This window comes from uncultured Ruegeria sp., from assembly GCF_947497005.1.
Classification (GTDB): domain Bacteria; phylum Pseudomonadota; class Alphaproteobacteria; order Rhodobacterales; family Rhodobacteraceae; genus Ruegeria.
In genome coordinates this window covers 288,211-340,901 of the sequence record NZ_CANMFF010000004.1, presented here as the reverse complement: position 1 = coordinate 340,901, position 52,691 = coordinate 288,211, and the positions used below count along the sequence as shown (strand labels likewise).

51 protein-coding genes (1 of these 51 running past the window's edge) are annotated in these 52,691 nt (G+C 55.0%); 21 read left to right on the top strand and 30 right to left on the bottom strand.

The genetic code is table 11. The features are described from left to right. The 3 genes from Q0816_RS08250 to Q0816_RS08240 all read left to right on the top strand — a co-directional run. A partial coding sequence (locus Q0816_RS08250) for a LysR substrate-binding domain-containing protein (protein ID WP_298849333.1) occupies positions 1-1,056 on the top strand: 1,056 nt, incomplete at its 5' end. Positions 1,057-1,165: 109 nt separating this feature from the next. Then, entirely contained in the window at positions 1,166-1,543 is a 378-nt protein-coding gene (locus Q0816_RS08245) for a hypothetical protein (RefSeq protein WP_298849331.1), read from the top strand. Beyond that, positions 1,543-2,595 (top strand): alpha/beta fold hydrolase, encoded by a 1,053-nt coding sequence (locus Q0816_RS08240; protein WP_298849329.1) that lies wholly within the window; start codon positions 1,543-1,545, stop codon positions 2,593-2,595. Before Q0816_RS08245 ends, Q0816_RS08240 begins: the two co-directional genes overlap by 1 nt. 706 nt (positions 2,596-3,301) lie before the next feature. On the opposite strand, the gene Q0816_RS08235 is transcribed toward Q0816_RS08240, so the two are convergent. Next, complete coding sequence (locus Q0816_RS08235; RefSeq protein ID WP_298849327.1) at positions 3,302-4,000, bottom strand: MOSC domain-containing protein; 699 nt, start codon at positions 3,998-4,000, stop codon at positions 3,302-3,304. After that, positions 3,997-4,542: a MarR family winged helix-turn-helix transcriptional regulator gene (locus Q0816_RS08230; RefSeq protein ID WP_298849325.1), complete on the bottom strand. Its 546-nt coding sequence runs from the start codon at positions 4,540-4,542 to the stop codon at positions 3,997-3,999. Before Q0816_RS08230 ends, Q0816_RS08235 begins: the two co-directional genes overlap by 4 nt. 86 nt (positions 4,543-4,628) lie before the next feature. Between Q0816_RS08230 and Q0816_RS08225 the strand changes: the two genes are divergently transcribed. Next, positions 4,629-5,378, top strand: a complete 750-nt coding sequence (locus Q0816_RS08225) for a hypothetical protein (RefSeq protein WP_298849323.1) — start codon at positions 4,629-4,631, stop codon at positions 5,376-5,378. Between the two features lie 58 nt (positions 5,379-5,436). Beyond that, a complete protein-coding gene (locus Q0816_RS08220) occupies positions 5,437-5,961 on the top strand; it encodes a redoxin domain-containing protein (protein ID WP_298849321.1) in 525 nt (174 codons plus the stop codon). 169 nt (positions 5,962-6,130) lie between these two features. On the opposite strand, the gene Q0816_RS08215 is transcribed toward Q0816_RS08220, so the two are convergent. Continuing rightward, the gene (locus Q0816_RS08215; protein WP_298849319.1) at positions 6,131-7,591 is read right to left on the bottom strand and encodes a catalase; all 1,461 of its coding nucleotides are present in this window, start codon (positions 7,589-7,591) and stop codon (positions 6,131-6,133) included. 96 nt (positions 7,592-7,687) lie between these two features. Here Q0816_RS08215 and Q0816_RS08210 point away from each other — a divergent pair, with 96 nt between their 5' ends. After that, positions 7,688-8,632: a hydrogen peroxide-inducible genes activator gene (locus Q0816_RS08210; RefSeq protein ID WP_298849318.1), complete on the top strand. Its 945-nt coding sequence runs from the start codon at positions 7,688-7,690 to the stop codon at positions 8,630-8,632. A gap of 84 nt (positions 8,633-8,716) precedes the next feature. Here the strand turns inward: Q0816_RS08210 and Q0816_RS08205 are convergent, their stop codons facing one another. Genes Q0816_RS08205 through Q0816_RS08175 form a run of 7 tightly spaced genes read right to left on the bottom strand, consistent with a single transcriptional unit; the run spans position 8,717 to position 13,611 of the window. Continuing rightward, on the bottom strand, positions 8,717-9,082 hold the full coding sequence (locus Q0816_RS08205; RefSeq protein ID WP_298849316.1) for a cytochrome c family protein: 366 nt from the start codon (positions 9,080-9,082) through the stop codon (positions 8,717-8,719). Between the two features lie 39 nt (positions 9,083-9,121). Next, entirely contained in the window at positions 9,122-9,649 is a 528-nt protein-coding gene (locus tag Q0816_RS08200) for a hypothetical protein (RefSeq protein ID WP_298849314.1), read from the bottom strand. A 13-nt stretch (positions 9,650-9,662) separates the two neighbouring features. Continuing rightward, positions 9,663-10,478, bottom strand: a complete 816-nt coding sequence (locus tag Q0816_RS08195) for a formate/nitrite transporter family protein (protein WP_298849312.1) — start codon at positions 10,476-10,478, stop codon at positions 9,663-9,665. A gap of 6 nt (positions 10,479-10,484) precedes the next feature. Continuing rightward, positions 10,485-11,045, bottom strand: coding sequence for a hypothetical protein (locus Q0816_RS08190; RefSeq protein ID WP_298849310.1), 561 nt, complete (start codon positions 11,043-11,045; stop codon positions 10,485-10,487). Continuing rightward, positions 11,042-11,641, bottom strand: a complete 600-nt coding sequence (locus Q0816_RS08185) for an SCO family protein (protein ID WP_298849308.1) — start codon at positions 11,639-11,641, stop codon at positions 11,042-11,044. Before Q0816_RS08185 ends, Q0816_RS08190 begins: the two co-directional genes overlap by 4 nt. Next, entirely contained in the window at positions 11,641-13,101 is a 1,461-nt protein-coding gene (locus Q0816_RS08180; RefSeq protein WP_298849306.1) for a cbb3-type cytochrome c oxidase subunit I, read from the bottom strand. Before Q0816_RS08180 ends, Q0816_RS08185 begins: the two co-directional genes overlap by 1 nt. Next, positions 13,102-13,611, bottom strand: a complete 510-nt coding sequence (locus Q0816_RS08175; RefSeq protein ID WP_298849304.1) for a cytochrome C oxidase subunit I — start codon at positions 13,609-13,611, stop codon at positions 13,102-13,104. Positions 13,612-13,716: 105 nt separating this feature from the next. Here Q0816_RS08175 and Q0816_RS08170 point away from each other — a divergent pair, with 105 nt between their 5' ends. After that, the gene (locus Q0816_RS08170) at positions 13,717-14,181 is read left to right on the top strand and encodes an Rrf2 family transcriptional regulator (protein ID WP_298849303.1); all 465 of its coding nucleotides are present in this window, start codon (positions 13,717-13,719) and stop codon (positions 14,179-14,181) included. Positions 14,182-14,364: 183 nt separating this feature from the next. On the opposite strand, the gene ccoP is transcribed toward Q0816_RS08170, so the two are convergent. The 9 genes from ccoP to Q0816_RS08125 all read right to left on the bottom strand — a co-directional run bounded on the left by ccoP (position 14,365) and on the right by Q0816_RS08125 (position 21,300). Continuing rightward, complete coding sequence (ccoP, locus tag Q0816_RS08165; protein ID WP_298849302.1) at positions 14,365-15,237, bottom strand: cytochrome-c oxidase, cbb3-type subunit III; 873 nt, start codon at positions 15,235-15,237, stop codon at positions 14,365-14,367. Further along, positions 15,228-15,395 carry a cbb3-type cytochrome c oxidase subunit 3 gene (locus tag Q0816_RS08160; RefSeq protein ID WP_170347430.1) on the bottom strand — a complete coding sequence of 56 codons (168 nt, stop codon included), beginning with the start codon at positions 15,393-15,395 and terminating at the stop codon, positions 15,228-15,230. Before Q0816_RS08160 ends, ccoP begins: the two co-directional genes overlap by 10 nt. Next, entirely contained in the window at positions 15,392-16,123 is a 732-nt protein-coding gene (gene ccoO, locus Q0816_RS08155) for a cytochrome-c oxidase, cbb3-type subunit II (protein WP_298849301.1), read from the bottom strand. Before ccoO ends, Q0816_RS08160 begins: the two co-directional genes overlap by 4 nt. A 6-nt stretch (positions 16,124-16,129) precedes the next feature. Beyond that, positions 16,130-17,752 carry a cytochrome-c oxidase, cbb3-type subunit I gene (ccoN, locus tag Q0816_RS08150; RefSeq protein WP_298849300.1) on the bottom strand — a complete coding sequence of 541 codons (1,623 nt, stop codon included), beginning with the start codon at positions 17,750-17,752 and terminating at the stop codon, positions 16,130-16,132. Beyond that, a complete protein-coding gene (locus Q0816_RS08145; protein ID WP_298849299.1) occupies positions 17,742-18,032 on the bottom strand; it encodes a DUF1971 domain-containing protein in 291 nt (96 codons plus the stop codon). Before Q0816_RS08145 ends, ccoN begins: the two co-directional genes overlap by 11 nt. Next, complete coding sequence (locus Q0816_RS08140) at positions 18,029-18,772, bottom strand: DUF2189 domain-containing protein (protein ID WP_298849298.1); 744 nt, start codon at positions 18,770-18,772, stop codon at positions 18,029-18,031. Before Q0816_RS08140 ends, Q0816_RS08145 begins: the two co-directional genes overlap by 4 nt. Next, positions 18,769-19,188, bottom strand: a complete 420-nt coding sequence (locus tag Q0816_RS08135; protein WP_298849297.1) for a group III truncated hemoglobin — start codon at positions 19,186-19,188, stop codon at positions 18,769-18,771. The genes Q0816_RS08140 and Q0816_RS08135 overlap by 4 nt, the downstream gene beginning before the upstream one ends. A 104-nt stretch (positions 19,189-19,292) precedes the next feature. Next, positions 19,293-20,189, bottom strand: a complete 897-nt coding sequence (locus tag Q0816_RS08130) for a catalase (protein WP_298849296.1) — start codon at positions 20,187-20,189, stop codon at positions 19,293-19,295. A gap of 154 nt (positions 20,190-20,343) precedes the next feature. After that, positions 20,344-21,300: a catalase gene (locus tag Q0816_RS08125; RefSeq protein ID WP_298849295.1), complete on the bottom strand. Its 957-nt coding sequence runs from the start codon at positions 21,298-21,300 to the stop codon at positions 20,344-20,346. Between the two features lie 97 nt (positions 21,301-21,397). On the opposite strand from Q0816_RS08125, the gene Q0816_RS08120 reads away from it, so the two are divergent. After that, positions 21,398-21,856 carry a MarR family winged helix-turn-helix transcriptional regulator gene (locus Q0816_RS08120; protein WP_298849287.1) on the top strand — a complete coding sequence of 153 codons (459 nt, stop codon included), beginning with the start codon at positions 21,398-21,400 and terminating at the stop codon, positions 21,854-21,856. Between the two features lie 871 nt (positions 21,857-22,727). Here Q0816_RS08120 and Q0816_RS08115 read toward each other — a convergent pair. From Q0816_RS08115 to Q0816_RS08105, 3 genes are all read right to left on the bottom strand, one after another. After that, entirely contained in the window at positions 22,728-23,375 is a 648-nt protein-coding gene (locus Q0816_RS08115; RefSeq protein WP_298849344.1) for an aldehyde dehydrogenase family protein, read from the bottom strand. A gap of 12 nt (positions 23,376-23,387) precedes the next feature. Further along, positions 23,388-23,612: a hypothetical protein gene (locus Q0816_RS08110; RefSeq protein ID WP_298849284.1), complete on the bottom strand. Its 225-nt coding sequence runs from the start codon at positions 23,610-23,612 to the stop codon at positions 23,388-23,390. A 109-nt stretch (positions 23,613-23,721) separates the two neighbouring features. Then, a complete protein-coding gene (locus Q0816_RS08105) occupies positions 23,722-24,696 on the bottom strand; it encodes a LysR substrate-binding domain-containing protein (RefSeq protein ID WP_298849281.1) in 975 nt (324 codons plus the stop codon). Positions 24,697-25,057: 361 nt separating this feature from the next. Between Q0816_RS08105 and Q0816_RS08100 the strand changes: the two genes are divergently transcribed. The 3 genes from Q0816_RS08100 (at position 25,058) to Q0816_RS08090 (ending at position 31,420) form a co-directional block, all read left to right on the top strand. After that, positions 25,058-28,231: a CHRD domain-containing protein gene (locus tag Q0816_RS08100; RefSeq protein ID WP_298849278.1), complete on the top strand. Its 3,174-nt coding sequence runs from the start codon at positions 25,058-25,060 to the stop codon at positions 28,229-28,231. 61 nt (positions 28,232-28,292) lie between these two features. Next, entirely contained in the window at positions 28,293-30,053 is a 1,761-nt protein-coding gene (locus tag Q0816_RS08095) for a type I secretion system permease/ATPase (protein ID WP_298849275.1), read from the top strand. Next, positions 30,050-31,420, top strand: a complete 1,371-nt coding sequence (locus Q0816_RS08090; protein WP_298849272.1) for an HlyD family type I secretion periplasmic adaptor subunit — start codon at positions 30,050-30,052, stop codon at positions 31,418-31,420. Before Q0816_RS08095 ends, Q0816_RS08090 begins: the two co-directional genes overlap by 4 nt. A gap of 108 nt (positions 31,421-31,528) precedes the next feature. Here the strand turns inward: Q0816_RS08090 and Q0816_RS08085 are convergent, their stop codons facing one another. Further along, positions 31,529-32,146 carry a TetR/AcrR family transcriptional regulator gene (locus tag Q0816_RS08085; RefSeq protein WP_298849269.1) on the bottom strand — a complete coding sequence of 206 codons (618 nt, stop codon included), beginning with the start codon at positions 32,144-32,146 and terminating at the stop codon, positions 31,529-31,531. 146 nt (positions 32,147-32,292) lie between these two features. Between Q0816_RS08085 and Q0816_RS08080 the strand changes: the two genes are divergently transcribed. The 6 genes from Q0816_RS08080 (at position 32,293) to Q0816_RS08055 (ending at position 39,404) form a co-directional block, all read left to right on the top strand. Then, positions 32,293-33,222, top strand: coding sequence for an AEC family transporter (locus Q0816_RS08080; protein ID WP_298849267.1), 930 nt, complete (start codon positions 32,293-32,295; stop codon positions 33,220-33,222). A gap of 103 nt (positions 33,223-33,325) precedes the next feature. After that, positions 33,326-34,159 carry an S-formylglutathione hydrolase gene (gene fghA / locus Q0816_RS08075; RefSeq protein WP_298849265.1) on the top strand — a complete coding sequence of 278 codons (834 nt, stop codon included), beginning with the start codon at positions 33,326-33,328 and terminating at the stop codon, positions 34,157-34,159. A gap of 3 nt (positions 34,160-34,162) precedes the next feature. Continuing rightward, on the top strand, positions 34,163-35,620 hold the full coding sequence (gene sthA / locus Q0816_RS08070) for a Si-specific NAD(P)(+) transhydrogenase (protein ID WP_298849263.1): 1,458 nt from the start codon (positions 34,163-34,165) through the stop codon (positions 35,618-35,620). Beyond that, complete coding sequence (locus Q0816_RS08065; RefSeq protein ID WP_298849261.1) at positions 35,617-36,072, top strand: YaiI/YqxD family protein; 456 nt, start codon at positions 35,617-35,619, stop codon at positions 36,070-36,072. The genes sthA and Q0816_RS08065 overlap by 4 nt, the downstream gene beginning before the upstream one ends. Positions 36,073-36,194: 122 nt before the next feature. Continuing rightward, positions 36,195-37,289, top strand: coding sequence for an S-methyl-5-thioribose-1-phosphate isomerase (mtnA, locus tag Q0816_RS08060; RefSeq protein WP_298849258.1), 1,095 nt, complete (start codon positions 36,195-36,197; stop codon positions 37,287-37,289). A 75-nt stretch (positions 37,290-37,364) separates the two neighbouring features. After that, a complete protein-coding gene (locus Q0816_RS08055) occupies positions 37,365-39,404 on the top strand; it encodes a bifunctional aldolase/short-chain dehydrogenase (RefSeq protein WP_298849255.1) in 2,040 nt (679 codons plus the stop codon). A 48-nt stretch (positions 39,405-39,452) separates the two neighbouring features. Here Q0816_RS08055 and Q0816_RS08050 read toward each other — a convergent pair whose 3' ends face one another. Then, complete coding sequence (locus Q0816_RS08050) at positions 39,453-40,688, bottom strand: MFS transporter (protein ID WP_298849253.1); 1,236 nt, start codon at positions 40,686-40,688, stop codon at positions 39,453-39,455. A 149-nt stretch (positions 40,689-40,837) separates the two neighbouring features. Between Q0816_RS08050 and zapE the strand changes: the two genes are divergently transcribed. After that, positions 40,838-41,896 (top strand): cell division protein ZapE, encoded by a 1,059-nt coding sequence (zapE, locus tag Q0816_RS08045; protein WP_298849250.1) that lies wholly within the window; start codon positions 40,838-40,840, stop codon positions 41,894-41,896. Positions 41,897-41,970: 74 nt separating this feature from the next. On the opposite strand, the gene Q0816_RS08040 is transcribed toward zapE, so the two are convergent. The 4 genes from Q0816_RS08040 to Q0816_RS08025 are packed head-to-tail and all read right to left on the bottom strand — an operon-like array spanning position 41,971 to position 48,216. Beyond that, positions 41,971-43,245, bottom strand: coding sequence for a folylpolyglutamate synthase/dihydrofolate synthase family protein (locus Q0816_RS08040; protein WP_298849246.1), 1,275 nt, complete (start codon positions 43,243-43,245; stop codon positions 41,971-41,973). After that, on the bottom strand, positions 43,242-44,171 hold the full coding sequence (gene accD, locus Q0816_RS08035) for an acetyl-CoA carboxylase, carboxyltransferase subunit beta (RefSeq protein WP_298849244.1): 930 nt from the start codon (positions 44,169-44,171) through the stop codon (positions 43,242-43,244). The genes Q0816_RS08040 and accD overlap by 4 nt, the downstream gene beginning before the upstream one ends. Before the next feature lie 60 nt (positions 44,172-44,231). Beyond that, complete coding sequence (locus Q0816_RS08030) at positions 44,232-45,119, bottom strand: lysostaphin resistance A-like protein (RefSeq protein WP_367180476.1); 888 nt, start codon at positions 45,117-45,119, stop codon at positions 44,232-44,234. After that, a complete protein-coding gene (locus tag Q0816_RS08025; protein ID WP_298849242.1) occupies positions 45,109-48,216 on the bottom strand; it encodes an ABC transporter transmembrane domain-containing protein in 3,108 nt (1,035 codons plus the stop codon). Before Q0816_RS08025 ends, Q0816_RS08030 begins: the two co-directional genes overlap by 11 nt. A gap of 252 nt (positions 48,217-48,468) precedes the next feature. On the opposite strand from Q0816_RS08025, the gene Q0816_RS08020 reads away from it, so the two are divergent. From Q0816_RS08020 to Q0816_RS08010, 3 genes are all read left to right on the top strand, one after another. Beyond that, entirely contained in the window at positions 48,469-49,230 is a 762-nt protein-coding gene (locus Q0816_RS08020) for a DUF6478 family protein (protein ID WP_298849240.1), read from the top strand. An 11-nt stretch (positions 49,231-49,241) separates the two neighbouring features. Then, positions 49,242-49,601 carry a hypothetical protein gene (locus Q0816_RS08015; protein WP_298849238.1) on the top strand — a complete coding sequence of 120 codons (360 nt, stop codon included), beginning with the start codon at positions 49,242-49,244 and terminating at the stop codon, positions 49,599-49,601. A gap of 78 nt (positions 49,602-49,679) precedes the next feature. Next, the gene (locus tag Q0816_RS08010) at positions 49,680-51,206 is read left to right on the top strand and encodes an MFS transporter (protein WP_298849236.1); all 1,527 of its coding nucleotides are present in this window, start codon (positions 49,680-49,682) and stop codon (positions 51,204-51,206) included. A gap of 39 nt (positions 51,207-51,245) precedes the next feature. Here Q0816_RS08010 and Q0816_RS08005 read toward each other — a convergent pair whose 3' ends face one another. After that, complete coding sequence (locus tag Q0816_RS08005) at positions 51,246-52,586, bottom strand: S41 family peptidase (protein ID WP_298849233.1); 1,341 nt, start codon at positions 52,584-52,586, stop codon at positions 51,246-51,248. 6 nt (positions 52,587-52,592) lie between these two features. Beyond that, positions 52,593-52,691, bottom strand: partial view of a peptidase M23 gene (locus Q0816_RS08000; protein ID WP_298849231.1) — the 3' end only. It continues 1,032 nt past the right edge of the window; the window shows 99 of its 1,131 coding nt (coding positions 1,033-1,131); the start codon falls outside the window, past its right edge; its stop codon occupies positions 52,593-52,595.

Genomic DNA, 52,691 nt, shown 5'->3' with positions numbered 1-52,691 from the left:
CAGTTGGTAACAACTGCAGTATGGCGCATCGCGACGCCGGTGGAGCAGGAGCCACCCACTCCATCCGGATTGGGCCGACAGCCACGGCAGCTAAGTACCACCGGGCTTGCGGACTTGACCATAACGCGCTGTACTACTTTGAGGTGCTCTCCCGAGAAATACGAGGCCAACTGTTTGCGCTCAAGCCCGAACCTTCCTCCGCTTCTGTCGCTTCGCGCGTTTTCAGCTGTTGCGAGGCTTTTAAGTTTTCGAATGGCCGCGGCCGAATTGCTAATTTCGCAAAGCACGGTCAGCCATCACATTCGGCAGCTTGAAACGATGCTTGGAACGCCGCTTTTCGCACGGCATGCCCGCAGCATCACTTTGACACCTGAAGGGGAGCGTTATCTCGTCGAAATCAACGCCGCATTCCGTACGATCACGGATGCGACCGCAGAGCTTCGGGCCGAGTCAGGACGGGAGACGCTTCGCGTCACGGCGCTGCCGTCCTTCTGCTCAATGTGGCTCATGTCGCATCTTGCTTCTTTTTCGGATGTGCATCCAGAGATTGACATTGAACTGGACCCAACACTCGAGATTGTCAGCTTTGCTCGCGACGAGGCTGACCTGGGCGTGAGGTTCGGAACCGGCCCTTGGAAGGGTGTGGATGCCCGGCTGCTGCATGTCGAAAAGATTGCCCCCGTTTCACATTCTGAGCGAACTCTTCCGCTCGCAGACCTGTCTGACGAACAGCTTCTCATGAGCCGAAAGGAGCAGGAATGGCAGTTTTGGGCGGAGTCGTGCGGAATTGATATAGCGGGCGCGAAACGGATGCCGCTCAACGACTATAATGTGGTGATCCAGGCGGCAATCGATGGTGGAGGTGTGGCGATCGGCCGTCAGCTACTCGTTGAGACACTCGTGCGCGAAGGTCGGCTCACTTGGCTCGCAGAACCCGAGACAGTAAACGAAAACCTCGGCTATTGGCTGGTAAGTGCTGAAGGACGGCCTTTTACCCGCGCAATGTCGCTATTTTCTGACTGGCTCACCGAGGCTTTCGCGGAAACCGGTATTTGAGCCTTACCACCAAGCGATCTATTTAATCGATCACAGATACGCCTCCTTCGAATTGGTAAGCATTCAAGCGCCAAATTACGTTCTTCCTTGTAACCGAAAGGAAGACGCCATGACTAAAGCGCGACGTGATAACCGTCCAACGCACGGCCAGAAAGGCCTGTTTTCAAATCTCGTCGATTGCGGGCCGGCAGTAGCCAAGTTTGACGCGCCCTTCGAACTCAGCCTGCTTCAACGCATTGTCGTTGCGAGCTTCCACGCCCTGACAACACATAAGACGCGGCGGGCACTGGAAGGTCTCGAACGCGCTCGTTTGCGCGACATCGGCTTGGAGTCGAGCGATATTGATCGCGCTGTCCAAAAAACTGCTGACCAGGCCTCCGATGAATTCGCGCGTCGGCTCCATCAGTGCTGGCGCTCCACCGGTCAATGGGCCGGATTCCTCAACGCAGAAATCAAATGCCTCGTGTGCGTCGGAAGGATGCGGTGATGAGTATACACGAGCCGTCCACATTCAAGAGCCAGATCACGCGCCGCAAAATGCTGCAGTTGACCGTGGCAGGCGTACTCAGTGCGGTCCTGCGACCATCCCCGAGCTTTGGAGAGACCAACATGACTAAAACGACACCTGCCGTCCCAGCCGATGCCACGTTTGATGGCTCCTGGCCTTTTCCCGCACGCTACACCGACGCGCCCGGTTACGCCGCCCACTACGTTGATGTCGGCCAGGGTCCCGAGACTTTGCTTCTGTTGCATGGCGAGCCCACCTGGAGTTATCTTTTTAGACACCAAATCGCAACGTGGTCGCGCCATCATAGGGTCGTGGCGATTGACCATATGGGCTTTGGCAAAAGCGCCACGCTAGGCGATCGGACCTACTGGCTGCAGGACCATATCGACAATCTGGAGGCAGTCGCTGTTGCTCTCGACCTGCGCGACGTGACCCTTGTGATGCATGACTTCGGTGGGCCGGTGGGTATGGGGTTCGCAATCCGCCATCCGGACCGGGTAAAGCGGATTGTCTCCATCAACGGGCCAACGCCGTTCGGCCAGGCCGATCTCCTTGACCGGCTGGTTGCAAATGCCAGCGAGGCCCCTTGGTTTCAGTGGATCCTGAAAGCACAAGATGACGGCACCCTTGAGCCGCTTCTGGGCCAGCTTGACTACACGATCCTGTCGACACTGAAGCTGAACGGATTCGAAGACGCCTCAATCGTCACAGACACTTGGCTTAACGCCTATAGAGCGCCATTCCCGACACCGGCAGAAGCCGCCGGTGCTATTGGATGGGTCAAGGGGTTTGCGATCGGGGCGCATAAGTTCGAAGAACCAGACGTAGCAGCCCGACAAGCGATCAGTGCGAAACCAGCGCTAGCGATTTGGGGTGAAGAAGACCGCACGCTGCATGCAAAGCACTTTCTTCCACTGTTCAAGGCAGTGTTTCCGAACGGCAGAATTCAGCGCCTGACGGGTGCCGGCCATTACAGCCCTGAAGACGCCCCGCGTGAAGTGACGGATCACGTGCTCTCTTTCATCGGCTAAACAATATCTGCGGTTACTCCGCTTCGATTGAGTAGCCGCGGACTACGACCATTGAACGACAGGTCAGATTTCCATGAAAACAGAGAAAACCGTTATAAGATCCAAGTTACTGAATACTCCTGTAGGCTTTGAGCTGAATTAGTCTTTGTGCGCAAGGCAAGGAAACGCAGCATCGCCTCGATGAGCAGTCATAGAAATCAAAAGTGCTGCGCCCTTCACGAACGGCTGCTCTCGGGAAGCCAGCCAGTGAATTCTGGAAGAGAAAGTCAGAGCAAACGAAACTGTCTGCGGGAGTCTGAGATGGGGTATTTGGGTCAGTTAATGACGCAATGGTCAAATTCAACTGATGCCCAACATCGGAGGTGCCTTCCAATGTCGAGCGTTCACCTAGTTTCTGGTCCAACTATGACGGTTGGGTCAGGTTCGTGTGACGTTCAACAACAGCCCTGTGGAACGTCACTGATATTTGACTCAATTGACGGCCAAAACCTCAATAAACAGGTCAATCACGTCATTCAATTTTGACCCAAACGTCAAGCATTTCTGGCCCAAGGTGATTAATGGCATTTCATCGATTCTGAAGTTGATGTCTAATTTCTTGCCTGCTCCACCCTGCGACTGACAAACGCGGATTTGACCATCATGGAGTTGAGAAGGTTACTAAGCTCGAGGAAACTACGTCACGACTGAACGCGCGTTGGATGTCTTATCCTGAGCCTCCAAGCCTTGCCGATGTATCCTCCTTGGCATTGCCCTCAGCCATTCTGCCAAAAGCTTGTCGCCAACCTTCAGCAAGTTCTTTCATCTGAGACAAAACCTCGGCATCTTCTGGCGATATGCGACGCGTCAGCCGTGCGCGTGTAACAGCCAATACAGACCAATTCGGATTTGGCCTTTCAGCCAAGGTGATCCGATCACCGGCGCCAACTTCGCCAGGTTCGAGCACACGATAGTACCATCCGGTTCGGCCCATCTTCTGAAACTGGTAGGGTATTTCCTTGCGCCCTGTATGTAGCCCAAGTTTCCAGCACGGCTGCCGTCCCTGGCTAATTTGAACTACCGCCGTCCCGAGTAACAGGATGTCGCCGATGCAGAGGTTTTCTTCGGTCAGTCCCGTCGTAGAAATGTTCTCGCCAAATGCCGCTGGCATCGTGCCAGGTGTCATTAAGCCCTCTGCTTGCCAAGCCGAATAGTGACCAAAATCATAATGATGGATGGCTTTGTCTTCGCCACCATGCACGGTCAGGTCCGCCTGAGCGTCCCCGGAAAATCCAAGCGAGGCAATGGCTTCCCGCCCATTCACCCGGTTTTTCTGAATGGCAGATGGAGGTTTTCCTTCCCAGCGATCTCTGATGGCTCCGAGGAAAATGCCGTCGATGTTTGCCGACAGTTCAGGATGGTTCATCTAGCTTCCTCGTGCTCAATGCAGATCTTGTCTTTTTCGCCGGGCTCTAATGAAACACCCAACAATTTGCAAAAACCGTTTTCCGTCGTGACATCATGATGGGCGCAGGATTTGCATTGGCCGAATGACCGGCCTCCATTTGCGGCCAAAGCCAGGCTGAGGCTTTGCGTCAACCCCTGCTCAAGCATGGCTTGGTTTTCTAAGGGCATATCTCCAATTGCCTGAGTAACAGGGTTTGACTGACTTACGATCTCGCCCCCTTCCTTGGTGAGTTCGTAGGAAATCGACCGCTGATCATGTTCTTTGCGATGCTCTTCTACATAGCCTTTGCGCGCCAAAGCTTTGAGCGTCTGTGACATCGTTCCACGGGTTGTTCCGATGTATTCTGCAACATGCGACGGCGAGCGCGAGAACATATTCGCCTCAGCGAGGTACTCGAGCGCCATCCTCTGAGTCGGGTTCAAATCTCCCGCCCATCCTTCGGAAGCATCAATCCGGGCCAGACGGTTGATCAGTGTGCGTATGCGATGATCTGTGTTCATAACACTTTTAGTAGCGACTCGAAATTATAGTTGCAATGTATTTCTCATTATAGTAGCGACTCGCTATCTTTTAACTGGAGACCCCCATGAAACTCTCAATGCTCACTTCCACTCTGGCCTTGTTCATCGGCAGCACAGCTCTTGCTGATGGGAACCATGCCATCCATCAAGATGGCGCCATCATATCTTCGGCAGACGCCAGTAAAGTCGCGGACTTTGACATTCTGGCCGCGCACGCGCACCGCAATGGAAACACGGTCACTTTTCACATGACCACGAATGGATCGGCTGGTGCCTCGGTTCCGGCGGCAACCGGAGAGGTCGGTGGATCAGACGTCTGGTCCTATGTCTGGCCTACGTCTCTGGACCCTTCAGCCGTTGGGTTCGAAGGTGGCACAGGCATCCTTGCAATGGCCGCAACCAGTCATCCAGATTTTGATGACACACCGCTTTTTGACGAGAACGGTGACGGCGACCCGGCGAATGACGGCATCGAATGGCACAGCCATTGGGTTGTGTTGACCCCGACCGAAGCTTGCGGACCCGACGCGCTTGCGGTGCGTGACATCCCCGAAGGTTCCTTACCCAAGCTACCTGCGACATGGCCTGGGTTTCCGATCTTTCTGGACAGCCCTGGATTTACGCCCTTGTTCGACGGCCCTGAAATCTCGGTGAACGCAGGCTTCGCCAGCGATGTGGAGTTGGATGGCGTGGCTTACGATGGTGTCACCTCGGCCTTGCGTGTGAACGCTAATATCCATGCGCCCTTGCTGTGCGTCACAGATGTCTTCGACGTCGCATCCGGCGATCTGAGCCTGCCGGGCAAGCTTCACTAACATTCCATTGCGCAGCCGCCGAACCCACGGCGGCTGCCTGCTACTGAGGACGAGGAAAATGCAAGCACCAGAGTTAGACGTCAGGGAATGGTTCAACACAGACACACCCCTAACCCTAGATAACCTAAAAGGACGGGTTGTCGTCATTGAGGCCTTTCAAATGCTGTGCCCAGGATGTGTCCTGCACGGTATTCCCTTGGCGCAGTCGATTCAGAGGACGTTTTCTGAAGAGAAGGTAGCCGTAATTGGCCTGCACACCGTGTTCGAGCATCACAACGCTATGACACCGGTGTCTTTGCAAGCTTTCCTGCATGAATATCGCATCGCGTTCCCTGTCGGCGTGGACAAACAGAGCGCAGGATCATTGCCAAACACGATGTCTCGCTTTGGCATGCGCGGCACACCAAGCCTTGTCCTCTTAGATCAGGCGGGGCAGATCGTTGCGCATCACTTTGGTCAGGTTTCGGAGCTTCAATTGGGGTCCGAGATTGGCAGTCTTCTGACACAGGAGGTCGTGTCGACCAAAGGCGGCACCGTCACTGTTGATCAAAACGAATGCAAACCAGGTAGCTGCAATGTTTGATCCGGCCAAGGTGCCCACATATGGAAATCGTTTTTTCCAAGCGCCATCGCCAAACCGTAGTTTTGTCTTACACGGCGACGAAAAGCCCAAAAACACCAAACTGTGCTCGCTACCCAACAACCCACAGCGTCAGGCAAGTCCCAAAAGATCGGGGACTTGCCAATTGTTTTTATGCCAGGTCTACACACTCGATGCTCAAACCAAGCGCGCTTGCCACACCGGCACCATATGCGGGATCTGCCTTGAGACAGTTCGATATGTGGCGGATCTGGATTGCCTTCCTTGCAGCTCCAATCGCGCGCGCAGTGTTTTCGAACAACACTTTTTGCTGCTCCGGCGTCATCAGGCGGAACAAATCACCGGGCTGCGAGAAATAGTCATCATCCTCGCGGTGGTTCCAATGATCCGCAGAACCTTCGATGGACAAAGGTGGTTCAGAAAAATCCGGTTGCTCGGCCCATTCGCCATGCATGTTGGGTTCATAGCCAATCCGAGATCCGGCATTGCCGTCGACCCTCATCGCGCCATCACGATGGTAGGAATGATACGGGCAACGAGGCGCATTCACCGGGATCTGGGAATGGTTGACACCCAACCGATATCGCTGAGTGTCGCCATAGGAAAACAGACGTCCCTGCAACATCTTGTCCGGCGAAAAGCTGATACCAGGAACAATTGTAGAAGGCGCGAAAGCAGCCTGTTCCACCTCGGCAAAGTAGTTCTCGGGGTTCCGGTTCAATTCCAGTTCGCCAACCTCAATCAGCGGATAGTCCCCATGCGGCCAAACCTTGGTCAGATCAAACGGGTTGATGTGATAAGTACCCGCATCCTTCTCTCGCATGACCTGGACATAGAGCGTCCATTTGGGAAAATCACCGTCTTCGATAGCATCATTAAGATCACGCTGATGGCTTTCACGGTCACCAGAGATGATCTGCGCGGCTTCCTCGTCGGTGAGGTTTTTGATCCCTTGCTGGGTTTTGAAATGGAACTTGACCCAAAAACGTTCGTTATCCGAGTTGATAAAGCTGAATGTGTGGCTGCCAAAGCCGTGCATGTGTCGGTAGGTTGCAGGAAGCCCCCTATCAGACATAACAATCGTCACCTGAAGCAAAGCTTCGGGAAGGCTGGTCCAGAAGTCCCAGTTGTTATCCGCACTGCGCATGTTCGTTCGCGGATCACGTTTGACGGCATGATTAAGATCGGGAAACTTCAGCGGATCGCGAAGGAAAAACACAGGGGTATTGTTCCCAACCAGATCCCAATTGCCCTCTTCAGTGTAGAACTTTACCGCAAAGCCTCGGATGTCCCGTTCCGCATCCGCTGCGCCGCGTTCTCCTGCAACGGTCGAGAAGCGCAGGAAGAGATCCGTCTTCTTGCCAACATCAGAGAACAATTTGGCGCGTGTATAGCGGGTGATGTCGTGGGTCACTGTGAATGTACCGTAAGCGCCGGACCCTTTGGCATGCATCCGACGTTCGGGGATCACTTCGCGATCAAAATGAGCCATCTTCTCGAGAAACCAAACATCCTGAAGCAGCGCAGGACCACGCGGCCCAGCCGTCAGAGTGTTTTGGTTGTCGGGCACTGGCGCGCCAAACGCGGTGGTCAGTTTCGGTTTGCTCGTCATGTCAATCTCCTGAGTTGGTATTGGCAGGACAAAACCGAAAACCGCCGAATTACTCCAACTTAAATAAATTATCCGATCGATAATCAGAGGTGATGCATGGTCAGAAGAACCTCAGTCGCCGGTCTTTCACTTAGAGATCTTGAGTACATTCAAAGCATTGCCGAAGAAGGTCATTTTGGCCGGGCGGCCGATATCTGTGGGGTTTCACAACCTGCAATCAGCCAACAGGTATTGAAGCTGGAGGCCCGGCTTGGATTCTCGATTTTCGAACGTCAGGGACGGCATGTCTCTTTGACGCAAAATGGCCGGATAGTTCTGCAAAAAGCAGAAACCCTTCTGACAGAGGCCCGTGAACTGTTGGAATTGTCGCTGAGCCTGAGTGACAATCTGGAAGGTGAGTTAAAATTCGGAGTGCTTCCAACGCTTGGACCATACCTGCTCCCGCTCATCCTGAAGTCCCTCAAATCGGCTTATCCCAAGTTAAGGCTGTCACTGTTCGAAGAACCCACGCATGTTCTTGAAGAGATGCTTGTCAAACGGGCGCTGGACGCTGCGCTGCTCGCAACCGACCCGAAACAGCCTGCACTAAGCGCGCTTGAGCTGTTTCATGAACCATTTGTTTTTGCCTGTCCCAAGGATCTGGATCTCAAACCCAATGAAAAGGTTCGCTGGTCCAAGGTTTTGTCCTCACAGCTCGTTCTGCTTTCCCAGGAACACTGTCTACGGGATCAGACCGTTGCGTTTTGCGACCGGATTGACCGACCAGGACAAAGAGTGGCCAGTAGTCTTGAGATGCTCCGGCAAATGGTCGCGCTGGGAGAGGGTTGCGCGCTTTTTCCGGCATTGTCTGTGAGTGGCCCCGACCGTTTCGGCGGCCTGGCAACAACACATCCCATTGCGGATGGGGTGTTTGGCCGTTCCATCAGACTGGCATGGCGCGACAGTGACCCGCGCACGGGGTCGCTTGAACATTTGGGGACTTTCATTCAGACCGTTATGGCTGCACCGGAAATGACGCGGTATTTGAACGGAAAAGCCTAGAGCCTGACCGACCACGGAGAAGGCAATTAGCGTTTCTTTGAGGGCAAGCGTGCAAGGCGCCATCAAAGAAACGCCGTTGGTCTGTCACTGCAGGGATTCCAGATAGGCCAGCAGGTCTGAGATTTGCTCCGATTTCTTTATTCCGGGGAAGGACATTTTCGTGCCTGGCAGGTACTTTTTGGGAGACGATAGGAACTCGGATAAGTGTTCTTCATCCCAAACAAATCCGGCTTCTCCCATCGCTTTTGAGTATTTGTAACCCTCAACGGCGCCAACTTCTCGGCCCCAAACGCCAAACATCGTTGGACCTACCTTTTTCTTACCTTCGTCAACTGCATGACATGCGGCACATTTTTTGAAAACTTTTTCGCCTGCCGCCGCGTCGCCTTCTGCGGCAACGCTTTGAGCACCCGCCAGTACTATTGTGATAGCCACAAGAATACCTCTCATGAGATCGTTCCTTCCTTTTGATTACAGATAGTTGAGAGTTCAGGTTTGGACCGAAACTGCAGTCGGTTTTGTTTTTCGGAACAGGCCGCGCATTTCCCGAATGCCGGCCCAGAAAAGAAAACCGATCTTCAGAAATTCAGCCGCGACGTAGAGCAAATGCAATGAGCTGTCCTCGACTGGTTGACCCGCGATGATCGACAGCGTTCGCGTGTTCAGCAAAGGTAGGAGCCAAAGCCTTTGAAACCCGAACACGCAAAGGGCGGCAATTAATGGCAAAGACGGTTTCTGCCGGGACGACAGTAGAAGAACTACAATCAACAGCGCGCAAAACGCCTCGAACACGCCAATCCACAGGAACTGCATCCGCCCAACATCCAAGGCGATCGGCAATGTCAATGACGGGGCTTGGAACTTGGCCGGAGCCGCTATCAAATTACCGCTAATTGCAGCGCCCATCCAAACAGAGATAGTCGCAATGAGTGCAATGCGCGCAGCCCCCAAAAGAGGCTCGGTATTAGCCGGTCGGTCATTGGAGACAGAGGTATTGACAGTTTGTGTCACGCTCATGATCGAGCCCTCGCTAGACAGGACGTCTGGTTGACGCGGGCGTCGCGGTACCTATAACCGTGGGTTTCGACGCCGCTCGCCAATAGCCGTAGCCCATGATCCCGGCACCGGCGAATGCGTTGCCCAAGGTGACATACGCCAAATTGTGGGCGGCTCCAGTCAGGGTGACGCTGTCGGGATGATCTGAGAGCAGCGCCAGTGAAAACACTGTCATGTTCGCAACGCTGTGTTCAAAACCGGCGGCGATAAATGCATACAGGCACCAGAAGATGACGATGCATTTGGTAACATCGTCTTTTGAGCGCGCCGAACACCACAAGGCGAGACAAACTAGCCAATTGCACAGGATCGCTTTGGTGAACAGCTCCAACTCGGTGCCGTGCATCTTCTTGGTGGCCACCTTATAAAGCAAAGCGTCTTCGCCTGCCCCCAAGATAAGTCCACCGCCGCCTGCGACGAACAGAAATGCCAGCAATATGGCCCCGATCAGATTTCCTGCCCAACTGACGAACCAGCACCGCAGCACATCCCACCACGCAGTACTTTTGGCCAGCAATCCGTGCGTCATGTACATGGTGTGACCGGTGAACAGCTCGGCCCCTGCAAAGACCACAAGGGTCAAGGCGATACCGAAGCTAGCCCCCATGACGATGGGACGGATGGATGGATCCGCGCCTTGCCCAACAGAAAAGATCAGCAAGATGCCCGCCCCAACAAACGCACCTGCTTTCACAGCGAGGATCAGAAAGGCAATTGGATCTGCTCGCAGGTTGACGCCTTTCTTTTGCGCCAGTTCTGCGAACCCAATGACTGTGTCAGCATAGGTCATTTCGTATTACACTCCACAGCTTGCGCAGCCGGTCGCGTTCGACCTTTGGCCACTTGGATTTCCGAACAGGATCGGGATAGCCCAGAGACAGCCCAAGCCAGCAGCGAGGTAGAAAAAGGCCATGCCTAGATCCTTCTGAGCCGAGACCAGGTAAGAGTTGCAAATCCTGACCGGCGCATGCGTATACAGAAAACCCAGCACACCCAGCATCGACAGCGCATTCGCCTTCAGAAATCCGCGAAGCACCGGGCCCAGCCAGGGCCAGGACAACCTCAGCGGTACCCCCAACAGCAAAGGCAAGCTCAGATATTTGGCAATTTCCCCTGTTGGCGTCAGAGCCCAATCAACGTTTCTTGGCAGCATCCAGAACAGAAAGACGGTCAAAGCCACAAGCAGCAAAGGAACCGCCCATTCTTGCCGAATCTGCCTGTTCCAAGCCAACAACACCCCGGCCAGTACCAGCAATGGCATCTGCACCAAGACATGCTGGATCGGACTTTCAACAACCGCATAGCGAAGTGCAACGGCCTCGGCAGAAGCCAGGAAGGCCAAACCAAGCAACTTCATGAGCTGTGCTCCTCCAAATGGGTCAAAACAGCGTCAATCGCATCAGTGTCAAACACCGCCGAAAAGCGGCCGTCTCTGTTAATCACGTGGATTGCGGCATTGTGCTGAAACCCACCCCATTCATCCGGGATGACGGTCACGTCAAACAGCTTCAACAATGCCGGCAACTCTTCCGGCCTCGGCCGCGCGACGGTCCACATTTTGCCGTCCGCCTCATGGGCTTCCCCGTAAATCGTCATCTGCTCGGGCGTGTCTCGCTTAGGATCAAAACTGACCGAGATCATCCGGACGGGCTCTCCACGCTGTTCCAATTGATCTCGGATCTCGGCAAAGTCTGCGCCTGCAATCTGGCAGATGTCGCCGCACACAGTGTAGATAAACTCGACCAGAACCACCTCTTCCCCTTGCGGCGACAGGGGCAGCAACTGACCTGACATATCTTCCAATTGCAGGGCCGGAACTGGACGTGGTACGCGCACCACGTCCAATCTCCGTGCGGCTTCGCTGGTGAATGCCTGCCCTCCGTCTGTGGCATGCCAGAGCGTTCCCAAGCCGATGCTCGCGATCAGAACCGAGGGAAGAGCGCGCGGCATCATCAGCCGTTACTCCGCCCAAGACGCAACACAAAGCGCAGAACAAAAAACAATGTTGTCATCACGATCAGCACACTGAACAAAGTGCCGATACGGTCGTGCATCAGCCATTCTTCATAGTGCACTGCCCAGCGACGAGGGATCGAAGCCGCGCCAGAGAAGAGAAACACCGTCACAAACCCAGCGGCACCCGCGAGGTAGGTCACAAAAGCGACACGGTCCAGCCCGCTCATCTGGGCGATGGTTTTACCGCGAACCAGCCAGGCCATGAAACCAAAGGCCATCGCCACCTCGCCCAGCAGCAGGTAGGTGTGAAAATGCCCCGGGACCCACATAGTGTTGTGCATCACCTTGTTCACGCTGATCATTCCGTCGATCGACGCGGGAATTGAGCCAACCGCCCAGCCTGCCACGGACAGAACCAGCAGCGAGGACGTCAGATCCCAGGTCATTTTTGAGCCGCGCACGTAGAGGAATGTGGAAAACGCCGTGACCGCGATGAGGGGAATGCCGCTGAAGTATGAGACCAATTGCCCGACTACCAGCATCCAGGGTGGCATGACCACATCTTGCAGCAGATGGTGCCAGTACACAGCCATCACGAAGATCAGAACTGCATTCCAGGCAATCGCAAACAAGCGGTTAGATTTCCAGGGTTTGCCGGTGTATTCCGGTAGAATCTCATAAACCGCCGTCACCGCCATATAGATCGAGGCATTGATGAAGACGTGGCCAAAGAAATAGATCAGGTTCTTGGCCAGCAGCGCGTTTACTTCAAATCCTGGGACCAGCAGGTGGACAAGGCTCGCCACCAATACGGCAGCACCAAGGATGATCCCGATCGAATTGAAAATAGTCACCGCCGCCGCCGCGACGATGGTTGGCGGCGGAGGATTTTTGTCCTCGCGCCCAAGGATCAAGTTCCAGCCCAGTGCCCGGACAAGGCTACCATAGCGTGCATGAATCTGACGACCGAGTTCCAGATAATACAGCAGAAAGCCAACGCCGATCGAAACATATCCAAGCATGAACGCAGCAGCCGCGCCCGCTTCCCACGCTCCGCCTGACATCGCGGGCAAAGGAAACAGGAATGTCCATGCGCCGCCATATCCGCCGATGAAGATCGAGCCTAAGATCAGGACGACGCCCAGCAGAAATAAAGCAAGGAAAGCCCAGAAGATTCCAGCCGTCAGAACGATATGACGCCCGCAAAAATACCACATGATCGCAGCACCAGACAGCGCGGCCGTTCCGACCATTCCGGCGCCATGAGCTGTCAAGAGTTGGTAGAACAGTGCCGGATCCACTTCGATCAATTGGCCCTGCGCAGCACGCATGATCAGACCAAAGACCATCATCAACGCAAAGACCGCGCCTGAGAGGATCATGGTAAGCTTGACTGCCCCAGCCTGGGGTTCAGTGACGATTGATTTTTCCGCGACAAGTTCAGATACAGCGCTCATTTATTCCTCCACCGCGACGACTTCGAATTCGTTGACCATGTCCTGATGCGCCACTCCGCAGAATTCCATGCACAGGACTTGGTAAGTGCCGGGTTCTTCGAACGTGTAAGAAACTTCGGTTGTGTAACCGGGGATCACCTGGACCTGCGTCAGGAGGCGGAGGTCTGAAGTGTAAATGCCCAATCCGTGGGTAACATCTTCGGTCGTGGCGCTGAAATTGATGGGCCTTCCCGCAGGGATCTCAACTGTGTCGATATCCCACCACCACTGCCCGCTGGTGATAGAAACGGTGATGGCATCGTCTGTACTGGCCAAAGCATGCGGCCATGGTCGCAATGAGCCGACTGCCACGACAACTCCGACAATCGTCATTGCCCAGATCAAGCCTGCACGTTTCGAGTTCGCATTTGGTCCGGGTTCCGGCCCGTTCGAGGCACGCGTGGCCAACCAGAAGACAAGTGACAGCGCAGCCATCAGGATCAGCGAGATCAATAGTACAATAGGCTGCATGAGTCATCTCCTTATTAGGTATTCTAAATACCTATTATTGGTGTTGAAAAAAGATGTCAACAAAATAGGCATTTTCAAAACCTATTTTTTATGGGAGATATAGCCATGCAAATTACAAAGTTCTCCGACTATGCCTTGCGCATCCTGATCCACCTCGCCACCCATGAAGAAGGGTTAATGTCGACCCGTGAAATCGCGGCGATGCAGAACCTGCCCTTCAATCACCTGGCCAAGATCTCCCAGTGGCTTACACACGAGGGCTACGTAGAATCTGTGCGTGGACGCAACGGGGGTATGCGTATGGCCTTACCTCCCAATGCTATCTCGATTGGCGGCCTGCTGCGTAAATCCGAACGCGGCACCCCTTTGGTGGAATGCATGAAGGAAGACGGTGGCTGTTGTGTAATGACGCCCGCTTGTGGGTTGCTACCAATTCTCAACGAAGCTCAGGAGGCGTTTTTTACTGCCTTGGACAGCAAGACATTGCAGGACGTTTTAGAAGGAAATCGTGGAATGAAAAACTTGATCCGAGCGCTAGAAGTTAGTCATGCACTGGCTTCAGGTCATTAGTACGCAAACTGAAATCGTATAAATCACGATTTTTATTTTACAGCGCCCGGCACGGCACCTACAATCGCCTGCCCTTCCCATGCCTCGAATGCCATGGAAAGGTGCCATGCCTTGAATCCGATGTATCCGATAAGCAAGAGCAGGAGCATCAGGTACATCGCCCTACGGAATCGTGGGTTTTCTTCAGCTTGGTGCATCTTCTGAATTCCAGAGTAAGTACAGTGTTAGCATTCGGATCTGAGCGTCACTCAAACGTCCGTCCCACGCCGGCATCACGCCCTGTCGACCAAAATGGATGCTGTGATAGATGGCGTCCCGGTCGCCCCCGTAGATCCAACTTTCATCACCCAAATCTGGCGCGCCGATTTCATACCCCCCGCGGCCGTCCTCACCATGACATGCCGCGCAGTTTTCTTCGAAAGCCAATCTCCCATTTTCGGCCGCCGTCGCATCATGCTGCCGTCTAGACAAGGACAAGACAAATTCCGTGACCTCCTTGATCTGCTGCATATCGATCATGCCGTCCGCACCGAAGGCAAGCATCTGTGCAATCCGTGTATCGTCATGCTGCCCATTAATCCCATATCGAATGGTAGCCTCTATCTCTTCCGGCGAGCCTGACCACAGCCAATGACCGTCCACCAGATTGGGAAAGCCAACCTGTCCTTTAAGATCATTCCTGTGACAAGCCGCACAATTGTCGGCGTAAAGCTTGGAAATCGACGCGCTATACCGCGCCTCAAGCGTAGGGTCGGCGGCCAATTCCTCAATATCCCCGGAAGCGAAAGGCGCGAAAGTCATTTCTCGATCCGCATCCGCCCGCTGAAGTGCCGTCGCAACTTCTGCGCGCGAGGAATAGCCAAGCATTCCCTTCGCGTAGTTACGCACACTCGGGAAGGATGGGTAAAACACCCAATACAGCGCTGCTATGATGATACTGATCCAAAGCGCCCATCGGGCAGCCCAGGGAACGGGTGTGTCCAACTCTTTGATGCCGTCCCATTCATGGCCTGTCAGATCGGTGCCGGAAACGGGATCCTTTTCCTTCATCGACATGGCTGATCCTCCCGGCTGTCGAGTGGGGATTGGGCGGCATCGTCGTAAACCTTCCGGCGCGAGGGCCAATAGGTCCAAACAGCTGCAGCTAAAAAGACGACCAGCAGGTAGATTGCGCCCCAAGTCTTGGAGAAAACGAGAACCGTATCATGTGTCATCGTTGAACCTCCTCAAGGTTTAACGAGTCCAGATCGGCCAATGTGCCAAGAACCTGAAGATAAGCTACAAGAGCATCCATTTCCGTCAGCTTGCCCGGTTGTCCGTCATAATCCCGAACCTGAACGTTTTCACCGTAACTTTCTTGTAATTCTCCTTCAAAGTACTGCTCAGCATCCGCCTGCCATGCAGCGTCCTTTTCGGCGTTTTCGATCTGGGCGTCCGTATAGGGCACACCAGCCCGGCTAAGCGCTGTCAACGAGGCTGCCAAATGTCCTGTCCCAAGGCGCGTCTCGGACAAAAACGCATAGCCCGGCATGATCGACCCCTCGACTAACTCTCGCGGCGCTTCCAGATGCGCCACATGCCATGCGTCAGAGTATTTACCCCCAATGCGCGCCAAGTCCGGCCCTGTACGTTTCGAGCCCCATTGAAACGGATGGTCATACATGCTTTCAGCAGCCAGACTGTAATGCCCATAGCGTTCGATGTCAGACCGTAGGGTACGGATCATCTGGCTGTGGCAGGCATAGCACCCCTCGCGCACATAGATATCGCGCCCCGCAAGTTCCAGCGGCGTATAGGGCCGCATGCCTTCGACCTTTTCCACCGTGTTTTCAATCGTGAACAACGGCGCGATTTCGACAATGCCACCGATCGATGCAACCATCAGGATTGCCATTGCAAACCCAAGTGAATGGCGTTCGAGTTTTTGGTGCTGAGTACTCATTGGGACTTACTCCGCCGGCTGCGGGACCAACGGTCCGGCTTCCCGGGCTTGGGCTTTCTTCGGCCCACTCACAGTCATGTAAATGTTGTAGGCACCGATGCAGGCTCCGATCAGATACAACAGCCCCCCAATCGCACGGGCAACATAATAGGGATGCATCGCGATTACACTGTCGAGGAAAGAAAAGAGGAAAGCGCCGTCCGCATCATAGGTCTGCCACATCAGCGATTGCGTGATGCCGCTGTTCCACATCGCGCCGACGTAAATCAGCGTTCCGCTCAGGGCGAGCCAGAAGTGCCATGCCTCCAGACGCAAGGAATACACCCCCTCCCGCTTCCATATCCAGGGCACCAGTTTGTATAGGGCTCCAAAGGTGATGAAGGCGACCCAACCCAAGGCGCCGGCATGCACGTGCCCAACCGTCCAGTCGGTGTAGTGGCTTAGCGAGTTTACCGGGCGGATCGCCATGAACGAACCTTCAAATGTCGACAGCCCATAGAACAGAATTGCGACCATCATGAACCGGACCGCCGGGTCCGTCCGGACCATATCCCAGGCCCCGTTGATCGTGAGGATGCCGTTGAAAACTGAGGCCCAACTGGGGACCAGCAGAATGATCGACATGGTCATGCCAAGATACTGAACCCAATCAGGCAGGGCTGTATAATGCAGGTGATGCGATCCGGCCCAGAGGTACAGAAATGTGATCCCCCAGAACCCCACAATCGACATGCGGTATGAATAGATCGGCCGGTTCACAGCTTTGGGCAGGAAGTAATAGAGCATCCCGAGGAACCCTGCCGTAAGCAGGAATCCAACCGCGTTATGCCCGTACCACCATTGCGTCATAGCATCCTGCGTCCCCGAAAAAAGCGAGTAACTTTTGGGGTAAGCGATGGAGACAGGGACCGAGAGGTTGTTCACCGTATGCAGCATCGCGATGACGACGATGAAAGCCAGATAGTACCAGTTGGCCACATAGATATGCGGCTCTGCCCGCCGAGAGAGAGTCTTTAGATACAGAGCGAGGTACCCAACCCATACAACCAGCAACAAAAGATCCGCATACCATTCCGGTTCCGCATATTCCTTGGATTGGGTAATCCCCAAGGGGTAGCCGGTCGCCGCAAGGACCATGAAAAGGTTATAGCCCCAAAACACCATCCAAGGCAGTGTTTCACTGGCCATTCTTGCCCGGGATGTGCGCTGCACCACGTAAAACGAAGTCGCGATTAGGGCATTGCCGCCAAATCCAAAGATTACCGCAGACGTATGTACCGGACGCAACCGGCCAAAATTCGACCAGAACACATCCCCATTCAATGTCGGAAAGGCCAGTTGCCAAGCCAGAATGTCTCCGACGGTAAAACCGACCAAGGCCCAAAATAGCGCAGCTAAGACACCGTAACGTGTGACCTTGTCGTTATACTCAAGCGGGATATCCCGGACTTCTTCATTCATTCGGGCGATCATCCAGATCAGCCCCCAACCGGCGAAGATGGCGATCATCCAGCCGTGCAGCACATAGGCAAGAGGTACACCCCAACCGAGAATGGCCACTCCGCCGACCAGAACTATCGCAAGGGCGAACAGGACCAAAACGTTTTCGACAGTATTGTTATTCAGCATCTGGACTCTCCTGCCGGTGAAAACGCACTTCGAATGCGACATCACCTATAGAGTTCACAGAGTGAGTTTCCTGGGGTGCAAAGACCGCCGTTTCGCCCGCGGCCAACACCAAGTCTTCTTTGTTGTCTCGACGCAGCAACAGTTGGCCAGATTGCACGGCCAACTGACCCCAGACACAGGCTTTCGTGCTGTGATCCTTACGCAGTTTTTCTGGCAGAGTGTCGTGCGTGAATTGCGAAGTCGCATAATGCACCACGCCTTCTGGAAGGACTTCTGTCATTTTGCGTCTCCATGGAAAAGCTCGGCATAGGCATGCCAGGTTGAATATCCTAGCAATGGGAAAACTACGGCCAGTCCTAGCAGGCCCGTTAGAATCCCCAACAAAGTCAGCGCGGTAATCACACTGCCCCAACACAGGCAAAGTCGAAAATTGTGAGTGGTGGCATTAAAACTCAGCCCCATGGCTGAGAAGCCATCGATCTTGCGGTCTACAAGCATCGGTAGCGAAAAGGCTGAGACAGCGAACCCCAACGATGCAAACAATCCGCCGATCAAAGATCCAGAGATCAACAAAGCCCAGCCCGACAGTGTGCTGATCATCAGCAGCAGAGTGTCAGCGAAACCAGAGAACGGGCGCAAACCATATACAATGGCGAACAAGACTGTCGCGGCACGTATCCAAGTCAGGGCAAACACCATGAGGATCGTGCCGACCAGAGCAATCTGCCCTTTTGATACAGGTGGTCCAGTGTCACCGCTCGCAACCGAATACAAACCAACGGTTGCAATGGGTCCAACAAGCACACCACCAGCCAAAAGTGGCAGCAGAACCCAACCTTGACCGCTGAGCACAAGGCCCGCGACACACGCCCATCCCAACAGCACAAGCGCAATGCCGTAACATAGGGAATACGCAACGTTCGCTTTGAAATCGCGCCATCCCGCTCGCAACCAACGCTTTACCACTTGGACTGGAGGCTCGGGAATGACCTGCGCTTTTGAATACACCGACATGGTCATGGCAACACCGGCGGGGCACCCGCCTCGGGACGAAAGTTCTCGATTCCAAAGGTCAAACCTTTACCGATCCGGTTGGCCAAATGAGTAAAAGCTTGAGCGGTGTTTGGCTGCAATACCTGATGCGCGGTTTTCTCAAACAGGTCGAGCCACATGGGGAAATGCTCAGGAAGAACATCCGAATTCGCCAGATGAACCTGCATCGGATTTCCGGAATATCCAGGTTCTCTTAGGATCGCACCGCGCCAAAACGAAGCGATCTTTTCTTCGTGCGTCCGCCAATCCTGAATGACCTCATTGAACACAGGTCCCAATTCTGGATGCGCCCTTACGTGCACGTAAAACCGGCAAACCAATATCCCAATTTCCTCAGCGGAAATTTCAAACATCTGTGGTTTGGCAACCGTCGCAGCTGGCATTAGAATCTACTCCATTTCAGGTTACCGCTTTTGCCCTCTTTAATAGGTATTGTCAATACCTATTAAAGAGCCGCTGTTACCCTGACGGATACCAAACCGGCCTCTTAGACGGATCGTCTCGCCGCGGATTCCGCGTAAGCTCCGCTTCGCAGGGAAAAAACATCATCCAGGGGTGCTCTAACTCCTTTAGGCATCCGGGTTGGGTCGAACACCTTTTTGGTGCTTTCAGAACGATCATCAGGTAGCTCAACCTGAATTGTCCCAAGATCAACCATGGTATGTGTCTCACTCCAAGGCACAGTCGGATCAAACACATTGTCAGCGGCGTTCGCGATCACCAACTTCAACGACCAACGGGCGGGACCATCGCAGAGCTTTTCCAGGAACCTGTCATGAAGGAAATCATCCGAGAGGGTTTCCATCTCTTCCTTGCTCAATGCCAAACGCCCACCCTCCGGCTCCAGCAGAATTCGGGCAGAGATTTCCCTTCCACTCCAATCAAACCGATAAGCATGACCAGAGTGGTATTGTTCGGACGAATAACAACGGCAGGGCGCAACAGACTTCAGATATTGTTGGTGTGGCACCGTGTTGGGGTTTGCCTCATTAAAGGCTTCTACCAACTTCGGATCCGGGGCACCGGTGTCCGGATTAGGAATACGAGCGGCAAGAAAAGCCCGGAATTGTGTCGCAGAGTTGGCAAAGAAAACCGGGTTCGAAATTAACGTCAGAACCCAAGAGTCTGATCCTTTTCCGATCTCCAGCCCAATCCCGCGCACCGTAGGGCTTTTGTCACTGATGCCCGGTTTTCCACCCCCAACGGAAAAGCGCGCCGTAGCCTTGCATTCATTGTTCAACATCGGGATCTGAACTCTCGGTTCCCCCACTGCAGGAAAGAAACGCCCCTGTGCTGCAAATCCCTTTGCGTGTGACGCGCGATAGCCATTGTGGCGGCCAAACGTTCCATTCAAAGCGTCGATCAGCTTTACTGCCTGTAACATGACGTGCTCCTTGGTTAGTTATCGAGCAGGCCGGGAAAGCCCTCTTTCAAGATGGCTTTATGGACCATGCATTTTGCTCATTGAGAATACGTATTTCCGGCAGCGCAGAGCATCGCAGGAAATCGATTGATCCGCTGATTCAGTGGATCCGAAGTTATTCTTTTTCAAACAGCCGTTTTCCCACGCCATGTGCGTAGATCAACGATCGTGCTTGCAACATGGGATCATTGGAAGGCGCAAAGCCTTCGCTCAAGATCAGCGGGTCAAAGTTGATCTCGTCACACTGTCCGTCAGCCTCGGTCATCGCAGCATTCGCTGTGAAGCGCGCAGCAACGATTTCTGTGTGATCGCCGGTCCACTGAACAGAGGGATCTTCGGCATTGTCATCAGCGTTAGCCAGAACGATAACCATTTCCCAGGACACGCCCCCGTTGGCGATATTGGCCTGCATGTTTTCAATGAAGAAGTCGTGGTGAGTGTCAACAACGATATCCTCCTGCCCCGATGGGCGGAAATAGAATCGCATCGCAGTTTCTTGACCCGCGTCATTTACAAGAAGGAAGGAATTCACGCTGTAGTAGGTTGTACCCTCATGGGGTCGAAGCGACTTATCCAATGCACCATGATACTCGCTGTAGGTCTTCAATGAAGGATTGGTTGCTGCAAACGCCTTGGTTGCTTCCGCTCCCGCGGCCTTGGCACGCAAAAGCTCGATGAACGCTTCGCTCGTCGGCACCGGAAAGAAGTGTTCGGTGTTCATGGCAATCACGTGCAGGTCATCATCCCGCGTCGTGATCTCCATCGATAGCCCAAGTAACCCGTATTTGTCGTCTGCTGGATTTGCCCTACCACCTTTGTGGGACACCCGAGCAATAACCGAAGATTCACTAGTGAACAAAGGGCTGTTGGAGTACGTTTCAATCGTCTCGTCTAAGGGTGTAAGCGTGCCCTTAACGCAAAATCCTTTGGTGTGATTGCGGCGTTTGCCTTCAGTCACACCAAACAAGCCTTCGAAGGCAGCGAAACCCTTCTCAAAGTCAAAGTCACCTTCTGCGACGGCAGGTGCCGCCGCCACAGAAATGCCAAAAGCTATAATGCTGCGTCTGATCATTACATCCTCCATCTATATTTACTTGCTAGCTAATATTTAGCTTCCTAATTATTTGCAAGTAAAAACTTCAGATGCTAAAAGGTGCCCGAGATCAAAAATGAAAGTCGCCATCGTGCCCAAGACGAAAAAGCCTGAGACCGACGAAGATGTTCGGCTGGACAATCAGTTGTGTTTTGCGGTCTACGCGGCCTCGCACAAGATAGAGCAGCTTTACCAGATACTTCTGAAGGCCCAGGGACTAACTTACACCCAGTATTTGGTCTTGATGGCATTGTCCGAAGAGGATGGTGTCTCCATTTCCACTTTGGCAAAACGGCTTGACGTATCCGGAGCGACAATGACGCCGTTGTTGCGGCGCCTTGAGGAAAAAGATCTGTTACGGCGTGAGACGCGGGACGGGAACGAGCGCCAGAAGATTGTCACTCTAACTGAAACAGGACGCAGCATCTGGATAAAAAGCTGCGGGATATCATCTGAAGTCTTTTCCCAAATTGGCCTTACTCAACATGAGGCAGACGACATCATCCGAATTTGCAAGAAGATCGCCCGCAAGTAATCCGTTATCGAAGTGAGAAGGACATCACAGATTTTCTCTAAAATTCTCCAGGTATTTATCCAGAACTTCCAAGCTAGCATTCGCTCTTTGCCATGTTCGCCACAACCCTGACGAAAGCGCTGATGCTGTGCCAAACAATGAATTTGGTCGAAGGGGTGTTATGTGAAGCGATCTCTGGTTGAGTGGTCAGCTCCCCTGCGGATCAAACGGACCATTGCTTTAGCCGCGGGTGCCATGAATGTCCGTTGTTCGTCGAAATCGGTGGTATTGATTATTCTCGGCTATCGTTACCCTATGTTGATGGGACTTGGATGAAAATTTGCACGGCCGCTCTGGGGAAGCTGCATCGCAGCATTGGCTTTTATCGTGAGCGGCAGCAAAGGGCCGACTGTCACTTTTGCGGTATGACAGAATTTAACAATCGCCAATGGTGGCGGGTCATCCTCCCCGCCGCTTTCCTTTCCTAGGTCAGCGGGATTTGGACAAGCCAAACACCCCTGGCCGTCAGGGTGAGGGCACTGCCCTCCCCCTCGGGCAACCCTTTTAGACAGGGCCGTGTCCTCGGCTTTGCCTGCGGGCCGCACCACCCCTGTCGAATAACGTTGCCTCGCCCCCTCCCGCGTTCGCCACGTGGCAGATTAGCAGGAACAGGCAGCTTCGCTGTCTGACCTACAAATCAGCTCTGATTTTCCGAAAGGGAAGTCAGAACAAACCAAACTGCCTGCGGGAGCAAAAAAATGGGGGCGGCGCGTTAGTTGATGACGCAAAGGTCAAATTCAAATGATGTTCAACGTTGGGGGCGCCTTCTGATGTCGAACGTTCACTGCACTTCTGGTCCAACTGTGACGGTTGGGTCAGGTTCGTGTGACGTTCAACAGCCCTGGCGGCCTGGATGATAGAGGATTTCGGCCCCCTGCTCTGCCGCTTGCAAAACACGGTTCTCGAACAGTTCTGCAGCCTCAGCATTGATGACGCAGCCCAGTTCTGTTTCGGGGTCCTGAGGGTCGCCGAAACGGATCGCCTTCGCTTTTTCCAACACCATAGGAACAATGCGATCCGCTACGCTGTGTTGCACCAGAATACGTTTGATGGCCGTACAGCGCTGGCCCGAGTTTCCGGTGGCACCTGCAACGGCAATAATCGCTGCACGTTCTAGATCGGTACCAGCCAGATCGTTCAGCACAATCAAAGGGTCGTTTCCACCCAGTTCAAGCGCCTGACGTTTGTACCCGGCCTTCGAGGCAATCATCTTGCCGACCGACATACCTCCGGTGAAGGTGACGATGTCGACAATGTCATTGGTGATCATCTCATCGCCAATGTCCTGCGGCCGACCGGTGACAACCTGAAACATCTCGGGCGGCAGGCCTGCCTCGTAAAGAATGTCGGCCAGTGTCAGCGCGGTCAGGGGGGTCAGTTCGGTTGGTTTGCATACCATGCAATTGTTGGTCGCGATCGAAGGTGCGATCTTGTGGCTGACCATGTTCAGCGGGTGATTAAACGGAGTGATGGCACTGATCGCTTCGACGGGTTAGGGATGGGACGTAGTTTGCTGCGATCCAAAAAGCTTGTCGCGCGTGTTGGGCAGTTCTAGCCGAAACGTATCCACGATGGCGTTGGTGTAAGGATAATGCACAAGAACGGTTTCTTCCGTGTACACGACCTGCCCCCCGATGCGCATTCCCTCGTGTCGGATTTCGGTTTCGGTCATGTCCCTGTTCCAGTGTTCGGCGACCAGCAAAGCAAGCTGGGGCATTCGGTTATCAACGAAGTCACCGATAGTGCCCCCCGTTGCCTTGCGTCAATAGAATGTGTGGACGGCCCTGCGCTAACTCGGCAATTCATGTCTGTGGTCCGATAGATCGCTAGGCTTTCTCCGGCACAGGTGCAGAGGTTGGGATTTCGATCTGAACCTCATTGTCCGGCTTATAGGTTGGAAATACACCAACCGGGGGGTTTTTCAGGATGTAAGCCCCGATACGCGCTAGCATTGGTTTCCTGGGGCAGTTTGGACGGGTGGCCGCACCAAGATCCCGCAGGTGTCCGGGGGCGTCGAACGGGATGAAACACAAAGGCCAGTTATCCCGCTTGAACTGCTCCGCAGCCAGAGCGGACACAATTGTGCAATCGTCGGAATGGCAAAGATGGCGGCAGATCGTCTCAAACCGCAGCGCGGTCAGATCGAAACGCTTGCTGATCCGTGTTGTTCCAACTTGCGTGGGAAGCCGGTCCTCAAGATCGTATCCGAAACTGTGCGGTAGCCGAATGAAGTCATGCGGCGGAACATCTTCCGGCGCAATCGACGGCAGGGTGCACAGTGGATGCCCTTCGCGCAGCGCCAGAAACAATGGCTCGGACCAGATCGAGGTAAAGTCCAAAGAGGCACTGTTGTTGATCTTTGCCACCAACGCCATGTCCAGCGTGTGATCCTCGACCCTGCGCAACATGTTTTGTGGCAGGTCCTCAACCAGCGTGACTCGCATCTTTGGACACAGAGTACTGAAGAGTTCGGAAAAATACCCAGTCAGATACGGGGCCAACGTAGGGGTCATGCCGATTGTCAGGGGGACGGCGTCGGGGTCTCGGAATTCAGTGGCGGTGTCGCGGATTTCTTGCGCATCGTTCAGTATGCGCTGGGCGATTTCAACGACACGGGCACCGTATAAAGTCGGGCGCACCTCATTGTTGAGGCGCAGGAACAGATCGGTTCCCAATTCCTGCTCAAGCTTTTTGATCTGGTTCGACATGGCAGGCTGGGACACGTTGCAAGCCGCCGCCGCCTGGCTGAACTGGCCGTGTTTTGCTATGGCAAGTACATATTCCAGATCTCTGAGGTTCATCGGACATCCAATCCCGAAGCAAAATCTTCTAATCAATCGCCTATCAGAATACGATCAGACGTCAGGATTCAGAAGGTGGCTGAGGCAGAACCAGACCAATTTACGCTCACATCCTCTAACAAATCTGTCAGAATTCGAAAACGAATAGATTTCCAGCCCACTCCCCTTGGGCAGAAACGCCGTGTTTGCAGCGGCTCCGATGTTTCAGTCCTCACGAAAACCGTGACTATTTGCGACGGTTATACACCCGATTTGAACCATGAATTTCAGTTCGCACCGGGGGCGGCCTAGTCCTTTGTTGCGTCGGCTGCCCAAACTGACGGGCCGCTTGCACGAACGCAACTTTTTGACGGAGTAATCCATGCTGTCCCAATTTACAGAAGGCCTGCGCGCCCGTCTCTTGACCACGTCGACCCTGGCGCAAGAGACATCCCGCGATGGCCAAACCCTCATCAACAATTTCTTTCAATCCACAGTCGTTGACGACACACCGGCCTTTGTTCTGGCGAATGATTTTTCCCGCCTGCTGAACTTTGGCGAGATTGTCACCAACAACGCCGTTGCCGCTGTTCAGGCGCAGGGTCAGGATGTTGATATCTTCAACTTCCGCTCGGGTCTGATCGAGGCGAATAATGGTCCTGTTGCCCTTGCAACCGGTGTTCAGGTCACCGGCGTCGCCTCGGTCCGCAACTTTGGCGAGATCGCGGGTGAGTTCAACGGTGTGCAATTCGCGGGCGCTGAAAGTTCAGGCAGCCTGGACAACTTCCGCGGCGCTGTCATCTCTTCTGACAGCCGTGCGGTCGATATTCAGGGCCAGGGCATCGATGTGCGCAACTTCGGCAATATCATTGGCACCGGCGACCAGCGCAACGGCACCATCTATACCAATTCGACAGCCGAGGACGTTTCGATCTCGAACTTCACCGGCGGCCTGATTGATGCGGGTGAAGGCAATCAGGGTGCTGGCATCTCGCTGCAAATTGGAGAAGAGGTTGATGATCGCGTCGAAACCGACGTGTTTAATGGCTTTGGAGCGACCATTCAGGGTCGTGGCCAAGCGGCGTCGAACACCTCACTGGCCGGTGACGGTATTAGTATCGATGACGGGGCTCAGGGCACCGTTCTTGAAACCGAGATTGTCAACAGCGGCCTGATTTCGACCGAAAGCAATCAGGGCACCGCAGCCGGTATCCGTATTGCCGATGGCGCAAATTCAGCGGGAGAGATTCTGAACACCTCGACCGGTGTAATCGAAGGTCCGCGCAATGGCCTTTATGTCGGTGACGGCGAGCATGATCTGGATGTGTTGAACTTTGGCACCATCCAGTCAGGCAGCCGCGCGGTTAACATCGATGGTTCCGGTGTCGACATTATCAACGGCGGAGCCATTCTGGGCAAAGGAGATCAACGCAACGGTACGATCTATGCCGACGATACCGCGCAAGACTATTCGATCAATAACCTGGCCACAGGCACGATTGATGCGGGTGAGCACAACAACGGCGCGGGGATTTCGCTGTCGTTGGCCGGAGACGGAAATGGTGAGGTCGAGGTTGAAAACGCGGGAACCATCGCCGGTCGCGGCAACGCTGGCGCGGCGCTGGGCACTGCAGGTGACGGCATTCGTCTGGAAGGCGTACGTCAGGAAGGTGGCTTTGCCCCCGCCTCGTTTACCGGCACTATCACCAACAGCGGTACTGTTACATCGGAAGGTGCAAACGGTACTGTCGGCGCGTTTCGTGCGGTCAACAACGTTGATTTTCAGGGACAACTGGTCAACGAAGAAACCGGCGTGTTTGCGGGCGGTCAGAACGGCGTTTATTTTGGCACTGGCGATCACGCGGGCGGTTCGTTCCTGAACCAGGGCACTGTGACCTCGGACAGCCGCGCGCTGAACATTGACGGCGTTGGACTTGAAATCGTCAACGAAGGTGAGATTCTCGGCACCGGAAACCAGCGCAACGGAACTGTCTATGCCGACGGCACCGCTGACAACTATACCTTTACAAATACCGGTCTGGTGGACGCGGGCGAAGGCAACAACGGCTCGGCCGTGTCGCTTCAAACCGGCGACGTGTCGGGTGATGTGGTTTCGGCCGCAATCCTGAACGAAGGCACCCTGCAAGGTCGTGGTGACGCTGCCGAGGGAAATCAGGTTGGCGATGGTTTGCGCCTGTTTACCAGTCAGGACGATGCGTCCTTTGCCGGTGTTGTGGTCAACGAAGGTCTGATCGCCGGATCGGAAGGATCGGAAGCCGCAGCTGGTATCCGCGTGGACGGCGGCCTTAACCTGCTGGGTGCAATCCTCAACGAGGGTGAGATCCGTGGCACGGTCAACGCCATCGATGCTTCGGATGCCGGGACTGTCACCATCGTCAATGACGATGAAGGTGTCATCAACGGCAACGTTCTGCTGAGCGACGGCGACGACATCTTTGTCGATCTGGGGACTACCAACGGCGATATAAACGGCGGCGCTGGTGATGATGTTCTGATCGCAGGCGATGCAGACAACGTTCTGACCGGTGGTCTGGGCAATGACTTCATCGATGGTGGAGATGGCATCGACACGGCTGACTTCTCGGATCTGGATGTCGCGGTTGAAGTCCGTCTGGATGCCAACGGCAACGGCACGGCCACGCGCGACACCGGCTTCAACGTGTCAATCGTGGATGCGGTCATCGCCGCGCCAGATCAGTTCGGAGCGAATATCCCGGACGGCGCCTGGTTTGTTGAAGAAGCGGCGCAGGGCAATCTGTATTACAACATCCACACAGCTGATTTCCCGGCTGGTGAAATCCGTGGACAGTTGCTTGTTGACAGCGATGTGACGGAAGGCGGTTTTCGCACCGTCACCCTGAGCGGTGATCTGGACGCGGCGCAAGAACCTGGTCCAACTTCAGACAGCGACGCCACGGGGGACGCGACCGTTGTCATCACCCAGGATCTGACAACCGGCATAGTCACCTATTCCAGTGAACTGAGCGTTGTTGGTCTGAACGAAGCCGATCTGAACACACCGATCCCGGGTGTCGTTTCGGCCATCCATCTGCACAATGCGCCTGCCGGCCAAAACGGTCCGGTTGTGCAGGACACGTTGGTGGATGCGGGTGCCACGCTGGATGTGGACGCTGTGGGTGGAACAGGTGTCATTGGTCAGGATGTCATCGACAATCAGATCGAAACCGACATTCTGAGGTCAGTCGAGAACGTCATCGGATCTGATGAAGGTGACGTGATCGTTGGCAACGATCTGTCCAACGCGCTGAACGGTGAAGGTGGCGATGACATCCTGATCGGTGGAGCAGGCGCAGATACGTTCCAGTTTGGCGCCAATTTCGGCAATGACGTCGTCAAGGATTTCGAAACAGATCTGGACAAGCTGCAATTCGATGATTTCGGGCCAGATTTCGGCGCCCAGGTCAATGTCGCTCAGGATGGCGACGATGCTGTGATCAGCTTTGGCAATGAAGGCACGGTCCGTCTGGTCGGCGTCAACAGCGCCGATCTGAACGAAGACGATTTCGTCGCGTAAGGGATCCAGTGGCAGGGCGGCCCGGGTCGCCCCGCTTTCAAAACCGGAAAGGATCAACACGATGTTGCAGAAAACCAATCCCGTCAAAGCCGCCTGGAGGTCGCTGCGCAAAGGTTTTGTCGCGGTCGCCTTCTTTAGTCTGTTTCTGAACCTGCTGATGCTGGCCGGACCGATCTACATGCTGCAGGTCTATGACCGCGTCCTGACCAGTCAGAATTCTGACACGCTGATCGCCCTGTCTCTGCTATTGGCGGGTGTCTTTGTGGTAATCGCCTGTCTTGATCTGATACGAATGCGCATTCTGGGCCGCCTTGCCGCACGGTTTGAAATGACTGTCGGCACCCCCGTCCTTGCCTCGGCCATGCAGCGCCGGGTGCAGGGCGAAGCCGCCACGGGTGAAAACCTGGTCGAAGACGTGAACGGGTTTCGCGAATTCATCTCCGGCACAACCCTGACAGCATTTTTCGATGCGCCCTGGATACCGATCTATTTGCTGATGCTCTATGTTCTTCATCCTCTGCTCGGCCTGCTCGGACTGGCAGGTGCGTTGATGCTGACGGCTATGGCACTGATCAACAACACTCGCGCACATCAGCCGATGCAGCAGGCCGCACAGGCCCGCGGGCGTTCGGACGCATTGTTCCGAACCGGCGACAACAATGCCGAGCTGATCCATGCGTTGGGCATGAAATCCGATCTGGTGCGCCGTTGGACTGCTTTGCAAGTGGATGCCCATAACCATAAGAGCCGTGCTGCGGACCGGATCGCCAGCTTCTCGGTCATGTCCAAGACCGTGCGTATGGGGCTACAATCCGCCGCGCTTGGATTGGGCGCAGCGCTGGCTATCACTGGCGAAACCACTGCGGGCGTCATGATTGCTGCAACCATCGTTCTGGCACGCGCTCTTGCACCCATCGATCAACTGATCGGGCAATGGCGTACCTTTTTGGCTGCGCGAGGCTCTTATGCCAAGATCAAATCGCTGACCGAGGAATATGCTGAGACACCGCCCAACCTCCACTTGCCCCGCGCGTTCAAGTCTTTGGATGTGAAAATCGCGCAGGCGGGGCCGCCCCGTGCACTCAACGCCACCCTTCGCGGCATCGATTTCAGCCTGACCGCAGGCGATGTGCTGGCAATCATCGGCCAAAGTGGATCTGGCAAGACAACGCTGGGCAAAATGCTGGCCGGAATCTGGCACCCGCAGCGGGGCGAGGTTCTTTTGGATGGCAGTCCGATGTCGAAATGGAATCACGAGGATCTGGGCAAACAAATCGGCTATCTACCGCAGGACGTTGAGTTGTTTGACGGCACGATACGTGAAAACATCGGTCGGTTTTCCGTTGCCATTGACGATGCCGAAGTGCTGCGCGCCGCGCGAGAGGCTGGCGTACATGAACTGATCAGCAGCCTGCCAGACGGGTATGAAACGCGTATCGGTCAGGGTTTTTTCCTGTCCGGCGGTCAGCGGCAACGTCTTGCCCTGGCCCGGGCGCTCTATGGCGATCCATTCGTAATGGTGTTGGACGAACCGAACTCGGATCTGGATGCCGAAGGTGAGAAAGCCCTGCGTGACGCCATCCTTGCAGCCCAGGCCCGAGGGTCGATAACTGTTGTCATGACGCATCGCCCCGCCACATTGCAAGCGGCAAACAAGGTCATGGTCTTACGCAACGGGTCACAAACCCAGTTTGGCGACAAGGACGACGTGCTCAAGGTCAACAGCCGCAACGTGCTGAAATCGCCGACGCAACGGGCATCGGCGAGAAACCCTGCCCTGCACCTTCGGGACGACAATCTTATCACAGGAGCTGCTCAATGACCCGGATCGTTCCCCATACCCCGATCAACGATGCCCTGACTCTCAATGACGTAAAGATCGTTGACGTCACCGATGTCACACCCGGCATCAGGATGTACGTTCTGCTTGGTCTGATCACCCTTCTGGCTTTCGTCGGTGGCAGTGTCTACTGGGCGTTCGCCTCAAGACTGGATGGGGCTGTTGTGGCGCCAGCGTCGTTTGTGGTGGAAGGCGACCGAAAGACAGTCGAGCATCTCGATGGCGGCATCGTGCGGTCCATATTGGTTACAGACGGCGAATTTGTCGAACAGGGGCAAGCACTGATCCGGTTGGACAGCACCGACATTGACGTTGACCTCAGCGTGCTCGGCAGTCAGCTCGGAGAACTGTCCGTGCGCCGCGCGCGCCTGCTGGCGCAAATGCGGGGGCGGACACAATTTGTCGAGGCCACCGCGTTTGAGAACTTCAAAGAAGGAATGAACAGATTGCACTGGTATTCGGCCTATCTGACTCAGAAGCAGTTGTTTGACGCTGAATTTCGCGCCCGCGCGACCGAGGTAGAAATCAATTCCCAGCGCATTTCAGCCTTGGGGGACCAGATCGCAGGCCTGAATGAGCAGCGTGTCAGCGCGCGAAATCAGATGGACATTACTGTACAGGAACTGAACAACTTGCGAAGCCTGCTGAAAAAGGGCCTTGTCGCGGCTACGCGTGTCAGTACCCGGCAGATCGAAGTTGAACGGCTTTCAGGCGTTGATGCTTCGCTTCGGACGCAAATTGCGCAGGCGGAAAATCAGGTCAGCGAGTTGAAACTGACGCTGATCAGCCAGCAAAAACTGCGGGATGAAGTTTTCGCCGGAGAGCTGGCCGTTGTTGACGCGCAGCTTGATCTGATCCGTCCGCAATACGCAGGCGCCGCAGAACGCCGCAAACGAATCGAGATTCTGGCCCCAACCAGTGGCCGCGTTGTCAATCTGGCCGCTTCGACCACAGGTGGAGTGATAAGACCTGGCGAGCACATCATGGAAATCGTGCCCGCCGACCAGGAGTTGATTGTCGAAGCCCGGGTTAAACCCGGCGACATCGACAAGCTGAAAATCGGTCAGGCCACACGTATCCGCCTGTCCGCTTTTGCCCAAGCCGATGTGCCCGAGGCCCTAGGTGCAATCTTTGATATCTCGGCTGACGCATTGGAGGACGAACGTACGGGCGAGGCCTACTACAAGGCACGGGTCAAACTGGATGAACAGCAATCCGAAGAGGTGGCGGCTTTGGACCTGGTCCCCGGGATGCCCGCAGACCTGTTCGTAAGCACCGGTGAACGCGCAGTGATTGCTTATCTGGCACAGCCTGTCAGCGAGCGCCTGGCCCGAACTTTCATTGAGTAAAGGGATTCACACAAGACTTATTGCCTTAAACTGTTCTGTATCGAGTGTCTTGGTGAGTGAGCGATGGTCTGCGCCCCTGTTTAGGGCGCGGGCCATCACTTTTATGGATCATACCCCATATCGGGCAAGAAACATGTCAACAGCCTGAGCGGCGACCAGATCTATTTCGTCCTTGCTGAACGAGTTCTGAATGCCGAATGCCGCCCGGGTCCAGATCCGCACCTTGCACAATTCGGAAAACTGTTCGGCTGCGATATGTACATCTTCAATAGCCAGTTCGCCTTTGGCTACCGCTTTTTCCAAATACTCGGCCATCTGTCGCTGGCCATTTTGTGGCCCAGCCTCATAGAACGCACGGCCAAGTTCGGGGAACCGGTCTCGTTCGGCGACACAGATTCTGAAAACCTGCTGCGCGAAATCCGACACAAGAAAAGCAGTCAGCTGTGTCGCTGTGATCTGCAGCACCTCGCGGGCGGGTTTGGTTTCGTCGATCATCGAGATGATCCGCTCGGCCATCAGGCAGCATTCCGTTTGCGCGACTTCCATGAACAAAAGGCGCTTGTCCGGGAAGTAGCTGTACAATGTTGCCTTTGATACTCCAGCTACGCGGGCAATGTCGTCCACGCTTGCACCTTCAAACCCGTCCGCCATGAAAACCTCTCGGGCCCCGCGTAAAACCTGGTCGAATTTTCGGCCGGTGCGCAGGATGGTGGCGGTCTGGGTCATGTCGCTTCCTTGATCGATAATCGCGTCAGATTATAAACTGTTCGGTTTAGATACAACGATTCTCAGGTATTTCATCAAATACGGCGGTGCAATTGCTTTGATGCCGCGTACTTGCGGCGGGTTCAAACCGTGCTAGGACTTGGCCCATGGTCGATATCTTTCTGCGCACCCTTCCGTTTTTCGCGATTATCGGCCTGGGCTTTTGGGCGGGACGCACGCGGTTTTTCACTGCCGAAGCCACAGCATATCTGACCAAGTTCGTCTTTTACTTTGCGCTTTCAGCGATGTTGTTTCGCTTTGCAGCCACCCTACCCTTTGCCGAGATTTTCAACATCCGGCTGATCCTTGGATATCTTCTGGGAACCGTGACAGTTTATGCGCTGGCGACCTGCGTCGCCTGGCTGCGCGGTCTCGATATCCCAACCGCAGCGGTCGAAGCGCAATGTGCCGCTATCGGCAACGTCGGTTTTCTTGGCCTCCCGATGCTGGCGCTCTTGTTCACTGAGGCGGCAATTGGGCCTGTCATGCTGGTTCTGACTGTCGATCTGGTGGTGTTTTCTTCCTTGATCGTGATCCTGATCAATGGTGGCCGTGACGGTAAACTGACCCCGGCCACATTCAGGCTGATCGGACTAGGTTTGGTTAAGAACCCCATGATCGTATCCATCTCAGCCGGTCTCATCTGGTCTTCGCTCCAAATTCCTGTTCCTGAACCTCTTGGTGACTTTCTGACCATTCTCGGGGGTGCCGCAACCCCGGGGGCATTGTTCGCCATTGGCGCATCACTGGCAGGCAAATCGGCGGAGCGTATCCAGATCGCCGCGTGGCTGAGTTTTTGCAAACTGGTGATCCACCCGGCATGCGTTGCTGTCGCATTGATATGGCTGATACCGATTGAAACTTTTCCGGCAACCGTGGCGATTGCCGCGGCCGCTTTGCCAGTTGCGGGCAATGTTTACATGCTGGCCGCGCATTTCGGAACCGCCCCTCAACGCGCATCAGCAGCCATCCTTTTGTCCACAATCGTCAGCATTCTGACCGTACCGCCGGTGATCGCCTGGGTAAGCACCCTCTGATCTTCACCTTTTCGAAAAATACTCTCGTCGAAGGCGCTCGGACTTTACGCCGGGTCCGTGGATCGTTAGCCATGTTGCGACTCTAAAATAAGGACGGTGCCTGATGGAAACCCTTTCGGAAAATGCCTGTTTTGGTGGAGTGCAGGGCGTATACCGCCATGCCTCCTCGGTGTGCCAATGTGATATGACTTTCGGCCTGTTTCTTCCAGCCGAGGCTAAGGACGGTCCGGTTCCGATCTTATGGTATCTGTCAGGTCTGACCTGCACCCACGAAAACGCAATGACCAAGGCTGGTGCACAGGCGTGGGCGGCGGAACAAGGGATTGCAGTCGTATTCCCCGATACGTCACCGCGCGGTGAAAGCGTCGCAGATCACGAGGATTATGATTTGGGTCAAGGCGCAGGGTTCTATGTGAACGCAACACAAGAACCGTGGGCTCCGCATTTCCAGATGTGGGACTACATTGCCGAAGAACTGCCCACCCTGCTGTTCGAAAACTTCTCTATCGACAGCGAACGCCAGGCCATTACCGGTCATTCCATGGGCGGGCATGGCGCTTTGACACTGGCGATGAACTTGCCAGGTCGTTTCCGTTCGGTTTCGGCCTTTGCACCGATCTCAAACCCGACCGGTGCGGATTGGGGCCGCAAACAACTGAGCGCATACCTCGGAGACGATGAGTCTCTTTGGGCCAAACATGATGCGTCCCTGTTGATGAAGGAAAAAGGGTTCGACGGCCCCGTTCTGATCGACACTGGTTCTGATGATCAGTTCATGGACTTGCTGCGCCCCGAAGCACTGGCACAAGCCGTCGCACTGCGCCGGCAGCAAGCGAGTTATCGCTTCCAGCCGGGCTACGATCACTCGTACTACTTTGTGTCGACCTTCATGGAAGATCACGTCGTCTTTCATGCCGAGGCTCTGTACGGAGACTGAAGGATGAGCAAATACGATTATGACCTGATCATCATCGGGTCAGGACCTTCAGGGCGTTCAGCCGCGATTCAGGCGGGCAAACTGAAACGGCGCGTATTGGTAATCGACCGTAAAGATCGGTTTGGTGGCGTTTCTGTCCATACAGGCACCATCCCATCCAAGACCCTGCGCGAAACGGTTCTGAACCTGTCAGGCTGGCGAGAGCGCAGTTTTTACGGTCGTTCATACCGGGTAAAAGATCAGATCCGCGCCGAAGATCTGAAAGCCCGTTTGCATATGACCCTCGATCATGAGGTTGACGTGTTGGAGCATCAGTTCAACCGCAACCACGTGGATACATTGGATGGATTGGCCAGGTTTGTCGGACCGGATGAGGTCGAAGTCGCCACCGACGCAGGAGAGACCACGCGCGTAACCGCTGCCAAATTCCTAATTGCGACCGGCACCAAAACCTATCGTCCGGATTATGTTCCGTTCAATGGCAAGACCGTGGTCGATGGCGACGAGTTTCTGGAAATGGCGGAAATTCCACGCTCGCTGGTTGTTATCGGTGCCGGGGTCATTGGTGTCGAATACGCTACGATGTTTTCGGCATTGGATGTGCGGGTAACGCTGATTGAACCGCGGGATACCTTCCTGGACTTCATTGACAGTCGACTTATCCACGACTTCACCCACCAGATCCGGGAAAACGGTGTTGACTTGCGTTTGGGCTCGGCCGTTGAGAAAATTGAAGATGCCAGCGGTCATGTGGAAGTGACCCTTGAAAACGGACGCCACGTACGGGCCGAAATGTTGCTGTTTGCTGCCGGGCGCATGGGCGCAACGTCAAAACTCAATCTGGATGCCGTTGGGTTGGAAGTCGATCATCGCAACCGGATCAAGGTCGATCGCAAGACATATCAAACTACGGTTCCTCACATCTATGCAACCGGTGATGTAATCGGGCACCCTTCGTTGGCCTCGACCTCGCTGCAACAGGGGCGTGTCGCGGCATGTCACGCGCTTGAAACCCCCACCCTGCCGGAAAGCCCATGGTATCCCTATGGCATCTATTCCGTACCCGAGATTTCGACTTGCGGCATGTCCGAGGAAGAACTGCAGGAGCGTGGCATCCCCTATGAGGTTGGCGTTGCCCGGTTCCGCGAAACCTCACGCGGGCATATCATGGGGCTCGAGCACGGCATGTTGAAAATGCTGTTCTCGCTAAAAACTCGCCGGGTATTGGGCGTGCAGATCGTCGGCGAGGGCGCGACCGAGCTGATCCACATTGCGCAGGCTGTGCTGAATCTGAAGGGCACGGTAGACTATTTCGTACAGAATACGTTCAACTATCCAACTCTGGCCGAAGCCTACAAGATCGCTGGTCTGGACGCGTTCAATCGGATGCCGATTCCTGAAGAGTTCAAAGTGCGCAAGAAACCTGCAGAACCGGCCAAGAAAGAGGCTAAAAGGGCGTGACCACGCTTTACATCGATGGCGACGCCTGCCCTGTCAAAGCCGAGGCTGAGCGAGTCGCGACGCGACACAAGGTGCCTATGGTGCTGGTGTCCAATGGCGGCCTACGGCCTTCAGCCAACCCATTGGTGCAAGTTGTCATCGTTTCAGAAGGCGCTGATGAAGCTGACAAGTGGATTGCCGAACGCTGCAGCGCGGGGGATGTCGTCATTACGTCCGACATCCCTTTGGCTGCGAAATGTGTCGAAGCGGGCGCACGTGTTTTGCGCCCGAACGGCGAAGCCTTTACCGCAGCAAATATAGGCCAGCAATTGGCAATGCGTGATTTGATGGCTGACCTGCGCGCGGCCAATCCAATGGGAACGGGCGGCGGTGGTAGACCTTTCGGCAAAGCAGACCGCTCGAGGTTTCTGGACGCTTTGGAGCGGGAAATCCGTGCCGCCATGCGGCACTAGCTGCACCTCTAGTCACCCCAAAATACTGCCGCGAAATCAGAAACGCCCGTTTACAAGTTCTTCATAAGAACGCACCCTGTATTTGAATTCTGATCAGGCCATTCGAATACGGAGACCGCATTATGAAAGTACAAGGCACCCATTACCGGTCGATATGGTGGGACAAACCAGCAGGTGAAGTTCGGATCATTGATCAACGATGGTTGCCGCATGATTTCCAGATTGTGACATTGAAAACTCTGGATGAATTCGCAGCAGCTATACGGGATATGTGGGTCAGGGGTGCGCCACTGATTGGTGCAACCGCTGCGTTTGGGATTGCCGAGCAGATGTCTCGTGACAGTTCCGAAGCTTCGTTCGACGGTGCGTATGACGTACTGCATGCGACCCGGCCCACGGCAATCAACCTACGTTGGGCATTGGACAGATGCCGTGAAGCACTGATGTCACTCGCTCCGGATGATCGTGCTGAACGCGCTTGGGCGTTAGCGCAGGAGATTGCGGACGAAGATGTCGAAATCAACGCCTCTATTGGCCGTCACGGGCTGGAGCTGATCAAGGACATTGCTGCGCGAAAACCAGAGGGCGAGCCGGTGCGTCTGTTGACCCATTGTAACGCGGGGTGGCTGGCGACAGTGGATTGGGGCACGGCGACAAGCCCCATGTATCACGCGCTTAACGCGGGCATTCCGCTTCACGTATGGGTAGACGAGACCAGGCCGCGCAACCAGGGCGCGTTGACTTCCTGGGAGCTGGGCGAACACGGGATTCCCCATCGCTATATCGTGGACAATGCGGGGGGGCACCTGATGCAGCACGGGTTGGTTGACCTGGTCATTACAGGAACGGATCGAACCACGGCACAAGGTGACGTCTGCAACAAAATCGGCACCTATCTGAAAGCTCTGGCCGCACGGGACAACGGTGTCCCGTTTTACGTCGCCCTGCCCTCGCCTACGATTGATTGGACGGTTCGCGACGGTGTTGCAGAAATACCGATCGAAGAACGCGATGCAAAGGAAGTGACCCATGTCATGGGTGTTGATGGGCAGGGGAACATCTCAGATGTTCGCGTGACGCCAGATGGCACGGAAGGTGCCAATCCCGCCTTTGATGTCACACCAAACCGGCTGGTCACCGGACTTATAACCGAGCGTGGCGTTTGCGAGGCCTCTGCAGAAGGCCTTGCCGGACTGTTTCCGGACCGGAATGATTAATACTTTGTTTAGCACCGTCAACGATTGTGCAACCGATCTTATGGGTCGTAGGCTCGCTTAACTTGCTGAGAATGAATGATGATTAAAAACTGGTACAAGGCCGATGAGGCACGGAATTGGCGGGATCAGGCTGGTGTTGATCCGGCAGATCAGGAACTGGGTGAGCGTGTCTATACTTCCCGGCTCATCGGCCAGAATCCAGACTTACTGATGCATGGCGGGGGCAATACCTCGGTCAAGCTGGAACGCAATGATCTCTTTGGCGAGCCGCAGCGCGTTCTTCATGTCAAAGGGTCCGGGTGGGATCTGGACAGCATTGAGGCACCGGGCCTGCCGGGCGTATGGCTCGATCCTTTGATGAAACTGCGTGCATTGGAGCAGTTGTCAGATTTCCAGATGGTCAATGTTCAGCGTGCCAATCTGCTGGACTCAGGTTCGCCGAACCCCTCTGTGGAAACACTGCTACACGCGTTTCTTCCGCATAAATATGTCGACCATACACATGCGACCCCGTTTCTGGTGCTGGCCAACCTGCCCAATGCCGAGGATATCTGCCGCGAGATTTTTGGCGACCGGCTGGGCATCGTGCCCTATATCATGCCAGGCTTCGGGCTGGCCAAGAAAGCGGCAGAGGTATTTGACGAAAACCCGAATGTCGAAGGACTTCTGCTGCTGCAGCATGGGCACTTTACCTTTGGTTCGACGGCGCAGGAAAGCTATGACCGGATCGTGGCGCATACCAACGAAGTCGCTGCCTATTTTGGTATGAAGGATCTAACGACGATTGGACGTCGTGATCGTGCCCAAGGTCTAAATATATTGCCAATTCTGCGCGGGGTCATCGCCGAAGTTGCGACCCGGCAGGATGATCCGATGCCTGTCTTCGATCTTCGAAACGGGCCGGACGTCATGAGGTTTTTTGACCGGACCGACATTGACACCCTGGCGCAACGAGGCATGGCGTCGCCTGACCACGTTTTGCGAACAAAAGGCTGCCCACTTGTTTTGCGCACTTCGGATTTGGCCGGGGGGCGGTCTCAGATCAAGGCAAAAGTCGAGGAATTTGCCGACGACTATCGAGCATATTTTGAACGGCAGGCACCGCAGGCTGATGAGCCCAAGAAACTGCTGCCTCAAGACCCCAAGCACGCCTGGATCGAAGGTGTCGGGATCCTTGGCATTGGTACGAATGCAAAAACTGCCTCGATAGCAGCGGACCTCGCCGAACAAAACCTTCGGGTTCGATCGGTGGGCGAAGATGCGGGCGGCTTCTATCCGACCAATGAAAAGGACCGTTTCGATTGCGAATACTGGTCGCTTGAGCAGGCGAAGCTGGGCAAAAGCTCTCCGCCCCCGCTTCAGGGAAAGATAGTGATGGTTACCGGTGGAGCAGGTGCAATTGGTCTGGCAACCGCCAAGGCATTTGCGGATGCCGGGGCAAACGTTGCGTTGGTAGATCTGGATGAGACGGCGTTGGAAAAGGCAAAGCTGGCCCTTGGCCCTTGGCATTCGATATTTGCCTGCGACGTGACCGAGAGTGGCGCCGCAGATGCCGCGGTCGCTGCCGCGATTCACCGGTTTGGTGGTCTTGATATGCTGGTATCCAACGCCGGGTCTGCGACGTCCGGCGCGTTGCTGGAATTGGGCGACGAGGAATTCCGCTCTGCTTTCGAGCTAAATTTCTTTGCGCACAAGGCTTTTGCAACGCGGGCTGCGCAGGTGATGCAAGCACAGGGCCGGGGCGGACAGATTTTGTTCAATATCTCCAAGCAGGCGATCAATCCAGGCCGCAACATGGGGGCTTATGGCACGCCAAAAGCCGCTACTCTATTTTTGTTGCGCCAGTTGACGCTTGAACTGGCCGAACATGGTATTCGTGTGAATGGAGTGAATGCAGACCGCATTCGGTCTGGTCTGTTGACAGATGGGTTCATCCAAGAACGCTCCGCTGCACGCGGGGTGTCTGAGGAAACATATATGTCAGGCAACCTGTTGGGCCGTGAAGTCGAAGCCACGCATGTGGCAGGTGCATTTGTGGCTTTGGCGCTGATGGAACGCACCACCGGGCATGTCGTGACTGTGGATGGCGGCAATACCGAAGCCGAACTGCGATAAGCCCTGTCCTATCGAATTGATTTCCTGCCTAGTGCGTCAAGGCGCGCCTCAGGCGGGAACTGTTGAGCGATTCTCACGGATCGGAAGGTGAACGATGGCGCTGAAGGCTCCGATTGCGACCCCGATCCACCACACCATGCTGTAGTCGCCATATTGGTCATACATGCGCCCGCCCAGCCAGACGCCAAGGAAACTGCCGATCTGATGGCTGAAGAAGATGATGCCATAAAGCGTTCCCATGTAGCGCAGACCGTACAGGTGCGCGACGAGGCCAGAGGTCAGCGGTACAGTGGCCAGCCAAAGCGACCCCATCACCAGCGAGAACACGATGACCGAAAGTGGTGTGATCGGGAAAATGATGAACAATGCCGCAGCAAGCGTCCGACCGGTATAGACTGCGGCCAGCAGGTATTTCTTGGGGAAGTGGTTGCCCGCCCAGCCCGCCAACAGCGTGCCGCCGATGTTGGCCAGACCGATCAGGGAAATCGATACAGCACCAAGCGCCGACGTGGAGGTGATTCCGATGGAATGCAGGACACCGCCAGGTTGGATCGGGCCGCACATCTCGGTCACAAAAGCAGGGAAATGCGCAGTGATAAAGCCCAGTTGATATCCGCAGCTGAAGAAACCCAGAAAAATCAGTGCGTAGGACGGGTCGCGGAACGCCTTACCCAGAATCTCGCTCATACTTTCTTCCAGCTCGGCCTTGGAGACAGGCTGAGGAGCCCGCATGAAGGGCAAGGTCAGTACAAGCGCAAGAATTGCCACGGCAAACACGATAAAGACCTGCTGCCATGGCAGGAAAGACAGCAACCACTCGGCTGTTGGCGCGCCCAGAACCTGGCCAAAACTGCCCGCGGCCGTAACGATTGCCAGAGACATGGACCGGTTTTCGTTGGATGACGCGCGTCCGACCACTGCCAAAACGACACCGAACCCTGTTCCCGCGATGCCGAAACCCACCAGCCATGCATACATCTGATGCTCGAACGGCGTGACGGACCACGCAGACAGCACCATGCCAGCAGCATAGGTCAGAGCGCCGAGGACGATTGCCCGGCGGTCACCCACCTTTTCGGCGATGGCGGCAAAGATCGGTTGACCGATGCCCCAGGCGAGGTTTTGGATTGCTATTGCCAGTGAGAAATCTGTGCGCAACCAGCCGAACTCATCCGCGATCGGAATCTGGAATACGCCAAACGAGGCGCGCACCGCGAAGCTGACCGTGATGATGACGCAACCGACGATCAGGATCGGATTCAACAGGCGGGCGGGTTGGGGCATTGAAACCTCGGAAATTTCGCCCGAAGGACCGTATCGCCTTTTTGGCAAGCGTCAATCCAGCAGATTTGTGGTAACGGATAAGCAAATTTGATGTGTCGTCAAAAATGGCTTCTTTTCAACGGGCGAGGTGACAGGTAAGGCTCAGATTCATGACGGATCTTATTTCTCTCTACGAGGCCTGCATCGCGGATGGAACTCTGACCCGCGACGACGCACAAGAGGCCGTTCTACCCCATTTTGAACGTATCCGTACCGCGTTGTCTGAACCGGTCAAGCGCGGGTTCTTCCGCAAGGCTCCCCCACCACCCAAGGGATTGTATCTATGGGGCGGTGTTGGACGTGGAAAATCGATGCTGATGGATATGTTTGTCGATACGCTGGGTGATATCCCGGTAAGGCGCGTACATTTCCATGCGTTTATGCAGGAAATTCACGCTGGAATGCACAAGGCTCGACAGGAGAATGTTGAGGATGCCCTGGCGCCGGTGGCGAAAGACGTAGTCAATTCGGTTCGCCTGCTCGCCTTTGACGAAATGCAGATTTCCGACATTACCGATGCGATGATTGTAGGGCGCTTGTTTGACCTGCTGCATGAGGGCGGCGTGGTCGTAGTGACAACGTCAAACAGACATCCTGATGATCTGTATAAGGACGGGTTGAACCGGCAGCTGTTTTTGCCATTCATCGCGCATATCAAAGAGCAGTTGCAGGTGTGGGAACTGGTATCACCGACCGACTATCGGCAAAACCGGCTGGAAGGCGCACCGGTCTACTTCACACCGATTGGCCCGGAAGCCCGGCAGAAAATCCGGGAGGTCTGGGTAGATCTTGCAGGTGGCCCCGCGAGCCCGCTGGTCTTGCAGGTCAAAGGGCGCGCCGTTGAATTGCCCGCCTTTCGCAACGGGGTGGCAAGGGCCTCCTTCTATGACCTGTGCGGTCGCATGTTGGGACCGGGAGATTATCTTGCGATTGCGGAAGAAGTGAAGGTGCTGGTGCTTGAGGACATTCCACGCTTGTCCCGGAACAACTTCAATGAGGCCAAGCGGTTTGTCACCTTGATCGATGCACTCTACGAAGCAAAGGTGCGTTTGATCTGTTCCGCGGCAGCCGAGCCTGAGATGCTGTATGTAGAAGGTGAAGGAACGTTCGAGTTTGAGCGCACCGCCTCGCGCCTGCGGGAGATGCAGGATCAGGATTGGGGGAATTAGGGGGCGCTGCCCCCGTCGCGCTGCGCGCGCCTCCCCCGAGGTATTTTCAGCCAGGTGAAGGGGTTGGGACGCGTCTATGCGTTTTCCCGAAGGATATTCCCAGCCAGATAGAGCGAACCACAAATCAGAACGCGCGCTTGCGGGTCTTTTTCCATGATCCCTTTCAATGCATCCGAGACGCTGTCTGCGGTGGATGCCGGAAGGTTGACCTTGGCGGCAGCAGCAGCGGTTTCTTCTGCGCTGAGCGTCGCTGATTCACCCGGAATCGAGACGGCGGTAAGGCTTGCGGCCTTCTCTGCCAGTGGTGCGAGGTACCCTGTCACATCTTTGGTGTTGAGCATGCCGCAGATCATGTGCGTGGGCTTTTGTGGCAGTTTCGTCAGCACATCCGCCAGCGCGATACCTGCAGCAGCGTTATGACCACCGTCCAGCCACAGCTCAGCCTGCGGAGCTTGATCGATGAGCGGACCAGATTTCAGACATTGCATGCGGGCAGGCCATCTGGCTTTGGACACGGCGGCTTCATAAGCTTCATCGCCCATGTCCAGATGGCGCAGGACTGCCAACGCAGCCCCCGCGTTCTGAAACTGATGTGCGCCCAGAAGGTTTGGCAGAGGCAGATCACGCAGGCCAGTTTCGTCCTGGTAGATCAGACGCCCGTTTTCTTCATGAACGTGCCAGTGCTGACCATGAACCAGCAACGGCGCACCCAATCGGGCGGCTGTGTATTCGATGACTTCAAGCGCTTCGTCCTGCTGCGGACCAACAATGCAAGGAACACCAGGTTTGATGATACCGGCTTTTTCCGCGGCGATCTTGCCCAGTGTATCGCCCAGGAATTGTTCGTGATCGATTGAAACGGGCGTAATCACAGTCACCGCAGGCATTTCGATCACATTGGTTGCGTCCAGACGGCCGCCCAGACCGACCTCGAGCAACGTGTAGTCTGCTTTCGCACGGGCGAAGGCCAGCAGCGCAGCGCATGTGGTGATTTCGAAATACGTGATATTCTCGCCACCGTTGGCGGCGTAACACTCATCCAGAACCGCCATCAGATCCGGTTCCGAAATCAATTCTCCGGCAAGACGGATTCGTTCGTGAAAGCGTGCCAAATGAGGCGAGGTATAGGCGTGTACCGAGCGCCCTGCCCCTTCAAGCCCTGCCCTTATCATGGCCTGGGTTGAGCCCTTGCCGTTGGTTCCCGCAATATGAATGACAGGAGGCAGGTTGAGCTGAGGGGCTTCCAACGCCGCCAGCAAACGCCAGACACGATCCAAGGTCAGATCAATGATCTTGGGATGCAGCGCCATCATCCGGTCCAGGATGGCGTCAGATGTCCGGGCCGTCATTTCTGATCTGTCTCTTCAGCAGCGGCATCCGCTGCTTCTTTGGGCTCCGGCGCTGGCAGTTCACCTTTGATAGCAGGTGGTTGGTTCATGAGCATCCGCGTAATGGTGATCAGTTCGTTGCGCATTTCGGTGCGTTTGGTGACACGATCCAGCATCCCGTGATCCAGCAAATACTCAGCCCGTTGGAAACCTTCGGGCAGTTTTTCACGAATTGTCTGCTCGATCACGCGGGGACCGGCAAAACAGATCAGCGCGTTGGGTTCCGAGATATGGACATCTCCCAACATTGCATAAGACGCGGTCACTCCCCCGGTAGTAGGGTGGGTCAACACGACGATATAAGGCAGGTTCGCCTCTTTCAGCATTTCAACAGCCACCGTGGTTCGTGGCATTTGCATCAGGCTGAGGATACCTTCCTGCATTCGCGCGCCACCGGCCGCCGAAAACAGAATTAGCGGGCGGTTGAGCCTGACCGCTTCCTGAGCGGCGGCAATGATCGCATTGCCCACATACATGCCCATTGATCCGCCCATGAACGAAAAGTCCTGCGCGGCGGCTACAATCGGTGTGCGCCCGATTTCACCCAAGGCGACCAGCATCGCTTCTTTTTCGCCGGTCTTCTTCTGCGCCGCTTTCATGCGATCAGGGTACTTCTTCTGATCGCGGAAATGCAGCGGATCGTCCTTGGGGGCCGGAACTTCGACCTCGGTGAATATGCCACCGTCAAAAAGATGATTGAATCTGTCGCGCGGTGTGATCGCCATGTGGTGGTCGCACTGGGTGCAGACATTCTGGTTTTCCGCCAGTTCCCGGTGGAACAACATCGTTCCGCACTCATCACATTTGTGCCAGAGATTTTCCGGCACTTCGCGGCGTGAGAAGATCGAGTTGATCCGGGGGCGGACGTAGTTTGTGATCCAGTTCATGTCGGAACCTTGGCTTGTGCGGTGTTGACGTCAAATAAGACGCTATGGAAGGAAATGCAATCAGCGCCTGAGCGCAAGCCGTGCTGCCAGCCAGCAAACAAGCATCACCGCCAAATCCACCATCAACCAAGGGCGAAGCTGTTCGGCATCCGACGCATCGAACGGCAAAACGTACAGCGCCAACCCATTCAGGTTGTCCGGCAAAGAGAAAAATAGTAACGCGATGACGTTATTGAAGAAATGCAGGGCAATAGCGGGCCCAAGTGTTCCGGCCCTCGCGGTCAGATCCGACGTCAGCAGACCAAAAACGCAAGCCCACAGTGCAATCAGAAGCGCATTTTCCCCTGCCATGTCTGGAGTGTAGTGGCCGACGGCAAACAGGATGGACGGCACACCCATCCAGATGATGGGGGATTTGAACCTGGCCGCAAGAGTTTGCTGGATATACCCTCGAAACAACACTTCTTCGGCGCTGGTCTGCACCAGGACAACCAAGGCCGAGACAGGCAACAGAAGAAGCCAAGTTGACAATGGCAGATTCTGAATCAGAGCACCCCCTACGCTATAGGGGGGTAGCACGACGCCGACGACACCCAGAATCAGCAGTGCTTTCAACACCTTCAAGAACTGGGCCAATGCCAAGCTGCGCTCGCCGATGATGGATCGCAAAGATCGGTGCTGAACGTGCCGTGCGGCGACAGCCACGCTCAGAAAAATAAACCCGAAGCTGGCCAATAACAACAACAGCGCCAAGGGTGAGTTGCCCAGCACAAGGTTCTGAGCCCAACTTTCGGGGCCCATACCGGCGATCAAGGTGAAAAACGCCATGTTCAGAATGCTGACCAACACCGCAATCAACAACAACCCAAGCAACAAACGCCAGATTTCGGGTCTAGCACGTGCGCTTTTTATCAGATGCATATGAGCGGAATAGGCGCTAGGCATCATTTCCCTGGCTTTCCGGTTTCACTTCGTCAGTCACGGAGGGCAACATTTCCTCAGGGTTCTGTGCTATGTTAATTCTGTTGGAAAGCGTCGTCAGATACCCTGCAACGGTCTGCAGTAGTTGGATCGCAACAGTAGCATCGCTTTCAACGACGGCCCGCAACTCTTCTGCGCCGATGCGCAGAAAACTGCAATCTTCGATAGCGACCAGATCCAATTGTCTTGGTTCTCCAGTGATAATGGACAAATCTCCGATCAGCCGCCCCGGTTCAATGATTGAGATTGGGCGTTTTGTTCCGTCTTCGTTGGACCAGTCCAGCCTGGCCTGACCCGAGATGCACAAATAAGCAGCATCAGGCGCTTGACCACGCGAGAAGATGACTTGCCCCGTTGCTGCTTCGTACCATTGTGCCGAAAAGGCAAGTAGTCGCTGGTTTCGACCGTCCAAACCGGAAAACAACGCGGTGGCAGACAAAATCTCAAGCTTGCGACTCAGATCATCCGGCACGCTGTCCTCTTGCTCGGGTTTGCTGCGAGATACGCCATCAATGCGACCGTCCTTGATTTCCACAAACAGGTCATAGGCTTCGGGATGGGCAAAGTGATCCTCCATGAAGATCATGATGGAATCGGGCAGTAATTCCCGCAGTTTCAAGCGGGTACGCAGCCGACTTTCAGAATCATGGCTGGCCAGAGCCTTGTCCAAAATCAGGACATCAGGACGCTTGATTCCCGCGCGTGAAAACGCTGCGCGCTCCTGAAAGACGGTGGGCAGGTTGTTCCCGCCCAAACCTGACGGCAGATCATAGATGATGGCCGCCGCCCGACGGCGCAGACCGGCTTCGTTCATGGCTTCGGCCACGACGTTTTCGATGTCGTCCGCATATGCGCCTGCCATCAATGACACCCGGCCATAGATCGCATTTTCCATCACCGTCAGTCGAGGCACATAGATATCCGGAGCCACTGACATGAACATACCACCCATCGCATCCCTCAACCTGTTGGCCTGACTTTTGCGGATGGCCAGGATTTTGTCTTTGTATTCCTCTGGGAAATCAGGACCGATCTGCTCAGCTGTCAGCAGGAATGGCACCGTCAGCAACATGGCACGCTCCTGATCACTCAGAGCGATGTCACCTTTGGCTTTGCGACGATCCTCGATATCCAGAAGTTGGTGATACATGTCCTTTGACATGCCAAGCCTCAGGAAAAGTGGGTGATCCGCACCGTCCCGTCCAAATGTTTTTTCCAGCGTGTCCATAACAGCATTAGAAATACTGATCACGTCATCCGCCAGATCATGGGTGCTGAGCATCTGAACGAACCGTTCGTCACCGGCCAGAATGTCAGGGGAAATGTCCCGCGACGGGGCGGCAAACAACAGATTGCCACCCAACGGGACTGCCGGGTTAAAGTGATCAGGGTCAAACCGATAAACATAGCGGTCGAGCCCCTTTTCCATCAGACGTTTGGCGATGGTCTCTCGCAGATTGACAACTTCCTGCGCCAGTACAGGGTGGATCTCGGGGTCAAACTGCGTTCGCAAAGTACGACGGAACATGAATTCATCAATGCCCATCGCTTCCACCAGTTGGAACCACCAGTCGCGTATGTCTTCAACATCATCCAGACCGGCGAGGCCGGGGTCGATCCATTCTTCGTCCAGAGGATCGGGTGGATTACCTGCACGGACAGCTTCGATTTGCCTTTTTGTTGGCGCCTTAAGCGTGTCTGCTTCACGTCGCGGATGCGTGCGCAGAGGCATCATGAGATTGTCGCCCAGCGTTCCGTCAAACAGGTAAGGGCGTGAATAAGCATAGCCGATCCGAGCTGCGATAACGGATTGATGCAGGCCGTGCAGGTTATGCCCAGCCATGATTACGTCACCCTGCACCGGCAACACCTCGCGAGTCAGAAGCTGGCCCAACGCACTGCGTTCCGACGCATGTGTGGATTGAATTGCGACTCGCGCACCGCGAGGAATAGTCAGATCGAGGTCTTCCAGAATGGTTTTACCATCATTGTCGCGGACCGTCACATTGCGCAGCTCGATATTGCCATTCAGACGCGGGATGGATTCGGGTTCACCCTCAAACAGCTCTTCCGGTATCATGTTGTCCGGTGCAAACCTTTCCGTGACAATCTCCCACCGCAAAGACATGTCCTGCACCTGATTGTAGTAGGTCAGCAGATCCTTCCACGGACCGCTCAGATCCTTGTAGGCGCCCAATGCGGCGACCAAGGCACCCACGGTCACCTCACCTGTAATCGCCAGATACCCACCCACGGAATAAAACAGAAAGGGCGTCATCTGAGTGATCAGATTGTTGAGAAATTTCATGAAGAATTTCTTGTTGTAGATCTTGAAACGGATCTCGAACAAGGTCCCCAGTCGATGGCTGAATTGCGCCAGTCGATAGCGCCAGCCACCATTGGTACGTAAATCGCTGATTCCCGCGGCGCTTTCACCGATTTCCGAGCTCAGATGCCGAACTTCCTGAATGCGATCCTTGTTAAGAAGATTGATCTGCCGCTGAAGTTTGGGAATTAGCCAGGCCTGAAGCGGGATCAGCGCGATACTTGCCAGGCCAAACCAAACGCTCTGCATGAACAGAAAGGTCACGATGGTCATCATCTGGCCGAACTGGAAAACCGGCTGCGCGATGGCGTCGCCCATCAAGCCACCCATCGGTTCGGCTTCGGACGTGATCATCGAAACCAGCTCACCCTGGCTGGTGGTGGCGAAATAGGATTTCGGAAAGCGCATCGAACGCTCAATCAACGTAAAGCGCAGGCGCCGCAGCATACGTTCGGCAAGAACACCTTTCATAGTGTTGATGCGCATCTTCATCAGGCCGCTGGCGATCACTGTAGCCAGAAATGCAAAGCACAATACCAGCAGATACTGTACCTGCGTCACGGTGATCCCCCAGATCACTACCGTGTCGCCCGGTGCGCCAATGGCGTCGTTGATGATTTGTTTGGGTAATTCCAACGAGGCATAGAGAAACGGGAAGGATAGGACCGTCAGCACCAACAGAACAAGTTGCTGTTTCTTCGAATGTTTCCAAATGAAGGAAAATAAAGTGGGCTCCATAACATGGCCTTATTATTAGCTAAACTATCGTGTGGCTGTATTTGGGATGACCCATTTTGCAGGTACCTGACGGTAAGCACTGACCCGGTGCATTGCAAGAATAGACCGCTTCAGTTCCGGCACAGCGCGCCTATCTAATTTATGCGCTGGCCCCAACAGAAAAACGCACGCTTTCGATAGCAATTTTGTTATTGCGGGTTTGTCCATACTCTTCTTCTTGACTAAAGAAGGGCATTATCGGACGACGAGGTCATGGGCAGGATTCTGGATCGCTATCTTCATCGCAAGACTCTGGGGCGTTGGCGTCGGGCCGCGCAACAGGCTCCGAATGCCACGCAATCGGAATTGCGGCAACAACGGGAACAGGCACGCAATTTGCGCGGGCATCTGGATCGTTTGATCCAGCAGGCTGACACCCGCCTTTTGCGGCCGAAGATCGGATCTGTACAGTTTTCCAAACCTGTTGGCACGGACTGGAGCTGGCGGCCTGACTTATGGCGTGGCCCTCTGACGCAACCCGGCGCGGCCTCGGCTCCGCGCAAGACTGTTGTGGATGATCAGGTCAGCCTGTTCCACGACTGCCCGTTGTCACAAATTGCCGTGCGGCAGATCCGGAACCGGGGCGCAAGCGATCTGGCCCCGTTCAGCCTGATGGTCGAAGCGTTCAGTTTCGAGGGCTCTTTTCTTTCAGTGTCGGTCGAATTGCCGGGTAATGCGGCCTTAAACCTGACGCGCGAGCACCTGATGCGGGTGGAAACCCTGATCGAATGCGAAAACCCATCGCAAGTGTTCGCACGACTTAACATTCAACATGGCCCAAATATGGAGAAGGTACTGCGAAGTCTTGATCCATCTGAGGCGTCAAGTGCTGTTGACTTTGACCTGGCCCACCTCCCGCTGAATGAACGCCGGATCGAAAAAATCTGGCTGGACCTGATTTTTGAGAATCCCGAGATGAACCGTATAGTCGTGCGGGATCTTACGTTTTGCCGTTTTCACCGTGCCGACTTGTGAGAAGATCAGACATGACGCAAATCACGTTAACCTTCATTCGGTTCGAAAACAGTATTTGGCAGGGTCACATTCAGGCCAATACCGAGCCGAGGCTGGATGTACGGTACATGGGTGAAACGCTGGATGGTGTTGAATTGTCACCTACAGAAAACGGCTGGGATCTGAGCGTTCAAGTACCCATTGCTGCGCTATCTGAAGGTGTGCATACTTTCGTCATTGCAGACGCAGCAACGACCGAGAAACTTGGCAGCTTCAGCATAATCGCGGGTGAGCCGGCCGCGGATGACCTCAGGGTCGAAGTAAACTTGCTACGGGCAGAACTTGATATGCTGAAACGCGCATTCCGTCGGATCTGCCGGGACGACTCCTGATCCCTTCGGATTGGTATTCCTATCTTTATTGACGATTTCGTGCATCATGAGCGCATTCGAAACGGATCGCGCGCCGTCATGGATCGTAGCAGTATTATCAAAGTCATCGCGTTGATGGTGACAGGATTTGGCATCGGTATCGACTTTACTGGTGCCCTCATGCTGGTGCCTGCAATCGAAAACAGCTTTGACGCCGATATCACCAGCACCCAATGGGTTCTGAACATCTATGCGTTATTTTTTGCTATGACCATGGTCGCAGGCGGGCGGCTTGGCGATATGTATGGCCACCGCAGAATGATGATCTTTGGCCTGTCGATCTTTCTGTTTTCGTCGGTTATGTGTTTTGTTTCGCCCAACCTCGATTTCCTGATCATTGCACGTGCGCTGCAGGGTGTTGGCGCGGGTTGCGTCTGGCCTTGTACCCTTGCCTTCGGCGCAACAAAAATCTCGAAACCTGAACATCGGGCTCTGGTGATGGGGCTCATTCTGGCAGGGGTGACCACCGGAAATGTGTTTGGCCCGATGATCAGTGGATTGGCCGTGAACCTGGGAGAGTGGAGGTACTTTTTCCTCGCCAATGTCGTCTTTTCCTGCATTTCGATGGCGACCGCGCTGATCCTGATGGAACGCGAAACCCAGAACCAACGGGATGAGCATCTGGACCTCGCCGGGATGGGCGTTTTGTCTTTTGCCGTGTTGTTGCTGCTTTATGGTCTGGATGTGGGTGCGGATTGGGGATGGACATCCGTTCCGTTGCTGATGCTGTTTTTCGTCAGCGCTGTGCTTTTCATTCTGTTCCCCAAAGTCGAGAAACGTGTGGCGGAACCTTTGCTCCTGCCGCAGATGATGCAAAACCGCGAGTTTCGCATCACCTTGGGCCTGAACATGTTCAACGTGTCAGCGGCTTTTGTAGGGCTGTTTTATTTCCCCCAATACATGCAGAAAGTGCTGGGCTGGTCGACATTTGAGTCCGCACTGGGGCTGGCGCCACTAACGGTGCTGCTGGCCGTGGCGTCGATAATTTCGGGCACGCTTTACAATGATTTCGGTCCCAAGCGCTTGTTGTTCTGGGGTTACTTGATTGCCACAATCGGGGCAGCAACGATTGTCGTGATGCCAAGCGATCTGGGGTACGTCCGTATCCTGCCCGGCATGGCGATGATCGGGCTGGGCGCGACTCTGACAGTGGGGCCGTCCGGTACCGCGGCAATGTGTGCGGTGAAGCCGGAACGGGCCGGCTTGGTCGGCGGACTAAGCTTTATGACCCATCTGGTCTATGGAGCTATTTCCGTTGCTTGCGCTACGGCCATCATGTACGTCGTCAGCCTGTCAAAACTGCGCGAAGGGCTGACCGCTGCAGGCGTCAAGCTGACGGACGCAGACCTGCGGGCGATCAATGGCGGTACGCTTGACACACAATCTGCCAAAGCAGTTATCAGCCGGTTGTCACCCAGTGAGTTGGAAAAGGTTCAACAGGCGTTGTCGGCAGCGTTCGACAGCGGCATGAGCATGGCTTTCATCTTTGCGACAATCTCAGTCTCGGTTGGGATCGTCCTGGCATTGCTTCTCGATGAAAAGAAACTGCACAAGATCGAAAGCTAAAGCCAAAAAAGGGCCGCGTTATCTGCGGCCCTGATTGCTTTATTGGGATGGCCCGTTCGGATTGAAGGCAGACAGCCCTTTGAGGATGTCTATTGCATAAGCCAACTGGTAATCCTCCTCCCGCAGCTCTGCTGTCGCCTCAGCCTTGGCACGATCTTCCTCGATCTGACGGATCTCATCTTCACTCAGGCTGTCATTGTTAAGGCTACCGCGCAGATCGGCCTCGGACCGGGTGCGGGCGTTGGCTTCTTCTTCTTCCGGTTCAGGCGCCGGGCGTGGTTGCTCCACGATAATGTCCGGGCTGACGCCAAGAGCCTGAATCGACCGTCCTGACGGGGTGTAATATCGCGACGTGGTCAGGCGCATGGCCCCGTCGCCACGCAGCGGCATGACCGTCTGAACCGAACCTTTACCGAAGCTTTTGGTGCCGACCACGATAGCGCGACGGTGATCCTGCAAAGCACCAGCCACGATCTCGGATGCCGAGGCCGAACCACCGTTGATCAGCACGACAATTGGTTTGCCTTCGGCCAGATCGCCAGGGGTTGCGTTGAACCGCTCACCTTCTTCCGGGTCACGTCCACGGGTCGAGACGATTTCACCTTCGTTCAGAAACGCATCCGAAACTTTGATGGCCTGCGTCAGCAAACCGCCGGGGTTGTTGCGCAAATCCAGAACGACACCATTGACCTTGTCGACGCCGCCGACTTCTTCAATCTGCTCCCGCAGCCCTTCCTGTAGATTGGGGAATGTCTGATCGTTGAAAGTAGTCACGCGCAGAACCACGCTTGTCCCTTCGGTGCGTGCGCGAACAGCGGTCAGCTTGATTGTGTCGCGGATAATGGGGACATCGAAGGGATCTGGCTCGCCTTCGCGCACGACTGTAATGACAATCTCGGACCCGACCGGGCCGCGCATCAGATCAACCGCTTTGTCCAGCGTCAGGCCCAGGATGCTTTCGCCATCAACATGTGTGATGAAATCCCCGGCTTCGATCCCGGCCTCGTCAGCTGGGGTGTCGTCGATCGGTGAGACGACTTTGACAAAGCCATCTTCTTGTGTGACTTCAATTCCCAGCCCACCGAACTCACCTCTGGTCTGAACCCGCATCTGCTCGGCATCGTCAGGTGAAAGATAGCTGGAATGCGGATCAAGCGAGGTCAGCATGCCATCGATTGCAGCCTCGATCAGTTCTTCGGGCTCAACCTCTTCGACGTATTGTGCGCGGATGCGTTCGAAAATGTCACCAAACAGATCAAGCTGCTCATAGACGCTGGCCTTGTTCACGGCCTCCTGCGCCAGCAGGGGACCTGCGATCTGAGTTGTCGCAAGAATACCTGCCACAGTTCCGGCCAGACCGGCCATCACAAATTTCTTCATACTCGTTTATCCATCCTTGTCGGTCCGAAACCACGATTCCGGGTCCACGGGGCTATTATCTTCTCTTACCTCTATATAGAGCGTTTCTGGGCGGTCAGTTCCAGT

What these genes read in the sequence shown, in the direction of transcription:
- Q0816_RS08245 (WP_298849331.1), top strand. Translation starts at nt 1,166, where the DNA reads ATGACTAAAGCGCGACGTGATAACCGTCCAACGCACGGCCAGAAAGGC.
- Q0816_RS08240 (WP_298849329.1), top strand. Translation starts at nt 1,543, where the DNA reads ATGAGTATACACGAGCCGTCCACATTCAAGAGCCAGATCACGCGCCGC.
- Q0816_RS08235 (WP_298849327.1), bottom strand. Translation starts at nt 4,000, where the DNA reads ATGAACCATCCTGAACTGTCGGCAAACATCGACGGCATTTTCCTCGGA.
- Q0816_RS08230 (WP_298849325.1), bottom strand. Translation starts at nt 4,542, where the DNA reads ATGAACACAGATCATCGCATACGCACACTGATCAACCGTCTGGCCCGG.
- Q0816_RS08225 (WP_298849323.1), top strand. Translation starts at nt 4,629, where the DNA reads ATGAAACTCTCAATGCTCACTTCCACTCTGGCCTTGTTCATCGGCAGC.
- Q0816_RS08220 (WP_298849321.1), top strand. Translation starts at nt 5,437, where the DNA reads ATGCAAGCACCAGAGTTAGACGTCAGGGAATGGTTCAACACAGACACA.
- Q0816_RS08215 (WP_298849319.1), bottom strand. Translation starts at nt 7,591, where the DNA reads ATGACGAGCAAACCGAAACTGACCACCGCGTTTGGCGCGCCAGTGCCC.
- Q0816_RS08210 (WP_298849318.1), top strand. Translation starts at nt 7,688, where the DNA reads ATGGTCAGAAGAACCTCAGTCGCCGGTCTTTCACTTAGAGATCTTGAG.
- Q0816_RS08205 (WP_298849316.1), bottom strand. Translation starts at nt 9,082, where the DNA reads ATGAGAGGTATTCTTGTGGCTATCACAATAGTACTGGCGGGTGCTCAA.
- Q0816_RS08200 (WP_298849314.1), bottom strand. Translation starts at nt 9,649, where the DNA reads ATGAGCGTGACACAAACTGTCAATACCTCTGTCTCCAATGACCGACCG.
- Q0816_RS08195 (WP_298849312.1), bottom strand. Translation starts at nt 10,478, where the DNA reads ATGACCTATGCTGACACAGTCATTGGGTTCGCAGAACTGGCGCAAAAG.
- Q0816_RS08190 (WP_298849310.1), bottom strand. Translation starts at nt 11,045, where the DNA reads ATGAAGTTGCTTGGTTTGGCCTTCCTGGCTTCTGCCGAGGCCGTTGCA.
- Q0816_RS08185 (WP_298849308.1), bottom strand. Translation starts at nt 11,641, where the DNA reads ATGATGCCGCGCGCTCTTCCCTCGGTTCTGATCGCGAGCATCGGCTTG.
- Q0816_RS08180 (WP_298849306.1), bottom strand. Translation starts at nt 13,101, where the DNA reads ATGAGCGCTGTATCTGAACTTGTCGCGGAAAAATCAATCGTCACTGAA.
- Q0816_RS08175 (WP_298849304.1), bottom strand. Translation starts at nt 13,611, where the DNA reads ATGCAGCCTATTGTACTATTGATCTCGCTGATCCTGATGGCTGCGCTG.
- Q0816_RS08170 (WP_298849303.1), top strand. Translation starts at nt 13,717, where the DNA reads ATGCAAATTACAAAGTTCTCCGACTATGCCTTGCGCATCCTGATCCAC.
- ccoP (WP_298849302.1), bottom strand. Translation starts at nt 15,237, where the DNA reads ATGTCGATGAAGGAAAAGGATCCCGTTTCCGGCACCGATCTGACAGGC.
- Q0816_RS08160 (WP_170347430.1), bottom strand. Translation starts at nt 15,395, where the DNA reads ATGACACATGATACGGTTCTCGTTTTCTCCAAGACTTGGGGCGCAATC.
- ccoO (WP_298849301.1), bottom strand. Translation starts at nt 16,123, where the DNA reads ATGAGTACTCAGCACCAAAAACTCGAACGCCATTCACTTGGGTTTGCA.
- ccoN (WP_298849300.1), bottom strand. Translation starts at nt 17,752, where the DNA reads ATGCTGAATAACAATACTGTCGAAAACGTTTTGGTCCTGTTCGCCCTT.
- Q0816_RS08145 (WP_298849299.1), bottom strand. Translation starts at nt 18,032, where the DNA reads ATGACAGAAGTCCTTCCAGAAGGCGTGGTGCATTATGCGACTTCGCAA.
- Q0816_RS08140 (WP_298849298.1), bottom strand. Translation starts at nt 18,772, where the DNA reads ATGACCATGTCGGTGTATTCAAAAGCGCAGGTCATTCCCGAGCCTCCA.
- Q0816_RS08135 (WP_298849297.1), bottom strand. Translation starts at nt 19,188, where the DNA reads ATGCCAGCTGCGACGGTTGCCAAACCACAGATGTTTGAAATTTCCGCT.
- Q0816_RS08130 (WP_298849296.1), bottom strand. Translation starts at nt 20,189, where the DNA reads ATGTTACAGGCAGTAAAGCTGATCGACGCTTTGAATGGAACGTTTGGC.
- Q0816_RS08125 (WP_298849295.1), bottom strand. Translation starts at nt 21,300, where the DNA reads ATGATCAGACGCAGCATTATAGCTTTTGGCATTTCTGTGGCGGCGGCA.
- Q0816_RS08120 (WP_298849287.1), top strand. Translation starts at nt 21,398, where the DNA reads ATGAAAGTCGCCATCGTGCCCAAGACGAAAAAGCCTGAGACCGACGAA.
- Q0816_RS08110 (WP_298849284.1), bottom strand. Translation starts at nt 23,612, where the DNA reads ATGCCCCAGCTTGCTTTGCTGGTCGCCGAACACTGGAACAGGGACATG.
- Q0816_RS08105 (WP_298849281.1), bottom strand. Translation starts at nt 24,696, where the DNA reads ATGAACCTCAGAGATCTGGAATATGTACTTGCCATAGCAAAACACGGC.
- Q0816_RS08100 (WP_298849278.1), top strand. Translation starts at nt 25,058, where the DNA reads ATGCTGTCCCAATTTACAGAAGGCCTGCGCGCCCGTCTCTTGACCACG.
- Q0816_RS08095 (WP_298849275.1), top strand. Translation starts at nt 28,293, where the DNA reads ATGTTGCAGAAAACCAATCCCGTCAAAGCCGCCTGGAGGTCGCTGCGC.
- Q0816_RS08090 (WP_298849272.1), top strand. Translation starts at nt 30,050, where the DNA reads ATGACCCGGATCGTTCCCCATACCCCGATCAACGATGCCCTGACTCTC.
- Q0816_RS08085 (WP_298849269.1), bottom strand. Translation starts at nt 32,146, where the DNA reads ATGACCCAGACCGCCACCATCCTGCGCACCGGCCGAAAATTCGACCAG.
- Q0816_RS08080 (WP_298849267.1), top strand. Translation starts at nt 32,293, where the DNA reads ATGGTCGATATCTTTCTGCGCACCCTTCCGTTTTTCGCGATTATCGGC.
- fghA (WP_298849265.1), top strand. Translation starts at nt 33,326, where the DNA reads ATGGAAACCCTTTCGGAAAATGCCTGTTTTGGTGGAGTGCAGGGCGTA.
- sthA (WP_298849263.1), top strand. Translation starts at nt 34,163, where the DNA reads ATGAGCAAATACGATTATGACCTGATCATCATCGGGTCAGGACCTTCA.
- mtnA (WP_298849258.1), top strand. Translation starts at nt 36,195, where the DNA reads ATGAAAGTACAAGGCACCCATTACCGGTCGATATGGTGGGACAAACCA.
- Q0816_RS08055 (WP_298849255.1), top strand. Translation starts at nt 37,365, where the DNA reads ATGATGATTAAAAACTGGTACAAGGCCGATGAGGCACGGAATTGGCGG.
- Q0816_RS08050 (WP_298849253.1), bottom strand. Translation starts at nt 40,688, where the DNA reads ATGCCCCAACCCGCCCGCCTGTTGAATCCGATCCTGATCGTCGGTTGC.
- zapE (WP_298849250.1), top strand. Translation starts at nt 40,838, where the DNA reads ATGACGGATCTTATTTCTCTCTACGAGGCCTGCATCGCGGATGGAACT.
- Q0816_RS08040 (WP_298849246.1), bottom strand. Translation starts at nt 43,245, where the DNA reads ATGACGGCCCGGACATCTGACGCCATCCTGGACCGGATGATGGCGCTG.
- accD (WP_298849244.1), bottom strand. Translation starts at nt 44,171, where the DNA reads ATGAACTGGATCACAAACTACGTCCGCCCCCGGATCAACTCGATCTTC.
- Q0816_RS08030 (WP_367180476.1), bottom strand. Translation starts at nt 45,119, where the DNA reads ATGATGCCTAGCGCCTATTCCGCTCATATGCATCTGATAAAAAGCGCA.
- Q0816_RS08025 (WP_298849242.1), bottom strand. Translation starts at nt 48,216, where the DNA reads ATGGAGCCCACTTTATTTTCCTTCATTTGGAAACATTCGAAGAAACAG.
- Q0816_RS08020 (WP_298849240.1), top strand. Translation starts at nt 48,469, where the DNA reads ATGGGCAGGATTCTGGATCGCTATCTTCATCGCAAGACTCTGGGGCGT.
- Q0816_RS08015 (WP_298849238.1), top strand. Translation starts at nt 49,242, where the DNA reads ATGACGCAAATCACGTTAACCTTCATTCGGTTCGAAAACAGTATTTGG.
- Q0816_RS08010 (WP_298849236.1), top strand. Translation starts at nt 49,680, where the DNA reads ATGGATCGTAGCAGTATTATCAAAGTCATCGCGTTGATGGTGACAGGA.
- Q0816_RS08005 (WP_298849233.1), bottom strand. Translation starts at nt 52,586, where the DNA reads ATGAAGAAATTTGTGATGGCCGGTCTGGCCGGAACTGTGGCAGGTATT.